The following is a 57,671-nucleotide window of genomic DNA, read 5'->3' as shown; positions in this document are numbered from 1 at the left end:
ACTTATCCCAGCTGGTACAGGTATGAGACGTTATAGTGACGTTAAATACGATAAAGTGGGTACTCCAGTTGCTGAAGCTGACGAAGCAGAAGTGACTGAGTAATTAATGTGAAAGTAACTTGGAACTTTAATTTGTTCCAAGTTCTTTTCTTTTAATATTTACAGAAAATGATAAAAAATGTTGACTAATTATTATATAAAGTGTTATTATTGTAAAGGTTGATGCAAGCAGAACTTTGGAGGATATTTAATGTCTAATGAAAAAGTTGCACGCTTTAACAAACAACATTTTGTAGTTGGTCTTAAACAAACGTTAAAAGCGTTGAAAAAAGATCAAGTTGCATCATTGATTATTGCTAAAGATGTTGAGATATACTTATTAGCTCAAGTATTTAGCCAAATCAATCATAAAAGCATACCGATTACTTATTTCGAAAGCAAATCGGCTTTAGGAAAAGCAGTAGGTATTAATGTTAATGCGACAATTGTTGCGTTATTGAATGAGAATTAGTAAGTTTTTACACTTACTAAATTTTATTTAACCTAAAAATGAACCACCTGGATGTGTGGAATTAAAAAATGAAGAGAGGAGGACATTCAATGCCAACTATTAATCAATTAGTACGTAAACCTAGACAAAGTAAATCTAAAAAATCAGATTCACCAGCGTTAAACAAAGGTTTCAATAGTAAAAAGAAACAATTTACTAACTTAAACTCACCTCAAAAACGTGGTGTTTGTACTCGTGTAGGTACAATGACACCTAAAAAACCTAACTCAGCGTTACGTAAATACGCTCGTGTGCGTTTATCAAACAACATTGAAATCAACGCATACATTCCTGGTATCGGCCATAACTTACAAGAACACAGTGTTGTACTTGTACGTGGTGGACGTGTAAAAGACTTACCTGGTGTGCGTTACCATATTGTACGTGGTGCACTTGATACTTCAGGTGTAGATGGACGTAGACAAGGACGTTCATTATACGGAACTAAAAAACCTAAAAATTAAGTTTAAGATTGTGTAAATTTTACTATCAATTTTTAAGAATATATTATAATAGGAAGGGAGGACTTTATAATGCCTCGTAAAGGATCAGTACCTAAAAGAGACGTATTACCAGATCCAATTCATAACTCTAAGTTAGTTACAAAATTAATTAACAAAATTATGTTAGATGGTAAACGCGGAACAGCACAAAGAATTCTTTATTCTGCATTTGACCTTGTAGAACAACGCAATGGTCGTGATGCTTTAGAAGTATTCGAAGAAGCTATTAACAACATTATGCCAGTATTAGAAGTAAAAGCGCGTCGTGTAGGTGGTTCAAACTACCAAGTACCTGTTGAGGTGCGCCCAGAACGTCGTACAACTTTAGGATTACGTTGGTTAGTAAACTACGCTCGTCTTCGTGGTGAAAAAACTATGGAAGATCGTTTAGCTAACGAAATCTTAGATGCTGCTAACAATACAGGTGGTGCAGTCAAAAAACGTGAGGACACTCACAAAATGGCTGAAGCGAACAAAGCATTCGCTCACTATCGTTGGTAAGATTGAAGCTTTAACCCTGAGTGTGTTCCGTCATATTGGTTTACCAAGTAAAATGGTTCATGCTTAGGGCATCGCCATATTCTATAGTACTTATTCAGTAATAACTGGAAGGAGAAAAACAATGGCTAGAGAATTTTCTTTGAAAAACACTCGTAATATCGGTATCATGGCTCACATCGATGCTGGTAAAACTACAACGACTGAACGTATTCTTTATTATACAGGTCGTATCCACAAAATTGGTGAAACACATGAAGGTGCTTCACAAATGGACTGGATGGAACAAGAACAAGATCGTGGTATTACAATCACATCAGCTGCAACAACAGCTTCTTGGAAAGACCACCGTGTTAACATTATCGATACACCAGGACACGTAGACTTCACTGTAGAAGTTGAACGTTCATTACGTGTACTTGACGGTGCGGTTACTGTACTTGATGCTCAATCAGGTGTAGAACCTCAAACTGAAACAGTTTGGCGTCAAGCTACTACTTATGGTGTTCCTCGTATTGTATTCGTTAACAAAATGGATAAACTTGGTGCAAACTTTGAGTATTCAGTAAGTACATTACATGATCGCTTACAAGCAAATGCAGCACCTATCCAATTACCAATTGGTGCCGAAGATGAATTTGAAGCAATCATTGACTTAGTTGAAATGAAATGTTTCAAATATACAAATGACTTAGGTACAGAAATTGAAGAAATTGAAATTCCTGAAGATCACAAAGAAAGAGCAGAAGAAGCTCGTTCTAACTTAATCGAAGCAGTTGCAGAAACTAGCGACGAATTAATGGAAAAATATCTTGGTGACGAAGAAATTTCAGTAGCTGAATTAAAAAATGCTATCCGTCAAGCAACTACTGACGTAGAATTCTACCCAGTACTTTGTGGTACAGCATTCAAAAACAAAGGTGTTCAATTAATGCTTAATGCAGTAATTGATTACTTACCATCACCATTAGATGTTAAACCTATCGTAGGTCATCGTGCTGAAAATCCTGATGAAGAAGTCATTGCAAAAGCTGACGATAATGCTGAATTCGCAGCGTTAGCTTTCAAAGTTATGACTGACCCTTATGTTGGTAAATTAACTTTCTTCCGTGTATATTCAGGTACGTTAACATCTGGTTCATACGTTAAAAACTCAACAAAAGATAAACGTGAACGTGTAGGTCGTTTATTACAAATGCATGCGAACTCTCGTCAAGAAATTGACACTGTTTACTCAGGAGATATCGCTGCAGCTGTAGGTCTTAAAGAAACAGGTACTGGTGACACTTTATGTGGTGAGAAAAATGACATTATCTTGGAATCAATGGAATTCCCAGAACCAGTTATTCACTTATCAGTAGAACCTAAGTCTAAAGCTGACCAAGATAAAATGACTCAAGCTTTAGTTAAATTACAAGAAGAAGACCCTACTTTCCATGCACATACTGACGAAGAAACTGGACAAGTTATCATCGGTGGTATGGGTGAGTTACACTTAGATATCTTAGTAGACCGTATGAAAAAAGAATTCAACGTTGAATGTAACGTAGGTGCACCAATGGTTTCATATCGTGAAACATTTAAACAATCTGCTCAAGTTCAAGGTAAATTCTCTCGTCAATCAGGTGGTCGTGGACAATATGGTGATGTTCATATTGAATTCACTCCAAATGAAACTGGCGCAGGTTTCGAATTCGAAAACGCTATCGTTGGTGGTGTAGTTCCTCGTGAATACATTCCATCAGTTGAAGCTGGTCTTAAAGATGCTATGGAAAACGGTGTATTAGCTGGTTATCCATTAATTGATGTTAAAGCTAAATTATTTGATGGTTCATACCATGATGTCGATTCATCAGAAATGGCCTTCAAAATTGCTGCATCATTAGCACTTAAAGAAGCTGCTAAAAAATGTGATCCAGTTATCTTAGAACCAATGATGAAAGTTACAATCGAAATGCCTGAAGAATACATGGGTGATATCATGGGTGACGTAACAGCTCGTCGTGGACGTGTTGATGGTATGGAACCACGTGGTAATGCACAAGTTGTTAACGCTTATGTACCACTTTCAGAAATGTTTGGTTATGCAACTTCATTACGTTCTAACACTCAAGGTCGCGGTACTTACACTATGTACTTTGACCATTATGCAGAAGTTCCAAAATCAATTGCTGAAGAAATCATCAAAAAAAATAAAGGTGAATAATATAACTTGTTTTAACTAGTAAATCTAGGTAAAATACAGCTTGAGCTTATTAATTAAGCATTCATCTTTATGAATTGATTTTTTATCCAAAATGCATTATAAAAGAACTATGAATTCTTTTTAGAACAATCATTATGTCTCATGATAGTGAGTAACTATCATGAGAGATAATATTGAAATAACTTTAACTAGAATAGGAGAGATTTAATAATGGCAAAAGAAAAATTTGATCGCTCAAAAGAACATGCCAATATTGGTACTATCGGTCACGTTGACCATGGTAAAACTACTTTAACAGCTGCTATCGCAACTGTATTAGCTAAAAATGGTGACACTGTAGCACAATCATATGACATGATTGACAACGCTCCAGAAGAAAAAGAACGTGGTATTACAATCAATACTGCACACATCGAATATCAAACTGACAAACGTCACTATGCTCACGTTGACTGCCCAGGACACGCTGACTATGTTAAAAACATGATCACTGGTGCTGCTCAAATGGACGGTGGTATCTTAGTAGTATCTGCTGCTGACGGTCCAATGCCACAAACTCGTGAACACATTCTTTTATCACGTAACGTTGGTGTACCAGCATTAGTAGTATTCTTAAACAAAGTTGACATGGTTGACGATGAAGAATTATTAGAATTAGTTGAAATGGAAGTACGTGACTTATTATCTGAATACGACTTCCCAGGTGACGACGTACCTGTAATCGCTGGTTCAGCTTTAAAAGCTTTAGAAGGCGATGCTCAATACGAAGAAAAAATCTTAGAATTAATGCAAGCAGTTGATGATTACATTCCAACTCCAGAACGTGACTCTGATAAACCATTCATGATGCCAGTTGAGGACGTATTCTCAATCACTGGTCGTGGTACTGTTGCTACAGGCCGTGTTGAACGTGGTCAAATCAAAGTTGGTGAAGAAGTTGAAATTATTGGTATCAAAGAAACTTCTAAAACAACTGTTACTGGTGTAGAAATGTTCCGTAAATTATTAGACTACGCTGAAGCTGGTGACAACATCGGTGCTTTATTACGTGGTGTTGCTCGTGAAGATGTACAACGTGGTCAAGTATTAGCTGCTCCAGGTTCAATTACACCTCACACAAAATTCAAAGCAGACGTATACGTTTTATCAAAAGATGAAGGTGGACGTCATACTCCATTCTTCACTAACTATCGTCCACAATTCTATTTCCGTACTACTGACGTAACTGGTGTTGTTAACTTACCAGAAGGTACTGAAATGGTAATGCCTGGCGACAACGTTGAAATGACAGTAGAATTAATCGCTCCTATCGCGATTGAAGACGGTACTCGTTTCTCAATCCGTGAAGGTGGACGTACTGTAGGATCAGGCGTTGTAACTGAAATCTTCGAATAATTTATTATTTGATATAGAAGACTCCCTTATTGGGAGTCTTTTTTTATTTGAAAATAAGACTTAAGTTCACTGTACTTTTATTTAGTAAAAAATATTAATAAAACAGCCCATAGATAAATACTATCTATGGGCTGTTTCAATCGTTTATATTCTAAGGTTTACGATACATATTTAACAAAGAATTAAAAAACGCTTTCAAGTTCTAAGATTTTAAGAAATTCGCTTGCAGCATATTTAAATGCTGCTTCATCAATATCAAAATGCGGATTGTGATGTGGGGCTGTAATACCCTTATCAGCATTGCCACATCCAGTTAAGAAAAATGCGCCAGGTCGGACTTTTAGATAGTGTGAAAAGTCTTCACCAATCATCATCAATTCTGATTTATTAAAACGTAAATGTAAATCATTTGCCGCTTGTTTAACTGTTTCATAAGCTTCTTCATGATTATGAACTGGTAAATACCCTCTAATATACTCCATGTTATAAGTGACATCATTCGCTAATGCAAGACCTTGTAATAATTTATCCATTTTCTCTTGAATATGAGCTTGTAGTTCTGTATCAAATGTACGTACCGTCCCTTTGCAAAATGCCGAATCTGGAATAACACTATCAGAAGAACCTGCTTGTACCATACCAAAGGTTAATACTGCTTCTTTTACAGGATCGATGGTACGAGAAATGATTTTTTGAGCACTTAGTATAAACTCAGCCATAATTACAATTGGATCAATTGTTTCATGAGGTTTAGCACCATGTCCTCCTTTACCTTTAATGGTAATCGAGAATTCATCTGGAGAAGCCATGATTGCACCTGGTCTTGAATAAATTGTACCAGTGGGATAACCACTCCAAAGATGAGTACCATAAATTTTATCAACATCGTTTAAACAGCCATCATCAATCATTTCTTGAGAGCCACCTGGCATAATCTCTTCACCATATTGAAAAATAAATACAACATTTCCTTTTAATAAGTGGCGATGTTCATGAACAATTTCAGCAACACCTAATAAAATAGCAGTATGACCATCGTGACCACATGCATGCATAAAACCATCGTTTTTAGATTTATATGGAACGTCGTTTAATTCTTGGACTGGTAATGCATCGAAGTCTGCACGAAATGCAATAGTTGGACCATTTTCTTTCCCTTTAAAAGTTGCCTTGATACCATTTCGTCCTACAGGTGACACAATCTCACAGTCTAAATGACTTAACTGATTGAGAATGTAGTTATGTGTCCACGTTTCTTCAAAAGAAGGCTCTGGATATTGATGCATATAACGACGCATTTGAATCATTCTATTTTCTTTTTCACTGGCTAATTGAAACCAATCAAACACATTGACCACTTCTTCCTAATTATTATGAACTTTAGTATAACAAATTCTACTAAAACTCAGTAGTCACTCATTGTAATTTTAATAAAAGACACACTATCAAATATTAAATGAATTATCTTATAACATAAAATGATTATGATGATAATAAATTATGATGAATCAATAACAAAAGAGAAATGATGAGGCACATGGTTCAGTTGTGATAGATAAAGGCGCAGAAATAGTAAAACATTTAGGCTTACAAGACAAAATTGATTTCCAAAGCGGTACATTATCTAAAGCTATCGATGTCGTAGGTGATTATGTCGCACGCACTAAAAAATGTTAGATCAAGCACTTAAAGTATTAAAAGTTAGAAAAGGGTTAAATATTATTAAATAAACATTTAATTAATTTGAGTCATCTATTAGTTTAAATGTATAAATGGATTGTTTTTCATTTTTAGTGGTACACTAATTGTAAAAAAAGAGGTGTATACATGCTTGAATTAAGAAAACTAGAGTATAAAGATAAAGAAAGTTTAATTCGATATTTACAATATTGGTATGACAACAATGAGAAAATTGTTCCATCTAATGTCGATGTCGCACATTATCAATCTTTTCAACAAATGGTCGAACAATTGAATCATCCACCCGTAAATATGAATACCGTTCCTTCTACAACATTATTTTATTTTAAAAATGATGATATTGTTGGTGCAGTAAATATTCGTCATGAACTTAATGATAAATTAACAAACATTGGAGGACATGTAGGCTATGGCGTCGCCAAACCATACAGAGGAAATGGTTATGCTTCAAGCATGTTAGAAGAAGCACTAAATAGACTAAATAAAATGGGGATACATAAAGTATTGATGACATGTAATCCTTATAATGATGCTTCACAAAAAGTAATAAAAAAACATGGAGGATATGAAATTAATTCGTACATTAAAAAAAACGGCCAGCCAGTAAGTCGATTTGAAATTCCAAATGATGGAAGGTGAAACTGTGAAAGATTTAAAAGTAGTATATGCGCTCATACAAAATCAAGAAAGAAAAGTATTACTTGTTAATAATACAGATGGCGGGGGGTGGTCATTACCAGGAGGAAAGGTAGAAAAGGGAGAGACACTAGTTGAAGCTTTGAAACGTGAAGTAATGGAAGAAACAGGTCTTAATGCTAAGATTGGAGATATCGTAAGTATTAATGAAGGTAAATCCACTCAAATGAATGTACACACATTATTTATTATGTTTAAAGCTACAATTAAAAATGAAGTCATAGATATACAAATGAAAGATGAAATTTCAGAAACAAAATGGATGACTATCGAAGAAGCAGACCAAAAACTTACATACTATAATCATAGTTTAAAAGTATTTTTAGATAATAAAGCTACCTATTATAATGAAGGTATTATAGATTAAACAACAAGTATTATAGCAATCATTTATAGAAAGATAAAAAAATCACTTTTCTCATAAGAAAAGTGATGGTGTCAAAAGTTTATAAATAGTTTCATATTGTTATGAAATCGCAAGGCACTATACTATATAAATAGTACCTTTTATTTATAATATAAAGATATCATCAATTTTATATCATCACAGTAATAAGTTAATAAAATCTATAAAAAATTTTAATATTCAATTGATTAGAATATATAATGATTAAATTGGATGATTGCTACTTCTACTCTATTAATTAACAATATCCAAACAATGGAGGTCTACGAAATGCTCGTTTTAAATGAACAGGATCAACAAAACTTATTAGATATGAAAGAAGTGATTGAAGAAGTCAGTCACGCGTTACAGGTGTTTTCAGAAGGAAAAACTGAAACGCCATTACGTTATGTATTACCTTTTAATAAAGAAAATAGATACTTAGTGATGCCAGCTTTATCAGATGAATTAAATATTGTCGGTATTAAAACAGTCACTTTCGCACCTAATAATCCTAAACTAGATAAAAAAACAATTACTGGATCAGTCTTGCTGAGCGATTATGAGACAGGAGAAACCCTTGCTGTACTTGATGGTAGTTATTTAACTAAGATTCGTACGGGCGCCATTTCAGGTGTAGCTACAAAATATTTAGCACGTGAAGATGCAAAAACATTGTGTGTGATTGGCGCTGGAGATCAAGCTGAGGGGAATATTAGCAGTGAGAGATATTGAAATGCTTCATATCTCGAGTCGTACAAGAGCTAAAGCTGAAAAATTGGCTGAATTTGTGAAACAAACGTATCACGTGTCAACAAAAGTCTTCGATGAAGCAGATCAAGCTATGGAAAACGCAGATATTGTTGTGACAGCTACAAATTCAAATAAACCGGTGTATTCTCATTCATTACATCCCGGTGTTCATTTAAATGCAGTAGGTTCATTTAAACCTGAAATGCAAGAACTCCCTTCAGAAACGATGTTGATTGCTAATAAAATAGTTGTTGAATCTACAGAAGCAGCAATGGAAGAAACAGGTGATTTAAAAGTACCATTAGAAGAAGGCATCCTTACTGAGCGATCACTACATGGTGAACTAGGAGATATTGTAAGTGGAAAAATATCTGGACGTGATGATGAAGAAGAAGTGACAGTATTTAAATCAGTAGGTTTAGCTATTGTAGATATAGTGGTGGCACAATACTTTTATAAAAAAGCCCAACAAACTAATTAACCCTATACTGTATAAAACATAGATACCGTATCAGTGATAACGTAGACATGGCTGATGCGGTATTTTTATTGTATAAAGAAAATCAATAAGAGTGATACAAAATATTTCTTCATGTTAGTCTCCTTTTAAAAATAATTTACAAGTTTATAGTAGCCTATAGGCATTGAGATATAAGAAGGAAAAAAATAATTTACGATAATTTTAAAAATGATTAACAAACAAAACGTAAGTTAAATCAAATAATTTATTAGAAGAATAAAATTATCACTTTAACGTATAATCTAATGATATATGTAAGCATTTTTATAACATAGTGAATCTAGGAATATGAGGAGTTCTAAAAAAACACTATTAGGATATATAAGACAAAGGGAGAAATGACAATGAAGAGAATTGTAATTACAGGAGCACTAGGACAAATAGGAACTGAATTGGTACTAAAATGTAGACAATTATATGGGAAAAATAATGTATTAGCCACTGATATTAGAGAGCCAGAACCACATTCATTGATTAGTGACAGCCCATTTGAATTACTTGATGTAACAGATCGTGACGCAATGATGGGTGTAGTAGAAGACTTTAGAGCAGATACACTTATGCATATGGCTGCATTACTTTCTGCAACAGCTGAAAAAAATCCGTTGCAGGCTTGGGATTTAAATATGGGTGGGTTAATAAATGCTTTAGAAACTGCAAGAATGTATGACTTACATTTCTTTATGCCAAGTTCAATTGGGGCATTTGGTGCGTCTACACCTAAGAAAAACACACCTCAAAATACGATTCAACAACCGACAACAATGTACGGAATAAATAAAGTTGCAGGTGAATTATTATGCCAATATTACTTTAAAAAATTTGGCGTCGACACACGTAGTGTAAGATTTCCAGGGCTCATTTCACATGCCAAAAAGCCAGGCGGAGGTACTACAGATTACGCAGTAGAAATATATTTCGAAGCGGTTAGACATGGTCACTACACGAGCTATATCGCTAAAAATACGTATATGGATATGATGTATATGGATGATGCCATTGATGCGATTATTCAACTTATGGAAGCGGATAGTAAGAAACTTGTAACACGCAATGGTTATAATTTAAGCGCAATGAGTCTTGAACCTGAGATGATTAAGAAAGAAATTCAGAAATATATTCCAGAATTCACCTTAGATTATGATGTCGATCCAGTAAGACAAACGATTGCAGATACATGGCCAGATAATATTGATACCAGTTATTCTCGAAAAGAATGGGGCTTTAATCCAAAGTATCATTTGGCTAAAATGACAGAAACAATGATACGAACGATTAAAGAAAAGACATAAGTTCATAATTAAAAAGGTGCCTTTGGAATTTGACTCTCTTTTAAAGAATAAAAAAAGAAAAGGGTTTCATTTTTTATTTTGTTTGAATTTTTAGAAAATTTATTGAATAGACTATCTGAGATTGCTATAATTTATATTAAATCTTATTCATGAAATATATTAGGAGGCTTCAACATGTCAGAAAAAGTTAAATTTGAACAACGTGACACACTTAAAGAAAAACCAGAAGGAAATCTTGGATTTGGGCAATATTTTACTGACTATATGTTAAGTGTAGATTATGATGAAGAAAAAGGCGGTTGGCAAGAATTAAAAATTGTTCCTTATGCACCGTTTGAAATTTCTCCAGCAGCACAAAGTTTACACTATGGTCAAGCTGTATTTGAAGGTTTAAAAGCATATAAACATAATGGTGAGGTCGTATTATTCCGTCCAGATCAAAACTTCAAACGTATCAATGATTCATTAGCGCGTTTAGAAATGCCTAAAGTAGATGAAGAATTATTATTAGATGGTTTGAAACAACTTGTTGATATCGAACGTGATTGGGTACCAGAAGGCGAAGGGCAATCTTTATATATTCGTCCATTCGTATTCGCTACAGAAGGTATTTTAGGAGTTCGTGCTTCTAAAAAATATAAATTATTAATTATCTTATCTCCATCAGGTGCTTACTACGGCGGTGATACATTAAAATCAACAAAAATTTATGTTGAAGATGAATATGTACGTGCAGTTCGTGGAGGGGTAGGTTTTGCCAAAGTAGCAGGTAACTATGCAGCAAGTTTATTAGCACAAACCAATGCGAATAACTTAGGATATGATCAAGTATTATGGTTGGACGGCGTTGAACAAAAATATGTTGAAGAAGTAGGTAGTATGAACATTTTCTTCGTTGAAAATGGCAAATTAGTAACACCTGCGTTAAATGGTAGTATTTTACCTGGTATTACACGTAAATCAATTATCGAATTAGCAAAAGAATTAGGCTATGAAGTCGAAGAACGTAAAGTATCTATTGATGAATTATTTGAAGCTTACGATAAAGGTGAATTAACAGAAGTATTTGGTTCTGGTACGGCAGCAGTCATCTCTCCAGTAGGTACATTAAAATATGAAGATAGAGAAATTGTGATTAATAATAACGAACCTGGAGAAATCACTAAAAAATTATATGACACATACACTGGTATCCAAAGTGGTAAATTAGAAGATAAACATGGTTGGAGAGTCATTGTGCCGGAATATAAATAACTTGTAAAAACAAGCTGGAAACGTTATGACTACGTGGTTTCTAGCTTGTTATTTTTCATTTTAGATCAACTTTTGGGGAGCATATAAAAAAGTGAGTTGGCTTCTTTTTTGCATAAAAAACCACTCTTAACATAGCTTATGTCGAACTAAGTAAGAGTGGTGACGTAAAATAAATAAGGAGCAAAATATTATAACAAAATATTCTGCTAATTAAATTATACCCTTTACAAATAAAGATAAACATTTTTTTATCATTTTAATAATTAATTAGATTTAAATGTAAAAAATATTATTTTTTATTTCAATAGTATAGATAATTAAATTTTATTATGTAATAATAAGTAATGAGATTACCTAAATGACAACCCTTGACTTAGTGTTTTTCTTCTATTACAAATACCATATACCTAATACCATTATTACTTAGGTAATCTCAACATTTGAAATTCATTTAAATGATATAGATCTTTAGGGGCATAAAGCTCCTTTTTTTATGCGAAAAAAAGCCTCACTCGTACACGACTAGTAAGACTAAGTTTCAATGAAAGTAATGCTAACTATGATGTTGCTCTATTTGATTACCTTAATCCAATTTTTATCCGTGATTTGGATCATCTTAGAGTAATTAATACGATATATATTTGATTCAAGTATCATCAAGAGACCAATAATAAAATAAAGTAAATTGAAAAAGTGGAAAGACAACTTTAAATGATGTCTTTCCACTTTGTTGAGAATAGAAAATATAAGGAATTAGATATTTAAATAATGTGAAGAAATAAAATTAATGAGATACCCCATTAATGCTAATATACCAAGTGATACAAATAATGCAGAAAATCCTCTGCTAATTGTTTTATAAGCGAGTCCTTCATTTTCTGCTAAGAAGAAACTTAATATAAATAATCCAATTCCGATTCCGAATAAAATAAAAATAACGATTAACATGAATATATCCTTTCATTTTTAGTAATGATATGATGAATATCATTACTAAAATTACTCAATAGCATATCACAAAGATATGTTATGGAATTTGATGAATCAGTTCATTCATTTTTTAAGTGAAGATTGTAATCACTGTATTATCTATTAATTAAACCACTTATAGATATAAAAGCAATAAGGCAAATTTTTTGTTATTTTTCAATACATCTTTCTCATTTTTTTGGGAACTTGATGAATAATTTGGACTTCTAGGCAACATTTAATATGAAATAATAGGGAAATCAAGACATTTTAGCATGAATTATATCAACTTAGGCAGAAATATCCCATCAATTAAAATATGTACTAAACTATTAGTTGTAAACATATTTAAGGAGATGAAAACCATGTTAGATATCTTTAATTTCATTAAAAAAGTATATGATTTAGTAAGTGGTATTCTTGTAAATGGTGAACCGAGAAATTAATTAATTGTTTCCCCCTAATCGAATTGAATATATATTTTCATTAAATACTAGTAAAGCACGCTTTTTATTTAGATATAGTTACTAAATAAGAAGCGTGTTTCTTAATATATAATTTAAATTATAGCGAATTAACATTTAGGTATTAAAAGTAAACAATTAAGGAATTGTGTACAATTTTTTAATCGTTTATGATAAAGTTGAAACACATTAAATAAGAGGTGATGATAATGACTGAAGTTAAATATTCAAACAATGAAATTGAAACATTTTCTGATTTTCATAAGAAAAAACATCGTGATACATGTTGTATAGCACCTAAAATTAAATATCATGAAGATAAATTTGTATTTTCTCCAGTTTCTGACGATACTGAAGCATCAAATATTAAAACATTTATTACAGAATGCAAAAACTGTGGAAAAGTAGAATTTTTTAATATAGCACCTGTAAGATTATAAATATATAATGAAATAGAATGTTGATACTTGTCAACTTGTTGTAGAAAATAAAAATGAAGTGATGTATGATATTTTTAGAGACTATTCCCTTACACATAGTCTCATTCCCGTTGAGGCATTAATGCCAAAGTTATTCAAAACTAGTTTTATATATTCTTAGTTGAGTCATACCTAGAGAGGTATGGCTTTTTTTATAAACGTATGCTAAGCAGTTCTTTTACTATACTTAAAAGAACAATGTATATTACAATGAAATACAAAATAAGGAGTGTATATATAAATGGAATGGATATTATTTGATAAAGATGGTACATTAATTGAATTTGATCATAGTTGGGAAAAAATTGGCGTACGTCTGGTAAATAGTTTCCTGGAAACATTTCCTGTAGCGAATAAAGAAGCAACGCTTCGCAAACTAGGCGTTGTTAAAGATACGATTAGTCCGGATTCTGTTATGGGTTCAGGATCGTTAGATGAAATTGTTCATGCGTTTAATGACGAATCAGGAAAAGATGTTTCTAAATGGACGCGTGATACAAGTCAAGCATTAGTAGATAGTCGTGAACCAGAAAATAACTGGATAGATGGCGTTTATGATATGATTCAATCATTACGACAAGAAGGCTATAAAATTGGTATTGTGACTAGCGACTCTGAAAAAGGAGTGACGCAATTTTTAGAAGAAACACATTCTAAAGATGCGTTTGATTTAGTCATTTCTACTGAAGCGCATGCGGCTGAAAAACCCAATCCTGAAGTACTTAAGCCACTTTTTGATCATTACGATGTTAAACCGGAAGATGTAGCCATTGTAGGTGACACAAATAATGATATGAAGACTAAAGTGAATGCAAAGTTAGGTTTAGCCATTGGTGTATTAAGTGGTATCGCAAAAAAAGAGGAACTTGTGGATGCTGATTACGTGATTGAAACAGCTGTGAGTGTACCAGAAGTATTAAAAAAGTATACACAAAATAATTAAACAAAAAGAGATTAAAGTATAATGGTTATTTTCTACATTTATAACATATTGGCAGCCAAGGACTGAATTAAACATGTATTTATACCCATTTTTTAATTCTAGTCCTTCTTGCCTAGATGAGACAGTAAAGTCTGTCTCTCTTTTTTTATCGATGATCTACATTTCGATATGTTTGAATAATATGTGCAATTTTGTCGATAATTGGATCTAAAGAGTCGGGGTTTTCATGAATATCATATTCATTAATATTCACTCTTACTACGGGACAAGCATTAAAATTGTTAATCCAATTTTCATAGCGTTTAAATAACTTTTTCCAATATACTGGATCAGTATTCATTTCCATATCGCGGCCACGTTGATGAATACGATCAATCACTTCATCATAGTCACAATCTAAATAAATTAAAACATCTGGTTTAGGGAAATAGGGTGTCATAACCATTGCTTCAAATAACTCCGAGTAAGTTTTAAAATCTTCTTTACTCATTGTTCCTTGTTCTTCATGCATTTTTGCGAAAATATCAACATCTTCATAAATAGAACGATCTTGTATAAAGCCTCCTCCGTATTCAAACATGCGTTTTTGTTCTTTAAAACGTTCAGCTAAAAAATAAATTTGCAGGTGGAAACTCCAACGTTCAAAATCATTATAGAATTTATCTAAGTAGGGGTTATGGTCTACATTTTCAAAGGAAGTTCTGAAATTGAGTTTATCAGCAAGCGCTTGAGTTAATGTAGATTTTCCTACGCCTACCGTTCCAGCAATTGTAATAATTGCATTTTGAGGGATACCGTAATTATTCATATTTTATATCTCCTATCATGGGTTTAATTTGGTTTAAAATCAATTGATAATCTGATTCATTTTGTACAAAATCTAAATCAGAAGTGTCGATTAAAATCACATTAGCACCGTCGTTTTTTAATGTTTCATAAAATGATAAATAATCCTTTTTTAAATTAAGTAAGTAGCTATCTTCAATTTGATGTTCAAAGCTACGGTTACGTTTAGCAATACGACGTTTCAGTACATCTAAATCAGCATCTAAAAAGATGATCATATTAGGTAATTCAAGATCTTCAGTTAAAATATTGAAAATACGATTGAATTTATCAAATTCTGATTCGTTAAGTGTATTGCGCGCAAAGATTCTATTTTTATAAATATGGTAATCACTTACCACACCTTGATTAATTTTTGCAATATCTTGTGCTTGTTTATAACGATTACAAAGGAAGAACATTTCAGTTTGAAAACTCCATTTTGAAATATCATCATAAAAATCAGAAAGAAAGGGGTTTTCATTAATGATTTCATTTTCTTCATAATAATTAAAGGTTTGGCTAATTTTATGAGTAAGAGACGATTTGCCAACGCCAATCGGACCTTCTATTGCAATAAATGGTTTATTCATAATTACATCTCCAAATGTTAAAATAGACATTGAGTATTTTATCATAAGTAAGGGATGACACATATGACAAATGATGAATTTTACATGAAATGTGCAATTGAAGAAGCGAAAAAGGCTCGACAGCTTGGTGAAGTTCCAATCGGAGCAGTGATAGTTAAAGATAACGACATTATTTCACGTGCCCATAATTTAAGAGAAACCCTGCAACAGCCTACTGCTCATGCTGAACACTTAGCAATAGAACGGGCAGCTAAAGTCATAGGAAGTTGGCGTTTAGAAGATTGTACATTATATGTCACATTAGAACCTTGTGTCATGTGTGCTGGAACGGTTGTAATGAGTCGTATACCACGAGTTGTATATGGCGCGATGGATCCTAAAGGAGGATGCAGTGGTAGTTTAATGGATTTACTACAACAACCACAATTTAATCATCGTGCAATTGTTGAACAGGGTGTGTTAGAAGAAGCGTGTAGCAATTTATTGAGACAATTTTTCCGTGATTTAAGAGCTAAAAAAGTTAAAAGAAACACATCACCGTACAAAAGATGATAAATTTGTTAGAATAGGAGCGGTAAAACAAATTTAAATTTTGTAATTGTGTTCACTGAATATGTATGTTCTAAAATATAATAGCTGTAAGTTGAGCTAATGAAATGAGGTAACGGCATGATTAAACTGATTGCAACAGATATGGATGGGACACTGTTAAATGCAGCACATGAAATTTCAGAAGAAAATATTAACGCGATTAAATATGCTCAATCAAAAGGGATTACAGTAGTCATTGCAACGGGTCGTGCGTTTTATGAAGCAAGCACGCCCATGGCTGAAACAGATTTAAAAGTGCCTTATATTTGTTTAAATGGTGCAGAAGTACGTGATGAATCATTCAATATTATGAATACCTCTCATTTAAATCATGAATTAGTAGAACGAATTAAAGCGATTCTTGATCGAGAAGACGTGTACTACCAAGTGTATACGAATAGAGGGATTTATACAGAAGATCCAACACGTGATTTAGATATCTATCTAGATATTGCAAGAAATGCAGGCCAACAAGGTGATGTTGAAAAGATTAAAGCAGGGATTCAAAAACGTATAGATAACGGGACACTCAAAATTGTCGATAATTACAAGGATATTGAAGATATTCCGGGAGAACTGATAATGAAAGTACTGGCGTTTAATCCAGATCTTGAAAAAATTGAACGTATTGGAAAAGAATTATCGGCCATATCAAGTCTTGCTGTTTCATCATCATCACGTGGTAATTTAGAAATTACGCATTCAGATGCTCAAAAAGGAATTGCATTAGAAACTATTGCTAATCAACTTCATATTGACTTACAAGATGTCATGGCGTTAGGAGATAATTTAAACGATGTATCCATGCTTGAACGCGTAGGCTATCCAGTTGCGATGGACAATGCGATGCCCGAAGTGAAAGCTATAGCTAAATTGATTACAGATACCAATGAACATAGTGGTGTAGGTAAAGCAATTATGAAAGTTTTAACTGAAGAGAAATAAATAATATTTAAGAGGTGTTAGAACGAAATGAAAGGACTTATTGTAGTAGGAAGTGCACAAGTAGGTTCACATACCAATGCACTAGCTAAATATTTAACAGGACAATTCGATAATCATGATGTCGACGTAGATATTTTTGATTTAGCTGAAAGACCATTAAATCAACTTGATTTTTCAGGAACAACACATTCAACAGAGGAAATTAAAGCCAATACAAAAGCGTTCCAAGACAAAGCAATGGAAGCGGATTTCCTAATTTTTGGTACGCCAAATTATCATGGTTCATATTCAGGCATTTTAAAAAATGCGTTAGATCACATTAATATGGATTATGTCAAAATGAAACCAGTGGGCTTAATTGGTAACAGTGGCGGTATCGTAAGTTCAGAACCACTCTCACATTTACGTGTCATTGTTCGTAGTTTATTAGGTATTGCTGTACCTACACAAATTGCAACACATGATTCGGACTATGCAAAATTAGAAGACGGCACACTGTATTTAAATGACGAAGAATTCCAATTACGCGCAAAATTATTTGTTGATCAAATTGTATCATTTGTCAATAATAGTCCGTACGAACATTTAAAATAAATTATAATAATGTAAAAAAATACATTTATAAAGGAAGAAACGAGTTTAAAGAGGCTGGGACATAATTATCTTAGACGAATGAAAAAAGACAATTTCTATTGAAATAATATAGAAATTGTCTTTTTTCATTTATCCAGAAACTTTATGTCCCGGACTCTATTTTGCTAGGAATTATGTCCAAGCTTCGACTTTTTTTGGATTTTATATTCTAGACTATTTTTTGATAAAAATTAAACATTCACTTTATTTATAGTCACAATTTAAAAAGCATAAAATAATAAAAAAGTTTAAATTTTAAAATATGTGGTAAAATTAAATGGCATTAAATAGTTATTTATTTATTTTGTTAACTATTTTTAATTAAAGCTTTAAAATTGCCATCTATTTATGTATAATTTTTATTGTATTTTACATGATTTTTTAAGTGATTTGTAAAATGCTTATTTAGGACGATTAAAAATTAGGGAGTGATTTATTTGAAGAAAAACTCAAATAGTAGACTGGATTTTCTACCGAATAGACACAATAAATATTCAATTAGAAAATTCACTGTGGGTACAGCATCTATTTTAGTGGGAGCAACATTAGTGTTTGGAGCGAGTGAAGAAGCACATGCTGCTGAAAACACTACAGATGCAACATCAACTAGTAGTGAGAGTTTAGAAAGTAATTCAACAAATCAGGTTGTTACAGAACAACCATCAACAGAAGAAAAAGCAACAACAGAACCACGATCAACAGAAGAAAAAGCAACAACAGAACAACCATCAACAGAAGAAAAAGCAACAACAGAACAACCATCAACAGAAGAAAAAGCAACAACAGAACAACCATCAACAGAAGAAAAAGCAACAACAGAACAACCATCAACAGAAGAAAAAGCAGCAACAAAACAACCATCAACAGAAGAAAAAGCAACAACAAAACAACCATCAACAGAAGAAAAAGCAACAACAAAACAACCATCAACAGAAGAAAAAGCAACAACAAAACAATCATCAACAGAAGAAAAAGCAACAACAGAACAACCATCAACAGAAGAAACAACAACTAAACCGGCTAATTCGAAACAATCAGAACTATCAAGCAATGAAGACAAAGAAAGTAATATAAATTTAACTGATGATAACAAGACAACAAACGATAGTGTAACAAGTGATAAGAAAGCCATTGCTTCAAAAATGAATGAACCTATCGTATCCGATGATAGTTCTGTAACAGACAAAAAAGCTTATACAGATGATGTTGTCAGTAACTTAAATGTAGATACTGATAATAAAGAAGCTATTACAAATGCGGTAAGCAATGATATTGATTTAGAAAATGCGTCGCAAGATGAGATTAATAATGCAATTGTAGCAGAAGCGTTAAAAACGGATTTTACAAATTCAGATTATGGATTTAATAGTCCGTTTATGACATTAGCTTCACTAACACCTAAGGCAGCATCAACTACAAATGCGACGAATGATTCAAATTTAGGATCAAGAGCGATTACGACATTTGCTGCTGATACAACTTCAGGTACGAATGTGAATGATAAAGTTAATGCTACTAATATAGCTATTACTGATAATTCATTTGACCCTAACAATCATGGTTCGTCAACTCTAATTTCAAATTTCACCGTAAATGGTAAAGTTAATCAAGGAGATTATTTTACAGTAAAATACCCTGAGAATTTTTCAATAGATGGGGATTTCGATTACAGAAGTAAAAATAATATTATGGTAACTGATCCACTGAATGACTTTAATGGTAATACAGTAGCCACAGGAAAATACAATACTACCGATAAAACTGTAACATATACATTTACTGATTATGTCAATAATAAAAAAAATATTAGTGGAAACATATTTTTACCAATATGGACAGATAGAGAAAAAACACCTGACTCAGGTGATTATAATGTAAGTTTTAATGTTGCTGATGAAACTCTTGATACTTCAATAAATGTAGATTATACTTCACCAATTAAACCTAAAGGTGCCGTGAAAGGTGATAATAAACCAGGTATTACATCATTTATAACTAAAATCGATAAGAATCCAAACAACCCAACTTATAAACAAACTATTATTGTAAATCCATTAGAAAATAGATTAAATGATTCTAGGGTGAAAGTATATGGATATAATCCTGATAAAGGAGGAAGAGCTGGATCAAGTGCAGTTGTTGATAGACAAAACACTAGTTTTAAAATATATAGAGTTAATGATTCAAATAAACTAAATGATAGTTACTATATTAATCCTGATGATCCAAACTTAACAGACGTTACTACTGATTTTGATAAGTGGATTTACTTTAATGGAGGTAATATTGCAGATATACAGTTTGGAGATATAGATTCTACTTATGTTATTACTGTAGATGGTCATTATAATCCTAATAGTACAAACCCTATACGTACAAGAGTCGAAGCATTAAATCGCATTGCTGAAGGTAGTGCTAATAGAATTAATTATACATTCGATAACGAGAATATAATTAGAACAACTGGTGGTAGCGCTAATGGAGAAGATATACAAAGATACAATTTAGGTGACTATGTTTGGGAAGATACAAACCAAAATGGTTTACAAGATAGTAATGAAAATGGTATTAGTGGAGTAACAGTCACATTAAAAGATGTTGATGGAAATATTCTTACAACAACAACAACAGATGATGCTGGTAAATATCAATTTACTAATTTAATTAATGGTACTTATAAAGTGGAATTTGAAACTCCAGCAGGATTTACTCCAACTGACGCGAATGTTAATAATGATACTGCGGATGAAAGTGATTCAGATGGTTTATCGGCCATTGGTGTTATTAATGACGCTGATAATTTGACTATTGATAGTGGATTCTATAAACAACCTGCAGAAAAATATCAGGTGGGAGACCGCGTTTGGTATGATACAAACAAAAATGGCATTCAAGATGAAGGTGAAAATGGCATCGGTGGTGTAACTGTATTACTTAAAAAAGATAATCGTACGATTGCTAATACTGTTACAGATAATGCTGGTAAATATGGTTTCTATGATTTAGAAAAAGGTCAATATACAATTGAATTTATCAAACCAGATAATTACCATGTTTCTCCTCAAAATGCTGGTAATCGTGAAGTAGATTCAGACGGTTTAGTGGTATCAGTAGATTTACAAAGTAATGATGACTCTTATGATTTAGGTTTATATAAAGCTATTGATAATGGTTATGAAATTACAGTTGAAGATGTAAGCTACAAAAATGTTGTACGTGAAAATCAAAATTTAACTAAAAATACAATTCAGTTAGTTCAACAAGGTGAAGATGGTCGAGATCGTGTCTTCTACAAGGAACTTGGATATAATCCAGACCTTACAGGTATTGATGATTCAAAATTATTAGAAGAAGATGGCTATTATTGGCAAGAAGTCCGTCGTGATAATCTTTACAGCCCACAAGATGCTATTATTGAATATAATTTAGATAATAATGAAGGCGTTACAAACATCACATATAATCCTACAACAAATCAATTTAAAGTAGAGTATTCAGATAGAGAACCTGAATATATTGATGGTCCTAACCCTAAAGATGGTAAAGATGGTAAAGATGGTCAATCAGTAACGACAGTTACAGAACGTGGTACACAAGGTGACCAAACAGGATCATACATTCGTACTTATTACATCAATGCTGACGGAAGCCGTGGAGATTTAATTAGCGAATCATTTGTAGCCGATGGTAAAGACGGCGAAGATGGTGCGAACGGTAAAGATGGTAAAGATGGTAAAGACGGTAAAGACGGTGAAAATGGTGCGAACGGTAAAGATGGTCAATCAGTAACGACAGTTACAGAACGCGGTACAAAAGGTGACCAAACAGGATCATACATCCGTACTTATTACATCAATGCTGACGGAAGCCGTGGAGATTTAATTAGCGAATCATTTGTAGCCGATGGTAAAGACGGCGAAGATGGTGCGAACGGTAAAGATGGTAAAGACGGTGAAAATGGTAAAGATGGTCAATCAGTAACGACAGTTACAGAACGCGGTACAAAAGGTGACCAAACAGGATCATACATCCGTACTTATTACATCAATGCTGACGGAAGTCGTGGAGATTTAATTAGCGAATCATTTGTAGCCGATGGTAAAGACGGCGAAGATGGTGCGAACGGTAAAGATGGTAAAGACGGTGAAAATGGTGCGAACGGTAAAGATGGTCAATCAGTAACGACAGTTACAGAACGCGGTACAAAAGGTGACCAAACAGGATCATACATCCGTACTTATTACATCAATGCTGACGGAAGCCGTGGAGATTTAATTAGCGAATCATTTGTAGCCGATGGTAAAGACGGCGAAGATGGTGCGAACGGTAAAGATGGTAAAGACGGTGAAAATGGTAAAGATGGTCAATCAGTAACGACAGTTACAGAACGCGGTACAAAAGGTGACCAAACAGGATCATACATCCGTACTTATTACATCAATGCTGACGGAAGTCGTGGAGATTTAATTAGCGAATCATTTGTAGCCGATGGTAAAGACGGCGAAGATGGTGCGAACGGTAAAGATGGTAAAGACGGTCAATCAGTAACGACAGTTACAGAACGCGGTACAAAAGGTGACCAAACAGGATCATACATCCGTACTTATTACATCAATGCTGACGGAAGCCGTGGAGATTTAATTAGCGAATCATTTGTAGCCGATGGTAAAGACGGTGAAAATGGTGCGAACGGTAAAGATGGTAAAGACGGTGAAAATGGTAAAGATGGTAAAGATGGTCAATCAGTAACGACAGTTACAGAACGCGGTACAAAAGGTGACCAAACAGGATCATACATCCGTACTTATTACATCAATGCTGACGGAAGTCGTGGAGATTTAATTAGCGAATCATTTGTAGCCGATGGTAAAGACGGCGAAGATGGTGCGAACGGTAAAGATGGTAAAGACGGTCAATCAGTAACGACAGTTACAGAACGCGGTACAAAAGGTGACCAAACAGGATCATACATCCGTACTTATTACATCAATGCTGACGGAAGCCGTGGAGATTTAATTAGCGAATCATTTGTAGCCGATGGTAAAGACGGTGAAAATGGTGCGAACGGTAAAGATGGTAAAGACGGTGAAAATGGTAAAGATGGTAAAGATGGTAAAGATGGTCAATCAGTAACGACAGTTACAGAACGCGGTACAAAAGGTGACCAAACAGGATCATACATCCGTACTTATTACATCAATGCTGACGGAAGCCGTGGAGATTTAATTAGCGAATCATTTGTAGCCGATGGTAAAGACGGTGAAAATGGTGCGAACGGTAAAGATGGTAAAGATGGTCAATCAGTAACGACAGTTACAGAACGTGGTACAAAAGGTGACCAAACAGGATCATACATCCGTACTTACTACATCAATGCTGATGGAAGTCGAGGAGATTTAATTAGCGAATCATTCGTAGCCGATGGTAAAGACGGTGAAAATGGCGAGAACGGTAAAGACGGTAAAGACGGTAAAACACCAAGTATTGAACAACAACCAATTCTTGATAAAGATGGTAAACAAATTGGTGTGACAATCATTACGAAAGATGGTGATGGTCACGAAGTGAACCGTCAAGATATCTATAATGGTAAAGACGGTAAAACACCAAGTATTGAACAACAACCGATTCGTGATAAAGATGGTAATCAAGTTGGCGTAACGATTGTTGTCAAAGATGGCGATGGAAAAGAAATAAGTCGTGAAAATGTTTATAACGGACAAAATGGTAAAGATGGCAAAGACGGTAAAGATGGCCAAAACGGTAAAACACCAAGTGTTGAGCAACAACCAATTCGCGATAAAGATGGTAACCAAGTTGGTGTAACAATTATTGTTAAAGATGGTGATGGCCACGAAGTGAGCCGCCAAGACATCTATAATGGTAAAGATGGCAAAGACGGTAAGGATGGCAAAGATGGTCATTCAGTTACAGCAGCCACAGAACGTGGTACAAAAGATGGTCAATCAGGATCATATATCCGTATTTACGAAGTGAACCCAGATGGAAGTCAAGGTAAATTAATTAGCGAAACATTTGTAGCCGATGGCTTAAATGGCAAAGACGGTAAAGATGGTAAAACGCCAAGTATTGAACAACGTCCAATCAAAGATAAAGATGGTAACACAATTGGTGTAACAATTATTACAAAAGATGGTGATGGTAAAGAAATTAATCACCAAGATATTTACAATGGTAAAGATGGTAAAACACCAAGTGTTGAACAACAACCAGTTTACGATAATAATGGTAAACAAATCGGTGTGACTATTATTACAAAAGATGGTAATGGTAATGAAACGGGTCGCCAAATCATCTTTAATGGTCATGATGGTAAAGACGGTAAGACACCAAGTATTGAACAACAACCAATTCTTGATAAAGATGGTAAACAAATTGGTATAACGGTTATTGTTAAAGATGGTAATGGTAAAGAAGTTAGCCGTGAAAACATCTACAATGGTAAAGATGGTAAAGATGGTCAAGGTAATACACCGAATATCACTAATATTTATACTAATATTGAAAACAACATCATTGTTGTTATAAATGGCAATATTGAAATCACTGTGCCATGTGGTTGTGATGATGATATAATTCCAAACCCACCAAATGATAATGATTCAGATGCAGATGCAGACAGTGACGCAGACGCAGACAGTGACGCAGATGCAGACAGTGATGCAGACGCAGACAGTGATGCAGACGCAGACAGTGATGCAGACGCAGACAGTGACGCAGATGCAGACAGTGATGCAGACGCAGACAGTGATGCAGACGCAGACAGTGATGCAGACGCAGACAGTGACGCAGATGCAGACAGTGATGCAGACGCAGACAGTGATGCAGACGCAGACAGTGATGCAGACGCAGACAGTGATGCAGACGCAGACAGTGACGCAGATGCAGATAGTGATGCAGACGCAGACAGTGACGCAGATGCAGACAGTGATGCAGACGCAGACAGTGATGCAGATGCAGACAGTGATGCAGATGCAGACAGTGACGCAGATGCAGACAGTGATGCAGACGCAGACAGTGACGCAGATGCAGACAGTGACGCAGATGCAGACAGTGATGCAGATGCAGACAGTGATGCAGGCGCAGACAATGATGCAGGTTCAGAGAACAAACAACATGATAAAGAACAATTGCCTGATACTGGTAACAAAGAACAAACAAATGGTACATTGTTAGGTTCATTATTCGCTGCAGCAGGATCATTATTCTTTGCTAGCAAACGCCGTAAAAATAAAAAAGAAAATAAATAATTGTCTTTAAAGTCAGATAGATACTAATAAAAAGAAAGCTAGGTCATTAAAACGGCCTGGCTTTTTTATATAAAGATAATAATTATTGTTATAATATATGTAAGATTAATTTATTTGAGTGGAGGTTAACATGAGTTTAGAAACTAAAGTTAAAGAATTAGTACAAGAAGTAAAAAATACAGAACAAGTTGAGAAATATATTTTTTTAAGCATGGGAAAACCTAATATTAAAGCTCAAGTGAAGCTCTTAAAAAATTTACGTTATTTAGAAAGAGATATTTTAAAACATTGTAAAAATTTCAAGAAAAAATCGGGGGAAGTACCACATTGGATAAAATTGGATGCTGTGACGCAGATTGAAACAGTTTCTTTTAATTCAGTAAAGGAAGAACTAATTGAAACACGTCGGAATTATATTGATTTTGGTATTGCTTTTGATTCTTATTGGAACATGACTTTTTTACCCGAGGAAATTAACGCTAATGCTTTTGTACGACCTGACAAGAAAACTAAACAAATGTTTTTATCAGAAGATAATATCAATAATTATTTAAGAAAATACACTATGCATAAAAAGGGATATTCTCATCAATTTTTTGAAAATAAAGAAGTTATTAAGTTTTGGACTAAAGGGTATATTTTAATTTTAGATGAAGAAAAAATATACGAATTGCATGAAAAAGGTTATGAAAAAGGTTTGAGAAGAGTAGATGATTTACATGACGAAATTGACAATTTAATTCAAAACGGTGTTAAATTTCTTCAAGGAATGTTATATAACAATGGTCGCTATAATTATGGATATTTTCCACATTTCGATAAAGAAATTAGCTTTTATAATATGTTAAGACACTCGTCATCAACCTATGCATTAATAGAGGGGCTAACCTATTTAGGAAGAGATTTAAATTCTATTGAAAAAGCAATTGACTATGTTATAAATAATTATATTTATGAATATGATAATAAAGGTTATGTATTCGATGATACTAAAGATATAAATGAAATTAAATTAGGACAAAACGCAGCCTTTATTTTTGCAGTATGTGAATATCTAAAAGTAAATCGTAATGAACGTTATCTTAAAGCTGCGCAAAAAGTAGCAAAAGGTATTATTTCAATGATTAATAAAGACACGTATGAAACCACACATGTTTTAAATTATCCTGATTTGACAGTAAAAGAAAAATTTAGAATTGTTTATTATGATGGTGAAGCATGTTTAGCATTATTAAGATTATATCAACAAGATCATAATGAGATATGGCTATATACTGTAAAGAAATTAATGAATTACTTTATAGAAAATCGTTATTGGCAGTATCATGATCATTGGCTTGGGTATTGTACTAATGAACTAGTACAAATCGATCCTAAAGAAAAATATTTTGAATTTGGTATAAAAAATGTCAATACACATTTAGATTATATTGAACAACGTGAAACGACATTTCCAACATTTTTAGAAATGTTAATGGCAACTTATAAATTAATACAGAAAGCTAAGGAAACAGGTTTCGAACATATCGTTCATCATTTAATAGATGAGCAACGATTGATTGATGTGATTTATACAAGGGCAGAGTATCAACGTGTTGGATTTTTCTATCCAGAAGTAGCAATGTATTTTAAAAATCCAAGTCGTATTCTGGGTAGTTTCTTTATCAAACATCATGGATATCGAGTCAGAATTGATGATATTGAACATTATATTTCAGGTTATGTTCAATTTCAAAAAGCTTTTAAAAAATAAAACAACCCCTATATTTAGTGTATGTGTTCACTCAATATAGGGGATATTATTTATTTTCTATATTTTAATCTTGCAAAAGCATCGTGTTGGTGAATGGATTCTTCGTTTCGACATTCAATGTCAAAGCCATCAATCCAGTCAAAATCTACTAAATCTGCAGCAATTAAACGAATTAAATCTTCAACGAAACGTGGATTTTCATATGCACGTTCTGTTACGCGTTTTTCATCTGGACGTTTTAAAATTGGATAAAGAATAGAGCTTGCATTTGCTTCCATTGCATCTAAAATCTTTTCTTTGTAATCATCTATCATTTCAGAATTTTTATCTAAATACACTTTTACTGTTACAACACCACGTTGATTATGAGCAGAGTATTCGCTAATTTCTTTAGAGCAAGGACAAAGTGTCGTTACAGTAGCTGTGAGGGTAAGTTCTTTACGCGTTACTTGATCTTTATGAATTGCTAAACCGTAAGTAACATCAGCATGACCCACTGCTTTGATATGAGTTACAGGACTATAACGATCAAAGAACCATTTACCTGAAACGTCTACTCCCGCAGCATTTTGTTTCATATTGTCTTGTAATGTACGTAATACTTGATATAGTGTATCGAAATCCAGTTCTAAACCATTATTATAATGTTTCTCAACACTTTCTAAGATGCGACTCATGTTAATCCCTTTTTCATCTTTATTTAAGCTTGTTGAGAAACTAAATGTACCTGCTGTTTGAAATTGATCGATTTTAACAGGATATACTAAATTTTTAATACCCACTTCTTCAATTTCAAATAAGAAGTTTTTATGTGTACTTTGTAAGTCAGTCATTTCATTTTTAGTGGTAGGTTTTGTACCTTTGATAGGGTCTACTGAACCAAAATGTTTCCAGCGACCTTCTCGAGTAGATAAATCAAATTCAGTCATTCGTTTATTGTACCTCCTCTAATGATTTTAATTGTCGAAACGATATGTCCAATAAGGTTCGACTTCTAGAAAACTTTGTGTTTCTCCGCCAACTTCAGGGCTAGCTAATTGTTTTAAGAAAGGACCTGTTTGAGATTTATGAGCTTCAAACGCTTGTAATTTAATCTCTTTATATTGACTAATGTCATTTAATATATCAGGTTCTCCTAAAATATCCGGTGCATCATTACTGAATGCTACGAGTTGAAGTCTTGGACGTTCTTCTTTAGGCATACGTCCTACTGTTCTTACGACAGCTTCAGCTGTTGCTTCATGGTCTGGATGTACGGCAAATTTTGGATAAAATGAAATAATCACTGATGGATTTGTCTCCTCAATCAATGTTTTTACCATATCATCCATTTGCTCATGTGGTTCAAATTCTACTGTTTTATCTCTTAAACCCATTTTACGTAAATCAGTAATACCAATCACTTTCATAGCAGCTTCTAATTCTTTTTCGCGAATATAAGGTAGTGACTCTCTTGTAGCAAAAGGGGGATTGCCTAAATTACGTCCCATTTGTCCTAATGTGAGACAGGCATAAGTGACAGGCACCCCTTTTTCAATATAACTTGCGATTGTCCCAGCAGATGAGAAGGTTTCATCATCGGGATGTGGAAATATCATTAGTACATGTCTTTCATCTTTCATGAATCTTCCTCCTCTATACTGTGAATGGCTGTTCACTGATTTCAATCGTTGCAGCCAATTGTCCTTCGTAATTAAATCCAGCTATTAAAAATTCATTATTATCATTGATTTCATAGTGCGTCAGGCCTTGCACATATACCCAACCTCCATCACGAAGTTTCAACCCAACACGAAAAGGATCTTTATCTCCGCCCTTTAGTTGCGCATGTTCATATGTGACTTGTATATTTCGTAAAAACGTACCTGCATTAAACACACGTTGATCAAAATGGTTAGCATATGCACCATTCGTCGTTTCAACATGCAAATAGACAGGTTTGTTTTCAAATGTAGTTAATAATCGTTGTACTTCTTCAGCTTTAATGGGTTCCAACACGTTCACTCCTTGCAACCATACAATGTGTTTATCTATCTATTTTACTAAAAAGAACGACTGAATTGTACATCTATGCTCAATTTATTTATAAATGAAAGAAAATAATTCGAAGTGATTTAAAGGTTTAAAAATATTTAACATGGGTATCTATATTACTATGACAATGATACGAAAGGAAGTTTGTAATGGAATTACAATTAGCAATCGATTTATTAAATAAAGAAGAAGCAGCAAAATTAGCTAAAAAAGTTGAAGAGTATGTGGATATCGTAGAAATTGGTACACCTATCGTTATTAATGAAGGATTACCAGCTGTTCAACATTTAAATGAAAATATCAATAATGCGAAAGTGTTAGCTGATTTAAAAATTATGGATGCAGCAGACTATGAAGTAAGCCAAGCTATTAAATTTGGCGCAGATGTTGTGACTATCTTAGGTGTTGCAGAAGATGCTTCAATTAAAGGTGCGGTTGAAGAAGCACATAAACATGGTAAACAATTGTTAGTTGATATGATTGCTGTACAAGATTTAGAAAAACGTGCGAAAGAATTAGATGAAATGGGCGCTGATTATATCGCTGTTCATACTGGTTATGATTTACAAGCTGAAGGACAATCTCCATTAGAAAGCTTACGTACAGTTAAATCAGTCATTAAAAATTCTAAAGTAGCCGTAGCTGGTGGTATTAAACCTGAAACAATTAAAGAAATTGTAGCAGAAGAACCTGACTTAGTTATTGTTGGTGGCGGTATTGCTAACGCAGATGATCCTGTAGAAGCAGCTAAACAATGTCGTGAAGCGATTGAAGGTAAATAAAATGCCAACTTTTAACAATTATCATTTAATTCTTGAAGAAATAGATAACACGTTATCACATCTAGAGGATAATGATTATGGACGTTTTGCAAATGAAGTGGTTGGCGCATCTCGTATCTTTACAGCTGGTAAAGGTCGCTCTGGATATGTTGCTAATAGCTTTGCAATGCGTTTGAACCAACTAGGAAAAGATGCATCTGCAATAGGTGAAGCAACAACACCATCTATTAAAGAGCATGATTTATTAATTATTATTTCCGGTTCTGGATCAACAGAACACCTAAGATTATTAGCTGAAAAAGCACATTCAGTTGGTGCTAAAATTGCTTTAATAACAACTAAAAAAGAATCTAAAATTGGCGATGTCGCTGATACAGTGATTGCTTTACCTGCAGGAACGAAACATGAAGCAGAAGGCTCTGAACAGCCGTTAGGTAGTCTATTTGAACAATCTTCACTCATCTTTTTAGATAGTGTCGTGATTGGATTAATGGATGCCTTTAATATTAATGAAGAAGCAATGCAAGACAATCATGCTAATTTAGAATAAATTAGTATGATTAAGAGAGTAGGGATTTCTAATTTAGAAATCCCTATTTTTGTGTATCATTCTAATAAAATTAACTATAAATATATATATACAATAAAAAAAGATATATAATAAATAGTGAATTATGAACTTGTAAAAAATGTAATAATTTAATGATTAAGATGCATAATACATATTATGTTAAAATATACCAATTACATTAAATATTAATGACACATTTTAATTTTATAAGGTAGGAGTTTTATGATGGTGTTTAATAAAAAGCGTATTGAGGAGATATTAGAAGGTCATTGGGTTAATGAACCTTCAGAAAGCTGGCAAGTTAATAATGTTGTAGCAAGTTATGCTCAAGCACGTGAAGATTATCGTTATCAACGACAATCATTATTTATTGCAATAGATAATGATACTTGGAATACACATATCAAAAATACAGATGATTGGAGTGATACTCATAATACCATTTTGCATGCTTTGCCATATATTTCGGGTATTATCGTAAAAACTCCTATTCCACAACTTAATAAAGATATACCCCAATTCGTAGTACAAGATACGTATGAGGCATTGAATAAATTAGCACATACTTCATATGATATGTCTGATGCTACTTTAATTGCTACTGTTGGTACGAATAATAGAGGTATTTATACGGTTAATGCATTATTTGAAGAACTATTATTAAAAAATAAGAATCAAATAGTAATTAAGAAAAAAGAGCACGTAAGTCTTAACATGTTAACAGCTTTAGCAAGCGCATCTGAACACACAGAGTATATTATTTCTAATGCAAGCAATCGTGCATTAATATCAAATCCACAGCAATTTGATAAATATATTCCAGATATTGCTATTATTTCTTCTATAGAAGAAACAAAAAATCAAACAATAGATAATAATGTAGAATTATATACTCAACTTCTTGAAAATATGTTTGTTGATAGTACTGTTATTTTAGATAGTGATAGTAATGATTTTGAAAAAATTTATTCTAAAATAAAAAGATTAAAATTAAATAAAATTACTTATGGAATTATTCCTAACTCAGATGTTTTTATTATGAGAAATAAACAATTAGGTGAATATGAACAAATTAAAGCAAACGTTTTAGGAGAAAATTCGGATTTTCAAACTAAACTAACTGGTCTAGATAATTTACGATACATACTTAGTGTGCTTGCCACTCTAAAAATATTACATATTCCTCTTTATAGGGTAGTAAATTATTTAAAAGATTTTATACCATTGAAAGATCGTCAGCAAGCCATTCAGTATAATACGTTTAGTGGGGATATTTATAATATTGTAGATAGCGATGCTTTACCAACTATAGAGGGAATGGTTGATTCATTCAGCATGTTACATAAACAACGTATTATTTCAAATGGAAGAACTATTGCCATTATTGGAGGTATTTCCGGATTAACTAAGGAAAATGAAGAAAGTCAATATCAAGTATTAGCAGAAGAAATACTTCAAGCTGATATTGATTTAGTCATTGGATTTGGGGAGAAAATGTCATACTGCTTAAAACATTTGCCTGAAATAAAAGTATTGGGGGTATATACATCTGTTAATCAATTGGCGCAAGTAACAGCTGCTATTTTGAAAAATGAGGATAATATTTTAATTAAAGGTAATGACTCTTCAAAAGAATGGTCATTATTACAAGATTTAATTATTAAATATGCGGCACAGCCTATTGAATTTTTAAATATTAAAGATGTTATGCCTCCTAGTGAGGGATATGGTGCAGCAACGTTTAATATGAAAACAGGAAGAAAAGTTGCTCAATATGGTAATCAATATGTGACTCAAAATCAAGGTGCAGGTAATTTATTAATTATACATCGTGTTTTAAACTTATTGTTTGCTAAAAAATTACACCGAAGTCAAACCTTCACACCAGATAATGAAGCGATTACTGCAAGCCGACTAAAAAATGCTGTTCCGCTTGAAAAAAATGATGAAGTTACTTTGGAACATCTTTTATCAGCAGCAATCATTAGTGACGCTCCTAATGCATTAATTATGTTGGCAAATAGTGTGTTAGGATCTAGTGAAAATAGTTTGAAAATGGTTAAAAGTATGGTAAATGCTTTAGGTATAAACAGTTCTATTGCAGAAAATATTACTGGTGAACCGGTAGAAGGTAGACTTCAAAAATTAACTTTAGGTAATTTGTTTATGATAGGTAACTTGTTGTTTACGAATTATCCAGCTGTAAGAGATATATTATCTCTTTCTAGTTATACGTTTAAAAATAGCACATATAGAACAAGAAGTAATTTATATGATTATGGATTAATTACGCATGGATTATTTTATGGTGTCAATGATTCTATTGGTATTGTTCGTTCAAAAATTAATGGAGAAATCTATATTACTGTCGCTTTAGGAGCTAGAAGTGCATTCCATAGAGATGCTATGATATATCAAACATTATCTAAAATAATGAATTCTGATATTCAAAAAACAAAATTAGAAAATATTAGAAAAATAAGAAAATCAACTTATAGAATTAATTTATTAGGCGATACTTATTTTGGTGATTCATATGTGAAACGTACAAATGATGAAAGTTTAAATAACTTTTTAACACATAGGACTCCATCACATAGCTTTAAGGAGATTAGACCATTACTAGAAGAAGCGGATTTCAATATATGTATGTTAGAGTCACCAATATTTAATATTGAAAACACATACTTAGAGCAACGTTTAAAAGACGTAAGATATTCAAATGAAAAAAACACACCTGAAATATTAAAACAAGAAGATATTAATTTAGTTTCATTAGCAAGTCCACATATAATGGATAGTGACGAAGAAGGGTTGAATCGTACATTAGAGTTATTAGAGGCGTATGATATTTATAGTATTGGTGCAGGAAATAAACAAATTAATGCTGAAAAACCATTCGTTATTTATGTTAATAATCAAAGGTATATGATTTTTAATGCACACTTTTATCAGTCCGATAATTATTATTTGTTTAATCGTTATGCTATAGGAAATGAGAGTGGTATTGCATGTTTAAATCCATTTATCTATGAACGGATGAGTATAGCAAAACGAGAAGATGAAACAACCAAAATCATTGTTATTGCTCATTGGGGAGTAAAAACTCAGACTAAGGAAAACGATATAAGACAACGTATTCTTGCTCAACGATTAAGTAAAGCAGGTGCAGATATTATCATTGGACATGGTGGTCGTAATATGAAAGGTATTGAACAAATAAACCAAACAACTGTGCTTTATGATATAGGTGTGAGTATTTTTAATAGTGATGATGATACAAGAGAAACTATACAACACCCGTATAGTTTAATACCGCAAGTTAATGTGAGTCCTAATCATACAATTGAATTGAAACTTTATCCAATTTATACGAATAATCATGCAACATTATGGCAGCCAAGATTTGTTGATAAAAGAGAATTTAATCATTGTTATACTCTATTAAAAAAATTTGGAACATTACCTAATGTATCAATGCAACATGATAAACAGTATTATTTTAGTATTTCATTATAAATAAAATAGTAAAATTTAAATAGGAGAGAACTTATGGTTTATGATAAAGAACGAATTGAACAATTACTGGAAGGATACTGGTATCGAGAGCCAAAAGAAGACTGGTACGCTGATAATGTAGATATTAATAAACAACAAATGATGAAATATTGTCAAAAAGGCTATAAAACTTTATTTATAGCTATGGATTCAGAAACGTGGCATAAAGGATCAGGCAATACTGGTATTTATGCTGGATGGGAAGATACACATAAAAATTTAGAAGAATACAAATATTTTATGAGTGGTGTAATAGCCAGTAGACCGATTGAGTATTTGGATGAAGATATCCCACAATTTATTATGAAAGATACCTATAGTGCCATTAAAAAATTAGGGGAATTTTCATTTTCCTTATTTAAAGGAAAAATGATAGGAATTACTGGTACTGCTGGTAAATCCACATGTAAAACTTTACTAAATGAATTGTTAGAAGTAAATCATACAGTTAATGCCACTAGAGGGAACCATAACACAAGAACTGGAGTGCCTCTTACGGTTGCTAATGCGATTAACAATCCTGATTATTTAGTTCTTGAAATGGCAATATCGAGTTTATGGATGAAAAGCGGAGGAATAGCCAAAACATATATTCCAGATTTAGCATTAATAACTTCAATAGATGGTGGACAAAATAAAACACTATATGAAACAGCTATTCTAAAGTCTAAAATCGCTGAAGGTATGCATCATAATGGGAAAGTAATATTAAATAGAGATATGAATGAATATTTCACTGTTAAAAGTACGATAGAAAAATATAATAAGAATATAGTGACTTATGGTTTTAATAATGAGTCAGACTCGATTATTGAAAGGTTTGAGGAGTATAAAGACTATACTCATGTTGAAGCTTCTATATTAGGTGAACCAGTATCATTTAACACGTTTCTATCTGGTAAAGCAATGATTGAGAATATTATTGGTGTTTTGACGATAATAAAATTATTAGATATCCCACTTGAAAGTATTATGTACAAATTAGAAAATTATCAACCTAACAATGGTGTACAAAATTTTGAGCATTACAAAAAAAATAATGGTGTTACATATACGTTAATTAATGATTCATGGAATGCAATGGGAATATCAATGCTTGAAGGTATTAAAGTTTTAAAAACTAAATCTCGTTTTTATAAAGGTAAAACTATTGCGATTTTAGGTAGAATAATTGGATTAGATAAGAATGAAAAAGAAGCAAAACGCCAACATGAGCTTATTGCGGAAGAACTAATTAATTCAAATATTGATTTAGTTTATGGGCATGGTAAAGAAATGAAGTATACTATGAAAAAATTACCTAAACGTATGATAGGTGGATATTATGAAAGCGCAGAACTACTAGCATACGAAGTTGCTAATGTTATAGAAGATGATGATTTGATATTAATTAAAGGATCAGTAAGAAATAGTAATTTTAAAAATGTAAAAAAACATCTTATTTTATATGCTAATTCAAATACTACCCATAAAGTTAATGCGCACAAAGTTCCTAGTAAAGGTTATGGAGTAGCAACTTTTAGTGTAAAAACAAATGAGAAAGTTTCTTATATCGGGAATCAAGATGTAATTCAAAACCAAGGATTAGGTGGTGTTTTAATTATTCATCATATTCTTGATTTAATTTTCTCAAAAAAATTATCACTGAGTGATGTATATAAGCCTGACAAACAAGCAATTAAAGAAAGTAAAAATCCAAGATCTATTCCATTAAATAAAAAAGATGAAATTACTTTAAATCAACTATTGACTTCAGCTATTGTTACTTCCTCACCGAATGCTATTTTAATGCTAGCAAATACAGTTATAGGTAGTAATAGTGATAGTTTGAAATATATAAAAGATACTATTAAGGAAATAGGAGCAAATCCGAGAAGTGCACTGAATATAACGGGAAGAAGAATAAGTAATAAGATACAAGAATTAAGTTTGAATGATTTATATTTAGCAAGTAAATTATTATTTAACAAATATCCCTTTATTAAAGATATGCTAACAAAGAATAATTATGTGTTCAAAGATAAGTTTTATAAATCTGAATCTAATTTGTTTAATTATGGAATGATTACACATGGTTTCTTCTACGGTCAAAATCACTCTATCGGTACAGTACTGTCTAAAATAAATGGTGAAGAATATATTACGGTCGTGTTAGGTGCTAAAAATGCGTTTCATAGAGATGAATTAATTTATAATTCAATTATGCAAGTGACACAGGGTAAGCCTAAACATACTAAACGTGATTCGATTCGTAAGAAACGGAAATCACCATTTGAAATGAACATTATTGGGGATACTTATTTTGGTGAATATTATACTCGAAAACGTCAAGCAAAAGATATCGATGATGCATTAACATCTAAAGGTCGATATTACAGTTTCGATGGTATTCGTGATTTCTTAAAAACAGGAGATCTTAACATATGTAATTTTGAGGCAGCTATTTCTGATGATGATAATGCTTATTTAAGACAGCGTAAACCTTATGTTTTACATGCTTCTGAGGAAGAAACAGCTCGTGCTTTAAAAAAAGAATATATTCATTTAGCCGCGCTTGCTAATAATCATTTAATGGACTGCAACATAGAAGGGTTAAATCGAACAATTAAACAGTTTGAAACAGAGAACATATATACAATAGGTGCTGGAAATACTCAAGAAGAAGCAGAAAAACCTTTTGTACTTAACTATAATGGTCAAAAATATACAATATTTAATGCATATTGGTATCGACGTCCTATGTATAGAGAATACGATTTTTATGCAATAGGAAATAAACCTGGTGTTGCTTGTATCAATCCTTCTTTGTATAAGCAAATTTCTAAAGTGAAAGAAGAAGGTGCTAAAGTGATTGTTATTGCTCACTGGGGTGTCGATTTTGGTAAAGTTCAGATAAAACAACGTGAATATGCACAGTTATTGGAAGAAGCGGGAGCAGATTTAATTATTGGTCACGGTGCACATATGATGCAAAGTATTGAGAAAATTAATCGAACTACTGTGGTGTATAGTATCGGCAATGGAATATTCAATAGTAATGGAGAATATGATCAACGTTTTGTACCTCCATACAGTTTTATTGCACGTCTTACTATCACTCCTGAAAATGACTTATCCTTGAAACTTTATCCAATTTATAGCAATAATAAAGAAACATTTTGGCAACCACGTTTTTTAACTGAAGATGAGTTTAAACATTGTAGTCAAATGCTTAAACAATACGGTTCAATTGAAACTATTAAAAAAGGTTATGACCAACATTATTATTACGATATACCGCTTTGATGAAAAAACACTCTAATTGTTAGTTAAAAGAACTAATAGTTAGAGTGATTTTTTTATGTGTTATTTTTCATATAATGTTAATATAATAATTAATTCAGTTAACATTCAGAGAGGGTCATATGTTAGAAATACTAAATAAATTAAATCACTATTCAGTAGAACAACCAGATATGATTGCACTATCGTTCGAAGAAGATGTATTGACATATCAAGAACTTTATACAGCAATACAGCAATTAAAATCAGTCTTCATGCATTTACCGAAAGGGTCCCGAGTAGGATTGTTAAGTAAAAGTCCTTTACATAATATGTTGAATTATTTTGCAATATTAGAGCAAGGAAGTATTCCATGTTTTTTAGATGATCAATGGTCTGAAGTAACAATTCATCAACTGATTGAAACGTATCATATTGACTATCTTGTTGATGAACAGCATAGACTGATAAAGACAACGTCTTCTGAAACATATCCAACATATTTAAATGAGCAGTCACAAGTCCATCAACTATTACATATTGGTTTTACATCTGGGACAACAGGGTTACCTAAAGCATATTATCGAAATGAACCATCTTGGCTTGCGTCATACAAAGAAAATGAAAAGCTACTTCGTCATAAAGAAAACATACTTGTAGCACCGGGACCACTTGCACATTCATTGTCTTTATACACTTGTATTTATGCGTTATATACAGGGAGAACATTTATTGGACAAACCCGTTTTAATGCGACTAAGCTCGTTAGCAAAATGAAACAACAAACAACAAATAGTGCATTATTTCTTGTTCCAACAATGCTACATGCAATAACAAAAATAAATCACGATCACCTACATTTAACGACTATTTTAAGTAGTGGGGCGAAACTCTCTTCTTCGTTGTTTAAGCGTATAGCCGAAACATTTCAGCATGCTAATATTATTGAATTTTTTGGAACGTCAGAAGCAAGTTTTATTAGTTATAACATTAACCGTAAAGCTTCTGTTGATTCAGTGGGATACATATTTCAAAATGTAACGATTGGTTTAGAGGAAAAAGACAAGAATCATATAGGGTTATTAAATGTAAAAAGTAATATGATATTCTCTGGATATGTAAATCAATCTGTCGTATTACCTGAAACATGGATTAAAACAGGCGATTACGCTTATATTAAAGATAATCAATTATATTTAGTGAGTCGTCAAAATGAACGATTAATTATTGGAGGTAAAAATGTTTATCCTCAAGTTATTGAACAAATGATAAAAAATATTGATGGAGTAGAAGAAGCAATTGTTATAGGAGAACCGCATCCACGTTTTGGGGAAATAGCGGTTTTACTATATACAGGATCGATAGAACTTGAGTACCAAACTGTGAGACAACATATTATGAAAGTTCTATCACGATATGATGTACCTTCTAAATTGATAAAAGTAGACAGTATGCAATATACCCAAAGTGGCAAAGTTGCTCGAAATAAAATGCGTACTGCCTATGTAAAAGGAGACTTTAAATGATGAACCAACCGGTCATTATATGGGCGAAACGTACACCTTTTGGCAAATACGGTGGGAAATTGAAACATTTAGAACCCGAAACATTACTCATGCCCTTATTTGAAGAAATGAATTCAACTTTTCCTAAAATAATACCTGATATCGATGATGTAGTGATTGGAAATATCGTAGGTAATGGTGGAAATATTGCTCGTAAAGCCTTATTAGAAGCAGGTCTAGATGAGAGTATTCCAGGTGTTACAATGGACCGTCAATGTGGGTCAGGGTTAGAAAGTATGATATATGCATGTCGAATGGTTCAAGCTGGTGCAGGTCATATTTATATAGCTGGAGGAGTAGAAAGCACGAGTCGTGCTCCTTGGAAGATTAAACGGCCTCAATCAGTGTATGATACCCAATTACCAGAATTTTATGAGCGTGCCTCTTTTGCACCAAAAGGTCAAGATCCAAGTATGATAGAGGCAGCTGAAAATGTTGCGCAATATTATCATATTACGCGTAAACAACAAGATGCCTTTGCGATACGTAGTCATCATCTCACACATCAATATTATAAGAATGGAAGTATAAGTAATGAAATTGTATCTTTAAACATCAAAGGTCATTTATTTGATAAAGATGAAAGTATTAAGCCAACACTTACTGAACAACGATTAAATCGATTACGTCCTTTACTAGCTAACGGAACAGTAACGGTTGGAAATAGTTGTATGAAAAATGACGGCGCTGCGCTTGCACTCGTTATGAATCAAGAAACGGCATTACAATACGGAATATCAGAGGGAATGATGTTTACAGATGCAGTGACAATAGGTGTCAATCCGAAACGACTAGGTATTGGACCAGTACCTGCTGTAACAAAATTACTAAAAAAACAAAATTTAAAAATAAGTGACATTGATGCAATAGAACTTAATGAGGCATTTAGTTCACAAGTTTTAGCTTCAATTCAAGAGTTAAAATTAAATATTAATCAAGTCAATCAGTGGGGGGGAGCCATTGCGTCTGGTCATCCTTATAGCGCAAGTGGCGTAGCATTAATCACTAGGTTATTAAATATGACACATTGGAAGCGGGGAGTTGCTACGATGGGGATTGGAGGAGGAATGGGGAATGCGATACTCTTCGAACGATGGAGCTTGTGAGAAAATAGAAATATATTTTAATGAACAAGAAGTAAGAGAGTATTGCGAAGTAGTTGAAAGAACGTATAAAGGTGTGGTGCCTTCACTCATGTGTGCAAACGTTTGGCCAAAATTTAAGTTGTTCCAAAAGTTTCAACAAGAAAATATTCTTCTTGTGCGAACAACATGTGAAGAATTTGAATCATTAAAATGTAGGCTAAAATATGAGGGGTACTTAACACATAAAAGTACGAAAAAGTTTAAAACATATATCCAATATATCTACGATTTAAAAATATATAAAGATAATAGACAATGTATATTTATTAGGCAAACATTTATAAAAAAGGAGGTAAATGATGAGGTTTAGTCATGATAAAGTGAGTCATTACCTTCGCCTTGTTAATGATAAAAATGAGCTTCATTCAACCATTGTTCCTGGTCAACTGGTAGTGGATTGTGTATTAGCGTATTTTCAAATAGAGTGGACACAATTTAACGTTAAGTATAGAAAGATTATAGATATAGACGAAGAAGTTATCTTAAAAAAAGTGAGTCATAATGAAATAAACGTCTTTGGTTTAAATGGTGAAGAAAAAATAGTTATTACTAAAAAAAGTAATCATACTGATTTATAATTATTTATTTAATCGTTGATAACCCATCATAGGTGTTAAAAAAGAAACAATATTATAAAGATATAGCGTTAATGTTAGTATAACTTAAAGTTTCTCTCTAAGTTTCCAAAAGGGGACATTCTTGGCTAACATTAACGCTATTTTATTAGGGTGAGCTTTTGAATAATTAATGACTTTTTAAAGTTTTGAGTATTAGGGGCATCTTAACTTTAAAAAAGATTTTGAAATATTCGTTTGTTTTCGTATTCAATTACGAAAAACACTTTTTAATTTTTGAAATGTGATGAATAACTTAATTCATGTTATCAACGTCACTTTCTAGTAGAGAGAGCAATTTATAGATGTCATTTTTACTAAACGTTTCATCGAATTTTACCGTAATCGTCTTGAAGGTCTTTGTAATGATTTCGTATATTGGGATACCGTTTTCTATATTTTGCTTGTAGATAATCATGTTGTTAATTCCTCCTTTGTCTCTCTACACTTAATATAGTAATGGATTTGATTATAAAAAACATGAGTCTATGGTACTAACTTTTATTGCAACGGACTGTGTAGAGCATACTACGACTAAATGCCTAGAAGATATAAGAAAAGCTTTTAATCTTAGTGTGACCAAACTATTATACACAAGATTAAAAGCTTTAGAAGTGCTTATATTTCTTTAAAAAATACAGCATAGACAGTAGCAGATTGAATTGAAAGTACGCTGATGAGTTTCTTTCAACTCTAATGCTGGGGCCCCGACAAAGAGACTTTCAAAAAGAAAGTCAACGATGAACGCGAGTTGGGGCGTCGGGGAAGGACAATGAAATCTAATTAAGGATTACAAAAGACTAGTGTCTTTTGCATAAGAAGTACTAGCATTTTTTCAAAAATGCAGTACAGACAGTAGCTGATTGAATTGAAAGTGCGCTGATGAGCTTCTTTCAACTCTAATCGCTTTTGTCGGGGAAGGACAATGAAATCTAATTAAGGATTACAAAAGACTAGTGTCTTTTGCATAAGAAGTACTAGCATTTTTTTCAAAAATGCAGTACTTCTTTAAACTTCTTTGACGTCGACGTCGATGTGTTCTACGCGGTTGTATGCGCCGTGATCAACTGGGCCTACAAAGTCATTCATTTTCCAACCATTTTTAATTGCTGATGCCACAAATGCTTTAGCGCTAATAACAGCTTCTTTAGGTGATTTACCATTTGCCAAGTAAGCTGTTGTAGCTGCTGCAAATGTACAACCTGCACCGTGGTTATAACTTTGTTGGAACATATCAGTTGTTAATTGATAATATGTTTGACCATCATAATATAAGTCATAAGATTTATCTTGATCTAATGCTTTACCACCTTTAATAATAATATGTTGAGCACCTTGATCATAAATGATTTTTGCAGCTTTTTTCATATCTTCAATTGACGTTAATTTACCTAATCCAGATAATTGACCAGCTTCAAATAAATTAGGTGTTACGACCGTTGCTTTAGGTAATAAATATTTAATCATTGCATCTGTATTTCCTGGGTTAAGTACTTCGTCTTCCCCTTTACATACCATAACTGGATCTACTACGAAATATTTTGCATCTGATTGTTCAAATGCTTCGCCAGCACGTTTAATGATTTCTTCAGTTCCAAGCATACCTGTTTTAACAGCATCTGGACCAATTGAAATGACTGTTTCTAATTGTTTTTCGAATACATCCATTGGAAGTGGTGTCACATCGTGAGACCAAGTTTCTTTGTCCATTGTTACAACAGCTGTTAAAGCCACCATACCGTAAGTGTTTAGTTCTTGAAATGTTTTAAGGTCGGCTTGCATACCTGCGCCAGCGCTTGTATCAGAACCGGCAATTGTTAATACTTTTTTTAATGCCATGTATTATCACTCCTGTCAATTATTTACATCTTTATTTATCATATCATGTAACTCAACTATTGTTCTAGCATGAAGATAGTAAGGCGATTTATATCACGTTCCAAAGGGGTCATATGTTAAAATAGAAGTGAGGTGAAAACGATGGAATGGTCAGACATTTTTCATGACATTACAACAAAACATGATTTTAAAGCAATGCATGATTTTTTAGAAAAAGAATATACGACACAAATCGTCTATCCAGATAGAGAAAACATTTATCAAGCTTTTGATTTAACACCATTTGAAGATATTAAAGTTGTTATTTTGGGTCAAGATCCATATCATGGACCTAACCAAGCACATGGGTTAGCATTTTCAGTCCAACCCAATGCTAAATTCCCACCATCTTTAAGAAATATGTATCAAGAATTAGAAGATGATATCGGCTGTCATAGAACTTCTCCACATCTACAGGACTGGGCACGTGAAGGTGTTCTGTTATTAAATACGGTATTAACTGTACGTAAAGGTGAAGCACATTCCCATAAGGATATTGGATGGGAAATATTTACAGATGAAGTCATTAAGGCTATTTCAGATTATCGCGAAGATGTTGTCTTTATCTTATGGGGAAAACCTGCGCAGCAAAAGATAAAATTAATTGATACGGCAAAGCATCATATCATTAAATCTGTTCATCCAAGTCCATTATCTGCTTATCGAGGCTTCTTTGGGTCTAAACCTTACTCTCGTACAAATGATTATTTAGAATCAAAAGGTAAAACACCCATACAATGGTGCGAAAGTGGGGAATCTTAATTGAACAAAGAACAATTAATTCAACTTATAGAACACGAATTAGTGCAAGCAGAGGAAGCTCAAGATGAACAACAGTTTGAAAAGCATATGTATGCGATTCATACTTTAACATCTCTTTATTCCGATGTTTCAAAACGACCTTCTAAAAAATCAACACATGATTTTACTAATATTGTAACTTCTGAATCTTCGTTTTCAAATAAGCCTTCAAATCATTCAGCGATTACTGCTGCAGAAATTGAAGCGATGGGTGGTAAAGTTCCACAAACAATGAAGCATCAAACTAAATCGTCTAATATGATGGTAACGGATGATGAAATTGGAAACGGTGAATCAATATTTGATTTTTAATTAAAACTAAGTTAGGAGAACTAAAACATTATGATGAAAGTATTTATAATTTTAGGTGCATTGTGTACGATGATGTCTGTTGGTACGGGCGCTTTTGGTGCACATGGACTTGAAGGAAAACTCTCTGATAAATATATGTCAGTATGGGAAAAAGCAGTGAATTATCAAATGTATCATGGTCTAGGATTAATTATGATTGGCATCATTAGTGGTACAACTTCTATTAATGTGAATTGGGCAGGATGGCTTTTGTTCTTTGGTATTGTGCTATTTAGTGGCTCATTATATATTCTTGCATTGACTCAAATTCGTATTTTAGGAGCGATTACACCAATAGGGGGCGTACTCTTTATTGTGGGATGGTTAATGCTAATTATTGCAACATTTAAATTTGCTGGATAATAATATTTTATATTTTGGTTAGTAAACTCACCTTTTTGGGTATGTTAAGTACCTGAGGTGAGTTTATTTTATGAATAATAAAAATCGAGAGATAGATAGAGGAGATTTAAAACAAAATCTCTCTGAAAAATTTGTTTGGGCGATTGCTTATGGCTCGTGTATCGGATGGGGAGCATTTATACTACCCGGTGATTGGATTAAACAATCAGGTCCGATTGCTTCATCTATTGGTATTGTCATTGGTGCTTTATTGATGATATTAATTGCTGTAAGTTATGGCGCATTAGTCGAACGTTTTCCTGTGTCAGGCGGTGCATTCGCGTTTAGTTATTTAAGTTTTGGAAGATATGTGAGTTTCTTTTCATCATGGTTCTTAACTTTTGGTTATGTTTGTGTAGTAGCATTAAATGCGACAGCATTTAGTTTATTAATTAAGTTTTTACTGCCAAACATTTTGAATAATGGAAGGTTATATACGATTGCTGGATGGGATGTTTACATAACAGAAATAGTTATTGCTACAGTATTATTACTAGTATTTATGTTTATTGCAATTCGTGGTGCAAGTGTTTCTGGTACACTCCAATATTATTTTTGTGTAGCAATGGTCATTGTTGTTGTGCTTATGTTTGTAGGTTCATTTTTCGGAAATAACTTTTCGTTAAGCAACTTACAACCTTTAGTAAGTAAAGAACTTGGATGGTTTAATTCCATTATTATGATTGTAGCTATTGCACCATGGGCTTATGTGGGATTTGATAATATTCCACAAACAGCAGAAGAGTTTAATTTCTCGCCAAATAAAACGTTCAAACTGATTGTATACAGTTTATTAGCGGCAGCTTTAACTTATGTCATTATGATTTTATACACAGGGTGGTTGGGTACGAATAATGCGAATTTTAACGGAAATTTATGGTTAACAGGCGCTGAAACACAAACTGCTTTTGGTTATATTGGTTTAGGAGTATTAGCGATTGCTATTATTATGGGGATTTTTACTGGATTAAACGGATTCTTAATGAGTTCAAGTCGATTACTATTCTCAATGGGACGTGCTGGTATCATGCCTAAAGCGTTTAGTAAATTACATCCAAAATATAAAACACCATATGTAGCTATTATCTTTTTAGTAGCTATTACTTTAATTGCGCCATGGTTAGGACGTACCGCATTAACATGGATTGTTGATATGTCTTCAACAGGTGTATCTATTGCTTATTTTATTACTTGTTTATCTGCTGCTAAGCTATTTAGTTACAATAAACAAAGTAACACGTATGGTCCTATTTATAAGACCTTTGCTATTTTGGGTTCTATTGTTTCATTTATCTTTTTACTTTTATTATTAGTTCCAGGATCACCAGCTTCACTTTCAATGCCTTCATATATTGCATTGGGTAGTTGGTTAGTGATTGGTCTTATTTTCTTTGTAGTTCGATACCCTAAATTAAAAATTATGAATAATGACGAATTAAGTCGTTTGATTTTAAATCAATCAGAACGAGAAGTTAAAGAAATGATACAAGATAAAAAATAATATACGTAAACGCGAGAGATGAGGGTTAGTTACCAACAATCTCTCGCGTTTTATTGTTATATACGTTTACGTCGTCGAGCGAAACCAGAAACGATGATTTTTGAAATTTGGTCTGCGAATAATAATCCTAATGCAATCGCACCAGCGATAAGTGTGACTTCGAGCATTGTGTTGATTGCTTTACCAAATTGTAATAAGACTAGATTTTTAGTTGCATCAAAAGCAAGTCCACCAGGAACTAATGGAATAATACCAGTAACCATGAAAATGATTGCAGGTTCACGTTTTTTACGAGCCATGTAATGACTGATTAAACCCAATGTAAAGCTACCGAAAAAACTTGAATAAATCGTATGTATATTCAAACCTTGGTAGAATAAAATATATACCATCCATCCACAAGCTCCAACAAAACCACACGATAAATACAGCTTTCTAGGAGCGTCAAAGATTACACAGAAAAAGAGAGAAGCTGTATAACTAAATATAAAATTAAATAACCAAAACATTTATGCGTACTCCTAAACTAATATTAATATCGAACCTACACCGGCACCTATACCAAATGCGGTTACAAGTGCTTCTAAAGACTTAGTGGTAAACATCATCATATGACCACCAAATAAATCTTGTATAGCATTCGTAATCAGTACTCCAGGTACAATAGGCATGACTGCAGCAATAATAATAGTAGCTAAATCACCACTTGGCGCTAACCAATGGCCGAATACTGCAATAATACCAATAACTAAGGATCCGACGAATTCTGGAATAAATTGTGCGTGTAATCGGCGATCCAGAATTTCAACAACCAGATATCCAATACTACCTGCAAGTAGAGCAGTAATAACATCGATAAATTGGCCACCTTGCAAATATAGGAAACTAATTGCAATAATGGCAGCAGCAATCCCTTTAAATGTTAAGCTACTATCTCGTTTTGCAATATATATTTTTTCTAATCGCTCTTTTGCATCTTCTAAAGAGATATCCCCTTTTGTGATTAATCGTGATATTTCATTTGCTTGTGAAATTTTAATGAGATTAGTATCACGGGAATTAATTCTAAATATTCGGGGGTAAGATTCATTATGTAAAGTAAATTGAATGACTGTATTTGTAACAAAGCTATTGCTTTCAGGATATCCTAGCTTTCGGGCAATACGGGTCATTGTATCTTCTACACGTGTTCCTTCCGCACCAGATTCAAGTAATATACGTCCAGCCATCATGACGACGTCTTTGATTAAAGTTTCATCTATATGTTCTTGTTTATTTGTATTTTCCATTTCATCACCATTCGTTAAGATGTAATCATTATTATAGTAGAAGTACATGAAAATAACTACCTTACATTATAAAACTTAACAATCATAATATGATGATTATTCATTTATATCTCAATAGTAGGTAAATATATTTTAATGAAAATAAAATTTAATGTTAAAAAACAATTGATTTATAACAATAATGTTTCAGAACATTACAATTCGGTTAAATAATAATGGTTAACAAATCAAAATTGTGCTGGGTAGCGACAGCACTTTTGTGATTTGTTAATGTTCAGAGTAGTAATGAAGTTCTCCCAAACCATACTACTTGAAGTACACTTTGTAAAAAGTGTACTTTATCTCGGAAACTAATTGTCTTATATAGATATATTAATTTATTGAAAAATGGAGCAAAGACTAGCGTTTATTATGCTAGTCTTTGCTCCATTTATATATTAAATTGCAAAAAATTGATCGAAATGATCAGTAGTTAAAATATGGCCGATATAGAAACTACCAAAGTCGCCATAGCGAGCAGTTGTTTCATCAAAACGCATTTCATAAACAATTTTCTTGAATTGTAGAACATCATCTGAGAATAATGTGACGCCCCATTCAAAATCATCAAAACCTACTGAACCAGTAATGAATTGTTTAATTTTACCAGCGAATTTGCGTCCAATCATGCCATGGTTATACATTAATTTTTTACGATCTTCCATTGGTAACATATACCAGTTATATGTTTCATTACGACGTTTATCCATTGGATAGAAACAAATATATTCTGTTCTAGGCAATTCTGGATATAATCTTGCTTTAATATGTGGATTTTCATAAGGATCTTCGTCTGATTTACCAGCTAAATAGTTACCTAACTCAATCACAGATACATATGAATAAGTTTGAATGAAGAAATCAGCAATTCTTAATTTATTTAATTCATTTTCAATTTCATTCAATTCTTTCATTTCTGGACGTAAATACCATAATAAAATATCTGCTTTTTGGCCTGTAATATTATATAAAGCATAATCTCCAGCTTGTTTTTCTCTGGCAGTTGCTTTATTTTCGATAAATACTTTAAATTCATTAATCATTGCTTCGCGCTCATCTTCTGGCACCAATCTAAACGTTGCCCAATCTACAGCGTAAAATAAATGAAGGCTATACCAACCATCTAATGTTTCAGCTGCTTCACTCATATCTATCGCTCCTTTAAATATATTTTTTATCAATACAGATTAAATTTTATCATAAAGAGAATTGTCACACATACTTAAAAGATTACAAATTAATGAAATAGAAATATTAAAAGAAATAAAGTATAATTAAGGTGAAAATACTATTATTTAAAAAATTTGAGGAGGGCATTATGTCTAGTTTATTAGATGTATTACAAGAAAAACTTTCAGGAAAAAACGTTAGAATTGTATTACCGGAAGGTGAAGATGAACGAGTATTAACAGCGGCTACAAAGTTACAAGCAACTGACTATGTTACACCTTTAGTATTAGGTAATGAAGAAAAAGTAAATACTTTAGCTCAAGATAAAGGATTAGATATCTCTAATATTCAAATTATCGATCCTTCTAAAAGTGATTTGAAACCTGAATTAGTCAAATCTTTCGTAGAACGTCGTAAAGGTAAAGCTACTGAAGAACAAGCTCAAGAATTATTAAACAATGTTAACTATTTTGGAACAATGTTAGTATACGCTGGTCATGCTGATGGATTAGTAAGTGGTGCTGCACATTCAACTGGAGATACTGTCCGTCCTGCCTTACAAATTATTAAAACAAAACCTGGCGTATCTAGAACATCTGGTATCTTCTTTATGATTAAAGAAGATAAACAATATATATTTGGTGATTGTGCTATCAATCCAACATTAGAATCTTCTGATTTAGCAGAAATTGCCGTAGAAAGTGCAAAATCAGCAAAAAGTTTTGGTATGGATCCACGTGTTGCTATGTTAAGTTTCTCAACTAAAGGTTCAGCTAAATCAGATGATGTAGAAAAAGTCGCTAACGCAGTAAAATTAGCACAAGAAAAAGTGGAATCTGAAGGTTTAGATAATGTAGTGGTTGATGGAGAATTTCAATTTGATGCTGCGATTGTACCTGCAGTTGCAGAGAAAAAAGCACCTGGAGCAAAAATTCAAGGTGACGCAAATGTATTTGTATTCCCAAGTTTAGAAGCAGGTAATATTGGCTACAAAATTGCACAACGTTTAGGTGGATTTGAAGCGATTGGTCCAGTTTTACAAGGTCTTAATTCACCTGTAAATGATTTATCTCGTGGTTGCTCTACTGAAGACGTTTATAACTTATCAATTATTACTGCTGCTCAAACATTACAATAATGGATTTAGCGAGTAAGTATTTTAATGACATTCATTGGCGCTATATAGACCATTCTTCAGGTTTAGCGCCAATGCAGTCATTTGCATTTGATGACACGTTTTCAGAAAGTGTAGGAAAAGATATATCTTGTAACGTTGTAAGAACATGGATTCACCAACACACTGTCATTTTAGGTATACATGATTCACGTTTACCATTTTTAAAAGACGGTATTCAATACTTAACTGACGAGATCGGTTATAATGCAATCGTTAGAAATTCTGGTGGTCTTGGGGTTGTATTAGACCAAGGTGTTTTAAATATTTCGCTTATTTTTAAAGGACAGACTGAGACAACAATTGATGAAGCATTCACAGTTATGTATTTACTTATTTGTAAAATGTTCGAAAATGAAAATGTAGATATAGATACTAAAGAAATAGAGCATTCATATTGTCCTGGAAGATTTGATTTAAGTATTGATGGGAAAAAATTTGCTGGTATTTCACAACGACGTGTACGTGGAGGTATTGCAGTTCAAATTTATTTATGTGTTGAAGGTTCTGGTGAAGAAAGAGCTGAAATGATGCATGAATTTTATAAACGTGCCTTGAAAGGTGAAGTTACGAAATTTAAATATCCGGACATTAAACCAGAATGTATGGCATCTTTGGAAACATTACTTCATCGGGACATTAAAGTTCAAGATGTGATGTTCCAATTACTTTATGCGATTAAAGACTTAGGTGGCCAGCTAAATATGGATCCAATTACAGAGGATGAGTGGCAACGTTATGAAGGATATTTCGATAAAATGATTGAACGTAATGAGAAAATGAATCGTTCCTTAGATTAAAATAAGATAAAAGGGAGTAAGAAAAATTCTAAGTGAATTTTAGCTTACTCCCTTTTTATCATGCAATCATACAACTAAAGTGTATATTTATATTCAAAAATATAAAAATTGCTACATTCTTATTATTTTTTATAGTAATATAGATGAGGTGGATTCATTTAAGAACGATAATTTAACCATAATTATGTTGATTATAACATTTTTTAGGATATAAATATTTCAAAGTTTTGAACTATTTTTGACAAAGTTTTATACTATTTATTGATGTATTAACACAAATGTAAGATTTGAAGTAAATGAGTATAAACATATGTGTGAAATGTACAAATGTATAAATACGTTCAATTTTAAAACAACATCAATGAATGTTGAAATCATTTTAGAAAGAATATTAAAGGTGAGATATCATGGTACGACGTGGCTATGGGGAATCTAACGGAAAAATTATATTGATTGGTGAGCATGCTGTAACTTTTGGCCAGCCAGCAATCGCCATTCCATTTACTTCGGGAAAAGTAAAAGTACTTATTGAAAGCTTAGAAAAAGGTAATTATTCAGCAATTCAGAGTGATGTTTATGATGGGCCTTTATACGATGCACCTGATCATTTAAAATCACTTATTACACATTTTGTAGAAAGCAAACATGTTGAAGAACCATTGTTGATTAAAATTCAAGCTAATTTACCACCTTCTCGAGGTTTAGGTTCAAGTGCAGCAGTAGCAGTAGCTTTTATAAGAGCAAGTTATGATTATTTAGAATTGCCGCTATCTGATGAAGAGTTACTAGAAAATGCAGACTGGGCTGAACGTATTGCTCATGGTAAACCAAGTGGTATTGATACAAAAACGATTGTAACGAATCAACCTGTTTGGTATCAAAAAGGAGAAGTGGAAATTTTAAAATCCCTTGATTTAGATGGCTATATGGTTGTTATTGATACAGGAGTTAAAGGCTCTACAAAACAAGCAGTTGAAGATGTACATCGTTTATGTGATAACGATGAGTCATATATGAATGTCATTGAACATATTGGCTCTCTTGTTTATTTAGCTAGTGATGCAATTAACCATCACAGCTTTGATCAGCTTGCTAATATATTTAATCAATGTCAAGACGATTTAAGAACATTGACAGTCAGTCACGATAAAATCGAAACATTACTCGAAATTGGAAGACAACATGGTGCAGTAGCTGGGAAATTAACTGGCGGTGGACGAGGAGGTAGCATGTTAATTCTAACTAAAGAAGAAGTGACTGCTAAAACTATTGTTGCAGCAGCCGAAAAAGCTGGAGCGCAACATACTTGGATTGAAAAGTTAGGAGGATAAATCTTTGAAAAAAAGTGGTAAAGCATGCGCCCATACGAATATTGCTCTAATAAAATATTGGGGAAAAGCAGATGAAGATCTAATTATTCCTATGAATAATAGTTTATCAGTGACATTAGAGCGTTTCTATACAGAAACACGTGTAACGTTTGATGCTTCATTAACAGAAGATCAACTTATTTTAAATAAGGAAGCTGTTAACGCTAAAGAAAGCGCCAAAATTCAACGTTATATGGATATGATTCGAAAAGAAGCTGGTATTTCAACGTATGCACTAATAGAAAGTGATAATTTTGTACCTACTGCTGCCGGTTTAGCTTCTTCAGCTAGTGCATATGCAGCTTTAGCTGGTGCTTGCAATGAAGCGCTTGATTTAAACCTATCAGATAAAGATTTATCTCGCCTTGCTCGTCGTGGTTCCGGATCAGCATCAAGAAGTATTTATGGTGGTTTTGCTGAATGGGAAAAAGGTCATGATGATAAAACGTCTTACGCCCATCAAATTGAGTCAGATGGTTTCGAGAATGACTTAGCTATGATTTTTGTAGTTATTAACAATAAATCAAAGAAAGTATCAAGTCGTTCAGGTATGTCTTTAACTCGTGAGACTTCACGTTTTTATCAATACTGGTTAGATCATGTAGAGGAAGATTTAAAAGTCACAAAACAAGCGATTGCCCAAAAAGATTTTAAACGAATGGGTGAAGTGATTGAGGCAAACGGTTTGAGAATGCACGCAACAAATTTAGGTGCACAGCCACCATTTACATATCTTGTGCCAGAAAGCTACGAAGCTATGCGAATTGTACATGAATGTAGAGAAGCAGGATTACCTTGTTATTTTACTATGGATGCAGGACCAAATGTAAAAGTTCTAATAGAAAAGAAACATCAACAAGCGATTGTGAATCAATTTTTAGAAGTATTTAATAAAGATCAAATTATAACAAGTGATATTACACACGCAGGAGTCGAAATAATTAAGTAGGGAAGAGATATAATGATTCAGGCAAAAGCGCCAGGAAAACTTTATATAGCGGGCGAATATGCTGTAACCGAACCTGGATATAAATCAGTGTTAATTGCAGTAGATCGTTTTGTCACGGCTGCTATTGAAGCTTCAAATGAAATCACAGGTACGATTCATTCTAAAACATTACACTATAAACCTGTCACATTTAATCGTAATGAAGATAAAATAGAAATATCAGATGTACATGCAGCCAATCAACTCAAATATGTAGTTACTGCTATTGAAGTGTTTGAGCAGTATGCGAAAAGTTGTAATATAAAATTAAAACATTTTCATCTTACTATTGATAGTAATCTTGCAGATGCATCAGGACAAAAGTATGGTTTAGGTTCTAGTGCTGCAGTTTTAGTATCTGTGATTAAGGTTCTAAATGAATTTTATGAAATGGAGTTATCCAATCTTTATATTTATAAGCTTGCGGTTATTTCAAATATGAGATTACAAAGTTTAAGTTCATGCGGAGATATTGCTGTTAGTGTTTATAGTGGATGGCTTGCCTATAGTACGTTTGATCACGAATGGGTAAAACAACAAATGAAAGAAACATCTGTAGATGAAGTATTAGAAAAAAACTGGCCAGGTCTTCATATAGAACCTTTACAAGCGCCTGAAAATATGGAAGTTCTCATAGGATGGACCGGTTCTCCTGCTTCGTCACCTCACTTAGTAAGCGAAGTCAAGCGTTTAAAATCTGACCCTATTTTTTATGGTAAGTTTCTTGATCAATCAAATACGTGTGTGGAAAATTTAATCTATGCTTTTAAAACGAATAATATAAAAGGTGTACAAAAAATGATTCGTCAAAATCGTAGTATTATTCAGCAAATGGATAAAGAGGCTACGGTTGATATTGAAACAAAAAAATTAAAATTATTATGTGATATTGGTGAACGTTTTGGTGGTGCAGCAAAAACTTCTGGAGCTGGTGGAGGAGATTGTGGCATTACAATTATCGATAATAGAGTTGATAAGCACTCTATTTATGAAGTATGGGAAAAAGAGGGAATTAAACCTTTGAAATTTAAAATATATCACGGACAATAAGACTACTATTATGATGAAGCGAGACATTTTATTAAGAAAATATATGTCTTGCTTTTTATTTATAGCAAATCTTTTTTAGTGCTTGAATTTTTAATTAAAAAGAGTAAAATAATTAGAGTTGTAATAAATGAATGGAAGTCAATATGAGAGAAAATAATGTAAAGGTGGGTAGCGAAGTGAAGAATAAATTTTTGATTTGTGACGAATGTCAGGCAGTTAACTTAAAATCATTAAAGAAAAAATTAGAAAAATTAGATCCTGATGCTGAAATTGAAATAGGCTGTCAGTCATACTGTGGTCCAGGTCGTCGTAAGACATTTGCTTTTGTTAATAATCGCCCACTTGCTGCATTGACTGAAGATGAACTTATGGAAAAAGTGACTGCACAATTAAAAAAACCACGTGATCCTGAAGAAGAAGAACGTTTGAGAAAACGTAATGAAGAACGTAAGCGTCGTAAAGAAGAACAAGATAGAAAATTAAAAGAAAAATTAGCAAAGCGTAAAGCAAATAAATAATAAATATCGATGATAAAGAAGCTCGTAAACTCATTTAAAAATGGGTTTACGAGCTTTTTTATTAAATATTAAATAAGTCATTAAATGATTCAGCTATTGTTGGATGAGTATAAATATTATCGCGTAATACTTGATAAGGAATATGTTGATCGATAGCAAGTTTAATTAAATTAATAATTTCTTCAGAACCTTTACCATATAAAGTAGCACCTAATATTTCATTATTATCTTTATTGATTACAACTTTGAAAAGACCGCGACCATCGTTATTAATTTTGTGTTTTGGTATAGTATTAATAAATAAAGTGTTTTCAACGTAATTATAATTTAATTGTTGTGCTTCTGAAGCGGTGATACCAACACGAGAAAGTGGTGGATCGATAAATACTGTATAAGGGATAATACCACGATTTTCAGTATGTCGTGAACGATCACCGAACAATTCAGATTTCAAGATTCTAAAGTCATCTAAAGAAATATAAGTGAATTGTAATCCACCTTTTACATCTCCGGCAGCATAAATATGTGATACAGAGGTTTGTAGATGGTTGTTTACTTTTATTTCTCCGTGAGTGCCTAACTCAATATCTGTATTGTTCAGAGCTAAATCTGTATTTGGTACACGTCCTGTAGCAAGTAAGATTGCATCACCAGTAAAGTTTCCTTGTGAGGTTTCAACTGTTGTCAAATCACCTTCATTTTTTAATGCTTTTGTTTCAACATTAGTAATTAAACGTACGCCTTTATCTTTAAAATCATTAATCATGTGTGTGACTATTTCTTGATCTTCTCTGGCCATAAATTGTTTATTATATTCTAGTACAGTTACGTTTGTACCAAAGCTTTGAAACATTGAGGCAAATTCTAATGCAATATATCCTCCACCAATAATCACTAATTCTTTAGGTTGATAAGAAATATTTAATAGTCCTTTTGAATCATATACATTTTGTGCTGAGTCTATACCTTCAATATTTGGAATATTAGATTTTGCACCTGTATTAATTAAAATTTTATCTGCTGTCAGTATTTGAACTAACTTACCATTTTCATCAATTAATTCTACTTCTGTATTAGATTTAAATTGTGCTTTAAAGTTTAACAAGGTAATATTTTCATCATTTTCTAAGTTTAAATAGTTTTTTTGATTTAATGCTTTGACTACTTCTTTTTTTCTTGAAAAGGCAGTTGAAAAATCGACATGTTTAATACCATCATTAACAAGCACTTTAGATGGAATACAGCCATGGTTTATGCATGTACCGCCATAGCTTTCTGTAAACTGTTCAATTAAAGCAACCTGTTGTCCTTGTGATGATGCATATTTGGCAAGTGTTTTTCCGGCTTTACCAAAACCAATAACGATTAAATTATAATGTGTCATATGTTGTATCCTCCTGAAGTGTATCATTAATTACATCATTAATTGTGAGGGTATCATAAAAATTTAAAATAACACGATGTTCCTTTTGATTATAGTGTGACATGGTCTTTGCTATGTTTCTTGATATTTCACAATCGCTCTGCTCATGACCTGTGAAAATACGCTGTTGGCTATCTTTTTCAAGCACAAATATACGATATAGTACTGATAGTTTAATGCTAGCAGTTGAATGATTTGCACTATATCCACCATTTTTACCACGGGAAGTATTAATAAACTGGTATTGATTTAAAACAGTAGTCACTCTACGTAATTGAACTGGATTGAGGCAAGTTAATTTTGCTAAAGATTGACTACTGAATTGTTGGTTGTCGTGCTTTACTAAAAAACTAAGTACGTGAACGGCAATGTTAAATTCTAAATTCAAATGATGCACCTCCTAAATGTAACTTTATTAGTTACATTTAAATATAAAATAAAACATATGTCAAATTTAATGTTTTAAACACTACTGAATGAATTTATCATTACTAATCGGGTAAACTATAAATAGAAACTACATTTTTAAGGAGTGGTGAATATCATGGCAGAATTTGTACAATTAGGAAAATCTGATGTTCATGTATTTCCAGTTGCATTAGGTGCAAATGCAGTCGGAGGACATAATTTATATCCCAATTTAGATGAAGAGCAAGGAAAAGATGTCGTTAGAAAAGCTATTGATAATGGTATTACTTTAATTGATACTGCGTTTATTTATGGACCTAAACGCTCAGAAGAACTTGTAGGAGAAGTTGTAAAGGAATATCCTCGTGAAAAAGTTCAAATTGCAACTAAAGGATCACATGTTATTAAAGATAATGGCGATGTTGTTCAAAATAACCAACCTGATTATTTAAAACAACAAGTTGAAGAGAGCTTAGAACGCTTGCAAGTGGATTATATTGACTTGTATTACATTCATTTTCCTGATGAGTATACACCAAAAGATGAAGCTGTGGCAGCATTACAAGAACTTAAAAAAGAAGGAAAAATTAAAGCAATAGGTGTTTCAAACTTTACGTTAGATCAACTTAAAGAGGCGAATAAAGACGGATATGTGGATGTTGTTCAATTAGAATATAATTTACTACATCGTGAAAATGAAGAAGTAATGAAATACGCAGCTGAAAATGATATTACTTTTGTACCATATTTCCCATTAGCTTCTGGTATTTTAGCTGGTAAGTATGAAGAAAATCAAACTTTCGATGATCATCGTGCAACTCGTCGTGATTTCCAACCAGAAGTGTTCAATGATAACGTACGTCGAGTAAAAGAATTATCAAGTATTGCTGAAACTCATAATACAAGTATTGCTAATATTGTATTAGCATTCTACTTAACACGTCCATCACTTGATGTTGTTATTCCTGGTGCGAAACGTGCTGATCAAGTTGTAGAAAACATTGAAGCAGCAAATATTGAACTGACTGAAGAAGAAATTAAGAAAATAGATGATTTATTCCCAGTTGAATAAAGTACGTTAAATAAAAGTAATAATGGCTCCTACACCGTTTATATAGGTGTAGGAGTTTTTATTATAAATAAAAGTAAAAAGATGGGGTACATAATAAGTAAATAGAAAAAACACATTAATAATATAAATTAAAAAAGAGGTAAGATACATGATTACTGTATTATTTGGTGGAAGTCGTCCACAAGGAAATACTGCTCAATTAACACAATATGCTCTAGAAGGAAAACAATATAATTGGATTGATTTAACACAATATCATTTTAAACCTGTAAGAGATTATAGACATGAATCAAAGCAAATTGAGTCATACATAGATGATTATCAATTGATTATTGACCAAGTGCTTGAAAGTGATACAGTTATTTTTGCATCACCTGTGTATTGGTATAGTGTGTCAGCATCTGTAAAAGCATTTATCGATCATTGGTCAGAATCATTAATTGATCCTAAATATCAGGATTTTAAAACTAAAATGTCTAACATTGATTTTAGATTAATCTTAGTTGGGGGAGATTGTCCGAAAGTAAAAGCGAAACCTTGCATTAAACAGTTAGAATATAGTTTAGATTTTCTCGGAGCAAAACTAAATGGTTATATTATTGGTACAGCAGAAAGACCTGGAGATGTTATGAAAGATGTATATGCTCTAGAAAGAGCACAGGAATGGAATGCAGTACTGTCTTAATAA

At 32.8% G+C, this 57,671-nt stretch carries 51 protein-coding genes and 2 pseudogenes (1 of these 53 cut by a window edge); 39 read left to right on the top strand and 14 right to left on the bottom strand.

Features of this window, described 5'->3' with window-relative positions; genetic code table 11:
- From rpoC to tuf, 6 genes are all read left to right on the top strand, one after another.
- Positions 1-103, top strand: partial view of a DNA-directed RNA polymerase subunit beta' gene (gene rpoC / locus MHI13_RS10315; protein ID WP_161795359.1) — the 3' end only. It extends 3,491 nt beyond the left edge of the window; the window shows 103 of its 3,594 coding nt (coding positions 3,492-3,594); its start codon lies beyond the left edge, outside the window; its stop codon occupies positions 101-103.
- Between the two features lie 147 nt (positions 104-250).
- Positions 251-511, top strand: coding sequence for a ribosomal L7Ae/L30e/S12e/Gadd45 family protein (locus tag MHI13_RS10310; RefSeq protein WP_017175319.1), 261 nt, complete (start codon positions 251-253; stop codon positions 509-511).
- Between the two features lie 89 nt (positions 512-600).
- Positions 601-1,014: a 30S ribosomal protein S12 gene (rpsL, locus tag MHI13_RS10305; protein ID WP_053031033.1), complete on the top strand. Its 414-nt coding sequence runs from the start codon at positions 601-603 to the stop codon at positions 1,012-1,014.
- A gap of 69 nt (positions 1,015-1,083) precedes the next feature.
- Complete coding sequence (rpsG, locus tag MHI13_RS10300) at positions 1,084-1,554, top strand: 30S ribosomal protein S7 (protein ID WP_285327820.1); 471 nt, start codon at positions 1,084-1,086, stop codon at positions 1,552-1,554.
- A 121-nt stretch (positions 1,555-1,675) separates the two neighbouring features.
- Entirely contained in the window at positions 1,676-3,757 is a 2,082-nt protein-coding gene (gene fusA / locus MHI13_RS10295) for an elongation factor G (protein ID WP_017175320.1), read from the top strand.
- A 210-nt stretch (positions 3,758-3,967) separates the two neighbouring features.
- A complete protein-coding gene (gene tuf / locus MHI13_RS10290; protein ID WP_017175321.1) occupies positions 3,968-5,152 on the top strand; it encodes an elongation factor Tu in 1,185 nt (394 codons plus the stop codon).
- Between the two features lie 182 nt (positions 5,153-5,334).
- Here tuf and MHI13_RS10285 read toward each other — a convergent pair whose 3' ends face one another.
- Positions 5,335-6,501, bottom strand: coding sequence for a M20 family metallopeptidase (locus MHI13_RS10285; RefSeq protein WP_048679841.1), 1,167 nt, complete (start codon positions 6,499-6,501; stop codon positions 5,335-5,337).
- A gap of 178 nt (positions 6,502-6,679) precedes the next feature.
- On the opposite strand from MHI13_RS10285, the pseudogene MHI13_RS10280 reads away from it, so the two are divergent.
- The 6 genes and pseudogenes from MHI13_RS10280 to MHI13_RS10255 all read left to right on the top strand — a co-directional run.
- Positions 6,680-6,823 (top strand): annotated as a pseudogene (locus tag MHI13_RS10280) (8-amino-7-oxononanoate synthase); the annotation flags it as partial.
- 156 nt (positions 6,824-6,979) lie between these two features.
- Positions 6,980-7,492 (top strand): GNAT family N-acetyltransferase, encoded by a 513-nt coding sequence (locus MHI13_RS10275; protein ID WP_049336719.1) that lies wholly within the window; start codon positions 6,980-6,982, stop codon positions 7,490-7,492.
- Positions 7,493-7,496: 4 nt separating this feature from the next.
- Positions 7,497-7,916 (top strand): NUDIX hydrolase, encoded by a 420-nt coding sequence (locus MHI13_RS10270; protein ID WP_049336716.1) that lies wholly within the window; start codon positions 7,497-7,499, stop codon positions 7,914-7,916.
- A 309-nt stretch (positions 7,917-8,225) separates the two neighbouring features.
- Positions 8,226-9,168: pseudogene (locus tag MHI13_RS10265) on the top strand (ornithine cyclodeaminase family protein).
- A gap of 383 nt (positions 9,169-9,551) precedes the next feature.
- Positions 9,552-10,499, top strand: a complete 948-nt coding sequence (locus MHI13_RS10260) for an NAD-dependent epimerase/dehydratase family protein (RefSeq protein WP_070519064.1) — start codon at positions 9,552-9,554, stop codon at positions 10,497-10,499.
- Positions 10,500-10,673: 174 nt separating this feature from the next.
- Positions 10,674-11,753: a branched-chain amino acid aminotransferase gene (locus MHI13_RS10255; RefSeq protein ID WP_019835794.1), complete on the top strand. Its 1,080-nt coding sequence runs from the start codon at positions 10,674-10,676 to the stop codon at positions 11,751-11,753.
- 753 nt (positions 11,754-12,506) lie between these two features.
- Here the strand turns inward: MHI13_RS10255 and MHI13_RS10250 are convergent.
- Positions 12,507-12,701, bottom strand: coding sequence for a hypothetical protein (locus MHI13_RS10250; protein WP_017175348.1), 195 nt, complete (start codon positions 12,699-12,701; stop codon positions 12,507-12,509).
- Between the two features lie 694 nt (positions 12,702-13,395).
- Between MHI13_RS10250 and MHI13_RS10245 the strand changes: the two genes are divergently transcribed.
- Together MHI13_RS10245 and MHI13_RS10240 are read left to right on the top strand one after the other, a co-directional pair.
- On the top strand, positions 13,396-13,626 hold the full coding sequence (locus MHI13_RS10245) for a hypothetical protein (RefSeq protein WP_070548010.1): 231 nt from the start codon (positions 13,396-13,398) through the stop codon (positions 13,624-13,626).
- 280 nt (positions 13,627-13,906) lie between these two features.
- Positions 13,907-14,608 (top strand): HAD family hydrolase, encoded by a 702-nt coding sequence (locus MHI13_RS10240; RefSeq protein WP_070548009.1) that lies wholly within the window; start codon positions 13,907-13,909, stop codon positions 14,606-14,608.
- A 145-nt stretch (positions 14,609-14,753) separates the two neighbouring features.
- Here MHI13_RS10240 and MHI13_RS10235 read toward each other — a convergent pair whose 3' ends face one another.
- Together MHI13_RS10235 and MHI13_RS10230 are read right to left on the bottom strand one after the other, a co-directional pair.
- Positions 14,754-15,416 (bottom strand): deoxynucleoside kinase, encoded by a 663-nt coding sequence (locus MHI13_RS10235; RefSeq protein ID WP_002449060.1) that lies wholly within the window; start codon positions 15,414-15,416, stop codon positions 14,754-14,756.
- The gene (locus MHI13_RS10230; protein WP_017175351.1) at positions 15,409-16,026 is read right to left on the bottom strand and encodes a deoxynucleoside kinase; all 618 of its coding nucleotides are present in this window, start codon (positions 16,024-16,026) and stop codon (positions 15,409-15,411) included. The genes MHI13_RS10235 and MHI13_RS10230 overlap by 8 nt, the downstream gene beginning before the upstream one ends.
- Before the next feature lie 63 nt (positions 16,027-16,089).
- Here MHI13_RS10230 and tadA point away from each other — a divergent pair, with 63 nt between their 5' ends.
- The 5 genes from tadA to MHI13_RS10205 all read left to right on the top strand — a co-directional run bounded on the left by tadA (position 16,090) and on the right by MHI13_RS10205 (position 27,219).
- On the top strand, positions 16,090-16,578 hold the full coding sequence (gene tadA / locus MHI13_RS10225; RefSeq protein ID WP_017175352.1) for a tRNA adenosine(34) deaminase TadA: 489 nt from the start codon (positions 16,090-16,092) through the stop codon (positions 16,576-16,578).
- 117 nt (positions 16,579-16,695) lie between these two features.
- The gene (locus MHI13_RS10220) at positions 16,696-17,562 is read left to right on the top strand and encodes an HAD family hydrolase (RefSeq protein ID WP_070519049.1); all 867 of its coding nucleotides are present in this window, start codon (positions 16,696-16,698) and stop codon (positions 17,560-17,562) included.
- A 27-nt stretch (positions 17,563-17,589) separates the two neighbouring features.
- Positions 17,590-18,156 carry an NADPH-dependent FMN reductase gene (locus MHI13_RS10215; RefSeq protein ID WP_002449053.1) on the top strand — a complete coding sequence of 189 codons (567 nt, stop codon included), beginning with the start codon at positions 17,590-17,592 and terminating at the stop codon, positions 18,154-18,156.
- Between the two features lie 476 nt (positions 18,157-18,632).
- Positions 18,633-25,466, top strand: coding sequence for an SdrD B-like domain-containing protein (locus MHI13_RS10210; protein ID WP_340761056.1), 6,834 nt, complete (start codon positions 18,633-18,635; stop codon positions 25,464-25,466).
- 130 nt (positions 25,467-25,596) lie between these two features.
- On the top strand, positions 25,597-27,219 hold the full coding sequence (locus MHI13_RS10205; RefSeq protein WP_070519176.1) for a poly(glycerol-phosphate) alpha-glucosyltransferase: 1,623 nt from the start codon (positions 25,597-25,599) through the stop codon (positions 27,217-27,219).
- Positions 27,220-27,269: 50 nt separating this feature from the next.
- On the opposite strand, the gene folE2 is transcribed toward MHI13_RS10205, so the two are convergent.
- From folE2 to MHI13_RS10190, 3 genes are read right to left on the bottom strand one after another with little or no spacing between them, the layout of a single operon-like run.
- Positions 27,270-28,148, bottom strand: coding sequence for a GTP cyclohydrolase FolE2 (gene folE2, locus MHI13_RS10200; RefSeq protein WP_002448890.1), 879 nt, complete (start codon positions 28,146-28,148; stop codon positions 27,270-27,272).
- A gap of 27 nt (positions 28,149-28,175) precedes the next feature.
- Positions 28,176-28,841, bottom strand: coding sequence for a bacillithiol biosynthesis deacetylase BshB2 (bshB2, locus tag MHI13_RS10195; protein ID WP_049334958.1), 666 nt, complete (start codon positions 28,839-28,841; stop codon positions 28,176-28,178).
- A gap of 13 nt (positions 28,842-28,854) precedes the next feature.
- Positions 28,855-29,217: a YojF family protein gene (locus MHI13_RS10190; RefSeq protein ID WP_002488035.1), complete on the bottom strand. Its 363-nt coding sequence runs from the start codon at positions 29,215-29,217 to the stop codon at positions 28,855-28,857.
- 185 nt (positions 29,218-29,402) lie between these two features.
- Here MHI13_RS10190 and hxlA point away from each other — a divergent pair, with 185 nt between their 5' ends.
- The 8 genes from hxlA to MHI13_RS10150 all read left to right on the top strand — a co-directional run bounded on the left by hxlA (position 29,403) and on the right by MHI13_RS10150 (position 40,713).
- The gene (gene hxlA, locus MHI13_RS10185; RefSeq protein ID WP_002455709.1) at positions 29,403-30,035 is read left to right on the top strand and encodes a 3-hexulose-6-phosphate synthase; all 633 of its coding nucleotides are present in this window, start codon (positions 29,403-29,405) and stop codon (positions 30,033-30,035) included.
- A gap of 1 nt (position 30,036) precedes the next feature.
- A complete protein-coding gene (gene hxlB / locus MHI13_RS10180) occupies positions 30,037-30,585 on the top strand; it encodes a 6-phospho-3-hexuloisomerase (RefSeq protein WP_002488041.1) in 549 nt (182 codons plus the stop codon).
- Positions 30,586-30,834: 249 nt separating this feature from the next.
- On the top strand, positions 30,835-34,125 hold the full coding sequence (locus tag MHI13_RS10175; RefSeq protein ID WP_242281866.1) for a CapA family protein: 3,291 nt from the start codon (positions 30,835-30,837) through the stop codon (positions 34,123-34,125).
- A gap of 33 nt (positions 34,126-34,158) precedes the next feature.
- On the top strand, positions 34,159-37,449 hold the full coding sequence (locus MHI13_RS10170) for a CapA family protein (protein ID WP_070653912.1): 3,291 nt from the start codon (positions 34,159-34,161) through the stop codon (positions 37,447-37,449).
- A gap of 119 nt (positions 37,450-37,568) precedes the next feature.
- Entirely contained in the window at positions 37,569-38,951 is a 1,383-nt protein-coding gene (locus tag MHI13_RS10165) for an AMP-binding protein (RefSeq protein ID WP_070508310.1), read from the top strand.
- Positions 38,951-40,096 carry a thiolase family protein gene (locus MHI13_RS10160; RefSeq protein ID WP_054105489.1) on the top strand — a complete coding sequence of 382 codons (1,146 nt, stop codon included), beginning with the start codon at positions 38,951-38,953 and terminating at the stop codon, positions 40,094-40,096. Before MHI13_RS10165 ends, MHI13_RS10160 begins: the two co-directional genes overlap by 1 nt.
- Positions 40,065-40,445, top strand: a complete 381-nt coding sequence (locus tag MHI13_RS10155) for a protein VraC (protein ID WP_070547923.1) — start codon at positions 40,065-40,067, stop codon at positions 40,443-40,445. Before MHI13_RS10160 ends, MHI13_RS10155 begins: the two co-directional genes overlap by 32 nt.
- Positions 40,435-40,713: a hypothetical protein gene (locus MHI13_RS10150; protein ID WP_070519190.1), complete on the top strand. Its 279-nt coding sequence runs from the start codon at positions 40,435-40,437 to the stop codon at positions 40,711-40,713. The genes MHI13_RS10155 and MHI13_RS10150 overlap by 11 nt, the downstream gene beginning before the upstream one ends.
- Before the next feature lie 292 nt (positions 40,714-41,005).
- Here MHI13_RS10150 and vraX read toward each other — a convergent pair whose 3' ends face one another.
- A complete protein-coding gene (gene vraX, locus MHI13_RS10145; protein ID WP_017176053.1) occupies positions 41,006-41,167 on the bottom strand; it encodes a C1q-binding complement inhibitor VraX in 162 nt (53 codons plus the stop codon).
- A 590-nt stretch (positions 41,168-41,757) separates the two neighbouring features.
- Complete coding sequence (thiD, locus tag MHI13_RS10140; protein WP_070519193.1) at positions 41,758-42,588, bottom strand: bifunctional hydroxymethylpyrimidine kinase/phosphomethylpyrimidine kinase; 831 nt, start codon at positions 42,586-42,588, stop codon at positions 41,758-41,760.
- 141 nt (positions 42,589-42,729) lie between these two features.
- Here thiD and MHI13_RS10135 point away from each other — a divergent pair, with 141 nt between their 5' ends.
- From MHI13_RS10135 to MHI13_RS10120, 4 genes are all read left to right on the top strand, one after another.
- On the top strand, positions 42,730-43,389 hold the full coding sequence (locus tag MHI13_RS10135) for a uracil-DNA glycosylase (RefSeq protein WP_002488583.1): 660 nt from the start codon (positions 42,730-42,732) through the stop codon (positions 43,387-43,389).
- On the top strand, positions 43,390-43,740 hold the full coding sequence (locus MHI13_RS10130) for a DUF5327 family protein (RefSeq protein ID WP_070547925.1): 351 nt from the start codon (positions 43,390-43,392) through the stop codon (positions 43,738-43,740).
- Between the two features lie 33 nt (positions 43,741-43,773).
- Positions 43,774-44,142 (top strand): DUF423 domain-containing protein, encoded by a 369-nt coding sequence (locus tag MHI13_RS10125; RefSeq protein ID WP_095324338.1) that lies wholly within the window; start codon positions 43,774-43,776, stop codon positions 44,140-44,142.
- 70 nt (positions 44,143-44,212) lie between these two features.
- Positions 44,213-45,682, top strand: coding sequence for an APC family permease (locus MHI13_RS10120; RefSeq protein ID WP_054105299.1), 1,470 nt, complete (start codon positions 44,213-44,215; stop codon positions 45,680-45,682).
- Between the two features lie 56 nt (positions 45,683-45,738).
- On the opposite strand, the gene MHI13_RS10115 is transcribed toward MHI13_RS10120, so the two are convergent.
- From MHI13_RS10115 to hemQ, 3 genes are all read right to left on the bottom strand, one after another.
- Positions 45,739-46,191, bottom strand: coding sequence for a threonine/serine exporter family protein (locus MHI13_RS10115; protein WP_002448879.1), 453 nt, complete (start codon positions 46,189-46,191; stop codon positions 45,739-45,741).
- A 12-nt stretch (positions 46,192-46,203) separates the two neighbouring features.
- On the bottom strand, positions 46,204-46,971 hold the full coding sequence (locus MHI13_RS10110; RefSeq protein WP_029376813.1) for a threonine/serine exporter family protein: 768 nt from the start codon (positions 46,969-46,971) through the stop codon (positions 46,204-46,206).
- 437 nt (positions 46,972-47,408) lie between these two features.
- Positions 47,409-48,158, bottom strand: a complete 750-nt coding sequence (hemQ, locus tag MHI13_RS10105) for a hydrogen peroxide-dependent heme synthase (RefSeq protein ID WP_002455697.1) — start codon at positions 48,156-48,158, stop codon at positions 47,409-47,411.
- A 170-nt stretch (positions 48,159-48,328) separates the two neighbouring features.
- Between hemQ and pta the strand changes: the two genes are divergently transcribed.
- The 6 genes from pta (at position 48,329) to MHI13_RS10075 (ending at position 54,080) form a co-directional block, all read left to right on the top strand.
- Entirely contained in the window at positions 48,329-49,318 is a 990-nt protein-coding gene (gene pta / locus MHI13_RS10100; RefSeq protein WP_002488580.1) for a phosphate acetyltransferase, read from the top strand.
- Positions 49,318-50,154, top strand: coding sequence for a lipoate--protein ligase family protein (locus tag MHI13_RS10095; protein ID WP_002488587.1), 837 nt, complete (start codon positions 49,318-49,320; stop codon positions 50,152-50,154). Before pta ends, MHI13_RS10095 begins: the two co-directional genes overlap by 1 nt.
- A 407-nt stretch (positions 50,155-50,561) precedes the next feature.
- Positions 50,562-51,485: a mevalonate kinase gene (mvk, locus tag MHI13_RS10090; protein ID WP_049382089.1), complete on the top strand. Its 924-nt coding sequence runs from the start codon at positions 50,562-50,564 to the stop codon at positions 51,483-51,485.
- 4 nt (positions 51,486-51,489) lie between these two features.
- A complete protein-coding gene (mvaD, locus tag MHI13_RS10085) occupies positions 51,490-52,473 on the top strand; it encodes a diphosphomevalonate decarboxylase (RefSeq protein ID WP_070547928.1) in 984 nt (327 codons plus the stop codon).
- A 12-nt stretch (positions 52,474-52,485) separates the two neighbouring features.
- Complete coding sequence (locus MHI13_RS10080; RefSeq protein WP_017176049.1) at positions 52,486-53,562, top strand: phosphomevalonate kinase; 1,077 nt, start codon at positions 52,486-52,488, stop codon at positions 53,560-53,562.
- Between the two features lie 176 nt (positions 53,563-53,738).
- A complete protein-coding gene (locus tag MHI13_RS10075) occupies positions 53,739-54,080 on the top strand; it encodes a DUF1450 domain-containing protein (RefSeq protein WP_017176048.1) in 342 nt (113 codons plus the stop codon).
- Positions 54,081-54,141: 61 nt separating this feature from the next.
- On the opposite strand, the gene merA is transcribed toward MHI13_RS10075, so the two are convergent.
- Positions 54,142-55,464 (bottom strand): hypothiocyanous acid reductase MerA, encoded by a 1,323-nt coding sequence (gene merA, locus MHI13_RS10070; protein ID WP_054105300.1) that lies wholly within the window; start codon positions 55,462-55,464, stop codon positions 54,142-54,144.
- Positions 55,451-55,891 carry a redox-sensitive transcriptional regulator HypR gene (gene hypR / locus MHI13_RS10065; RefSeq protein ID WP_002488600.1) on the bottom strand — a complete coding sequence of 147 codons (441 nt, stop codon included), beginning with the start codon at positions 55,889-55,891 and terminating at the stop codon, positions 55,451-55,453. The genes merA and hypR overlap by 14 nt, the downstream gene beginning before the upstream one ends.
- 156 nt (positions 55,892-56,047) lie before the next feature.
- Between hypR and MHI13_RS10060 the strand changes: the two genes are divergently transcribed.
- Both MHI13_RS10060 and MHI13_RS10055 read left to right on the top strand, forming a co-directional pair.
- The gene (locus MHI13_RS10060) at positions 56,048-56,983 is read left to right on the top strand and encodes an aldo/keto reductase (RefSeq protein ID WP_002488560.1); all 936 of its coding nucleotides are present in this window, start codon (positions 56,048-56,050) and stop codon (positions 56,981-56,983) included.
- Between the two features lie 148 nt (positions 56,984-57,131).
- Positions 57,132-57,668 (top strand): flavodoxin family protein, encoded by a 537-nt coding sequence (locus MHI13_RS10055; RefSeq protein WP_017176045.1) that lies wholly within the window; start codon positions 57,132-57,134, stop codon positions 57,666-57,668.
- Positions 57,669-57,671: the final 3 nt, after the last annotated feature.

The sequence above is a fragment of the Staphylococcus sp. FSL K6-0223 genome (assembly GCF_038008285.1).
The sequence above is the reverse complement of the archived record's forward strand: the minus strand, read 5'-3'. Positions and strand labels throughout refer to the sequence as shown.

Excerpts from the sequence above, each read along its gene's own strand:
- MHI13_RS10310 (WP_017175319.1), top strand. The coding sequence starts at position 251 with ATGTCTAATGAAAAAGTTGCACGCTTTAACAAACAACATTTTGTAGTT.
- rpsL (WP_053031033.1), top strand. The coding sequence starts at position 601 with ATGCCAACTATTAATCAATTAGTACGTAAACCTAGACAAAGTAAATCT.
- rpsG (WP_285327820.1), top strand. The coding sequence starts at position 1,084 with ATGCCTCGTAAAGGATCAGTACCTAAAAGAGACGTATTACCAGATCCA.
- fusA (WP_017175320.1), top strand. The coding sequence starts at position 1,676 with ATGGCTAGAGAATTTTCTTTGAAAAACACTCGTAATATCGGTATCATG.
- tuf (WP_017175321.1), top strand. The coding sequence starts at position 3,968 with ATGGCAAAAGAAAAATTTGATCGCTCAAAAGAACATGCCAATATTGGT.
- MHI13_RS10275 (WP_049336719.1), top strand. The coding sequence starts at position 6,980 with ATGCTTGAATTAAGAAAACTAGAGTATAAAGATAAAGAAAGTTTAATT.
- MHI13_RS10260 (WP_070519064.1), top strand. The coding sequence starts at position 9,552 with ATGAAGAGAATTGTAATTACAGGAGCACTAGGACAAATAGGAACTGAA.
- MHI13_RS10255 (WP_019835794.1), top strand. The coding sequence starts at position 10,674 with ATGTCAGAAAAAGTTAAATTTGAACAACGTGACACACTTAAAGAAAAA.
- MHI13_RS10250 (WP_017175348.1), bottom strand. The coding sequence starts at position 12,701 with ATGTTAATCGTTATTTTTATTTTATTCGGAATCGGAATTGGATTATTT.
- MHI13_RS10245 (WP_070548010.1), top strand. The coding sequence starts at position 13,396 with ATGACTGAAGTTAAATATTCAAACAATGAAATTGAAACATTTTCTGAT.
- MHI13_RS10240 (WP_070548009.1), top strand. The coding sequence starts at position 13,907 with ATGGAATGGATATTATTTGATAAAGATGGTACATTAATTGAATTTGAT.
- MHI13_RS10235 (WP_002449060.1), bottom strand. The coding sequence starts at position 15,416 with ATGAATAATTACGGTATCCCTCAAAATGCAATTATTACAATTGCTGGA.
- MHI13_RS10230 (WP_017175351.1), bottom strand. The coding sequence starts at position 16,026 with ATGAATAAACCATTTATTGCAATAGAAGGTCCGATTGGCGTTGGCAAA.
- tadA (WP_017175352.1), top strand. The coding sequence starts at position 16,090 with ATGACAAATGATGAATTTTACATGAAATGTGCAATTGAAGAAGCGAAA.
- MHI13_RS10220 (WP_070519049.1), top strand. The coding sequence starts at position 16,696 with ATGATTAAACTGATTGCAACAGATATGGATGGGACACTGTTAAATGCA.
- MHI13_RS10215 (WP_002449053.1), top strand. The coding sequence starts at position 17,590 with ATGAAAGGACTTATTGTAGTAGGAAGTGCACAAGTAGGTTCACATACC.
- MHI13_RS10205 (WP_070519176.1), top strand. The coding sequence starts at position 25,597 with ATGAGTTTAGAAACTAAAGTTAAAGAATTAGTACAAGAAGTAAAAAAT.
- folE2 (WP_002448890.1), bottom strand. The coding sequence starts at position 28,148 with ATGACTGAATTTGATTTATCTACTCGAGAAGGTCGCTGGAAACATTTT.
- bshB2 (WP_049334958.1), bottom strand. The coding sequence starts at position 28,841 with ATGAAAGATGAAAGACATGTACTAATGATATTTCCACATCCCGATGAT.
- hxlA (WP_002455709.1), top strand. The coding sequence starts at position 29,403 with ATGGAATTACAATTAGCAATCGATTTATTAAATAAAGAAGAAGCAGCA.
- hxlB (WP_002488041.1), top strand. The coding sequence starts at position 30,037 with ATGCCAACTTTTAACAATTATCATTTAATTCTTGAAGAAATAGATAAC.
- MHI13_RS10170 (WP_070653912.1), top strand. The coding sequence starts at position 34,159 with ATGGTTTATGATAAAGAACGAATTGAACAATTACTGGAAGGATACTGG.
- MHI13_RS10165 (WP_070508310.1), top strand. The coding sequence starts at position 37,569 with ATGTTAGAAATACTAAATAAATTAAATCACTATTCAGTAGAACAACCA.
- MHI13_RS10160 (WP_054105489.1), top strand. The coding sequence starts at position 38,951 with ATGAACCAACCGGTCATTATATGGGCGAAACGTACACCTTTTGGCAAA.
- MHI13_RS10155 (WP_070547923.1), top strand. The coding sequence starts at position 40,065 with ATGCGATACTCTTCGAACGATGGAGCTTGTGAGAAAATAGAAATATAT.
- MHI13_RS10150 (WP_070519190.1), top strand. The coding sequence starts at position 40,435 with ATGAGGTTTAGTCATGATAAAGTGAGTCATTACCTTCGCCTTGTTAAT.
- vraX (WP_017176053.1), bottom strand. The coding sequence starts at position 41,167 with ATGATTATCTACAAGCAAAATATAGAAAACGGTATCCCAATATACGAA.
- thiD (WP_070519193.1), bottom strand. The coding sequence starts at position 42,588 with ATGGCATTAAAAAAAGTATTAACAATTGCCGGTTCTGATACAAGCGCT.
- MHI13_RS10135 (WP_002488583.1), top strand. The coding sequence starts at position 42,730 with ATGGAATGGTCAGACATTTTTCATGACATTACAACAAAACATGATTTT.
- MHI13_RS10125 (WP_095324338.1), top strand. The coding sequence starts at position 43,774 with ATGAAAGTATTTATAATTTTAGGTGCATTGTGTACGATGATGTCTGTT.
- MHI13_RS10120 (WP_054105299.1), top strand. The coding sequence starts at position 44,213 with ATGAATAATAAAAATCGAGAGATAGATAGAGGAGATTTAAAACAAAAT.
- MHI13_RS10115 (WP_002448879.1), bottom strand. The coding sequence starts at position 46,191 with ATGTTTTGGTTATTTAATTTTATATTTAGTTATACAGCTTCTCTCTTT.
- MHI13_RS10110 (WP_029376813.1), bottom strand. The coding sequence starts at position 46,971 with ATGGAAAATACAAATAAACAAGAACATATAGATGAAACTTTAATCAAA.
- hemQ (WP_002455697.1), bottom strand. The coding sequence starts at position 48,158 with ATGAGTGAAGCAGCTGAAACATTAGATGGTTGGTATAGCCTTCATTTA.
- pta (WP_002488580.1), top strand. The coding sequence starts at position 48,329 with ATGTCTAGTTTATTAGATGTATTACAAGAAAAACTTTCAGGAAAAAAC.
- MHI13_RS10095 (WP_002488587.1), top strand. The coding sequence starts at position 49,318 with ATGGATTTAGCGAGTAAGTATTTTAATGACATTCATTGGCGCTATATA.
- mvk (WP_049382089.1), top strand. The coding sequence starts at position 50,562 with ATGGTACGACGTGGCTATGGGGAATCTAACGGAAAAATTATATTGATT.
- MHI13_RS10080 (WP_017176049.1), top strand. The coding sequence starts at position 52,486 with ATGATTCAGGCAAAAGCGCCAGGAAAACTTTATATAGCGGGCGAATAT.
- merA (WP_054105300.1), bottom strand. The coding sequence starts at position 55,464 with ATGACACATTATAATTTAATCGTTATTGGTTTTGGTAAAGCCGGAAAA.
- MHI13_RS10060 (WP_002488560.1), top strand. The coding sequence starts at position 56,048 with ATGGCAGAATTTGTACAATTAGGAAAATCTGATGTTCATGTATTTCCA.
- MHI13_RS10055 (WP_017176045.1), top strand. The coding sequence starts at position 57,132 with ATGATTACTGTATTATTTGGTGGAAGTCGTCCACAAGGAAATACTGCT.